This is a genomic window from Lyngbya sp. CCAP 1446/10 (genome assembly GCF_026130175.1).
GTDB lineage: Bacteria > Cyanobacteriota > Cyanobacteriia > Cyanobacteriales > Microcoleaceae > Microcoleus.
In genome coordinates this window covers 1-57,671 of record NZ_JAIGNI010000022.1, presented here as the reverse complement: position 1 = coordinate 57,671, position 57,671 = coordinate 1, and the positions used below count along the sequence as shown (strand labels likewise).

45 protein-coding genes (1 of these 45 running past the window's edge) are annotated in these 57,671 nt (G+C 46.3%); 18 read left to right on the top strand and 27 right to left on the bottom strand.

From position 1 onward, the window contains the following. The 6 genes from K4039_RS11740 to K4039_RS11715 all read right to left on the bottom strand — a co-directional run. A protein-coding gene (locus K4039_RS11740; RefSeq protein WP_265235367.1) for a non-ribosomal peptide synthetase crosses the window boundary here: on the bottom strand, window positions 1–2,150 show its 5' portion. It extends 1,879 nt beyond the left edge of the window; the window shows 2,150 of its 4,029 coding nt (coding positions 1–2,150); the start codon lies at window positions 2,148–2,150; the stop codon falls past the left edge of the window. Between the two features lie 245 nt (window positions 2,151–2,395). After that, the gene (locus K4039_RS11735) at window positions 2,396–3,271 is read right to left on the bottom strand and encodes a cupin-like domain-containing protein (protein WP_265235366.1); all 876 of its coding nucleotides are present in this window, start codon (window positions 3,269–3,271) and stop codon (window positions 2,396–2,398) included. Window positions 3,272–3,439: 168 nt separating this feature from the next. Then, the gene (locus K4039_RS11730; RefSeq protein WP_265235365.1) at window positions 3,440–8,506 is read right to left on the bottom strand and encodes a type I polyketide synthase; all 5,067 of its coding nucleotides are present in this window, start codon (window positions 8,504–8,506) and stop codon (window positions 3,440–3,442) included. Window positions 8,507–8,530: 24 nt separating this feature from the next. Then, window positions 8,531–8,689, bottom strand: a complete 159-nt coding sequence (locus K4039_RS11725; protein WP_265235364.1) for a hypothetical protein — start codon at window positions 8,687–8,689, stop codon at window positions 8,531–8,533. Continuing rightward, complete coding sequence (locus tag K4039_RS11720; protein ID WP_265235363.1) at window positions 8,655–12,035, bottom strand: amino acid adenylation domain-containing protein; 3,381 nt, start codon at window positions 12,033–12,035, stop codon at window positions 8,655–8,657. The genes K4039_RS11725 and K4039_RS11720 overlap by 35 nt, the downstream gene beginning before the upstream one ends. Before the next feature lie 671 nt (window positions 12,036–12,706). Beyond that, window positions 12,707–14,455 (bottom strand): hypothetical protein, encoded by a 1,749-nt coding sequence (locus K4039_RS11715; protein WP_265235362.1) that lies wholly within the window; start codon window positions 14,453–14,455, stop codon window positions 12,707–12,709. A 347-nt stretch (window positions 14,456–14,802) separates the two neighbouring features. Between K4039_RS11715 and K4039_RS11710 the strand changes: the two genes are divergently transcribed. Then, window positions 14,803–15,033: a hypothetical protein gene (locus K4039_RS11710; RefSeq protein WP_265235383.1), complete on the top strand. Its 231-nt coding sequence runs from the start codon at window positions 14,803–14,805 to the stop codon at window positions 15,031–15,033. A gap of 50 nt (window positions 15,034–15,083) precedes the next feature. Then, window positions 15,084–15,296, top strand: coding sequence for a hypothetical protein (locus K4039_RS11705; RefSeq protein WP_375339799.1), 213 nt, complete (start codon window positions 15,084–15,086; stop codon window positions 15,294–15,296). Window positions 15,297–15,581: 285 nt separating this feature from the next. Here K4039_RS11705 and K4039_RS11700 read toward each other — a convergent pair whose 3' ends face one another. The 3 genes from K4039_RS11700 to K4039_RS11690 form a co-directional block, all read right to left on the bottom strand. Beyond that, window positions 15,582–16,049 carry an MgtC/SapB family protein gene (locus K4039_RS11700; protein WP_265235361.1) on the bottom strand — a complete coding sequence of 156 codons (468 nt, stop codon included), beginning with the start codon at window positions 16,047–16,049 and terminating at the stop codon, window positions 15,582–15,584. Between the two features lie 37 nt (window positions 16,050–16,086). Further along, window positions 16,087–16,743 (bottom strand): hypothetical protein, encoded by a 657-nt coding sequence (locus tag K4039_RS11695; RefSeq protein WP_265235360.1) that lies wholly within the window; start codon window positions 16,741–16,743, stop codon window positions 16,087–16,089. Between the two features lie 308 nt (window positions 16,744–17,051). After that, a complete protein-coding gene (locus K4039_RS11690; protein ID WP_265235359.1) occupies window positions 17,052–18,017 on the bottom strand; it encodes an N-acetylglucosamine kinase in 966 nt (321 codons plus the stop codon). Between the two features lie 210 nt (window positions 18,018–18,227). Between K4039_RS11690 and K4039_RS11685 the strand changes: the two genes are divergently transcribed. Continuing rightward, window positions 18,228–18,590, top strand: coding sequence for a hypothetical protein (locus K4039_RS11685; protein ID WP_265235358.1), 363 nt, complete (start codon window positions 18,228–18,230; stop codon window positions 18,588–18,590). A gap of 170 nt (window positions 18,591–18,760) precedes the next feature. Here K4039_RS11685 and K4039_RS11680 read toward each other — a convergent pair whose 3' ends face one another. Then, window positions 18,761–19,594 carry a Uma2 family endonuclease gene (locus K4039_RS11680; RefSeq protein ID WP_265235357.1) on the bottom strand — a complete coding sequence of 278 codons (834 nt, stop codon included), beginning with the start codon at window positions 19,592–19,594 and terminating at the stop codon, window positions 18,761–18,763. 175 nt (window positions 19,595–19,769) lie between these two features. Beyond that, window positions 19,770–20,126 (bottom strand): zinc ribbon domain-containing protein, encoded by a 357-nt coding sequence (locus tag K4039_RS11675; protein ID WP_265235381.1) that lies wholly within the window; start codon window positions 20,124–20,126, stop codon window positions 19,770–19,772. Window positions 20,127–20,342: 216 nt separating this feature from the next. Between K4039_RS11675 and K4039_RS11670 the strand changes: the two genes are divergently transcribed. Together K4039_RS11670 and K4039_RS11665 are read left to right on the top strand one after the other, a co-directional pair. After that, the gene (locus tag K4039_RS11670) at window positions 20,343–20,669 is read left to right on the top strand and encodes a phasin family protein (protein WP_265235356.1); all 327 of its coding nucleotides are present in this window, start codon (window positions 20,343–20,345) and stop codon (window positions 20,667–20,669) included. A gap of 281 nt (window positions 20,670–20,950) precedes the next feature. Continuing rightward, window positions 20,951–21,538, top strand: coding sequence for an FKBP-type peptidyl-prolyl cis-trans isomerase (locus tag K4039_RS11665; protein ID WP_265235355.1), 588 nt, complete (start codon window positions 20,951–20,953; stop codon window positions 21,536–21,538). Between the two features lie 94 nt (window positions 21,539–21,632). Here K4039_RS11665 and K4039_RS11660 read toward each other — a convergent pair whose 3' ends face one another. From K4039_RS11660 to gloB, 4 genes are all read right to left on the bottom strand, one after another. Further along, on the bottom strand, window positions 21,633–24,218 hold the full coding sequence (locus tag K4039_RS11660) for a replicative DNA helicase (RefSeq protein WP_265235354.1): 2,586 nt from the start codon (window positions 24,216–24,218) through the stop codon (window positions 21,633–21,635). A gap of 200 nt (window positions 24,219–24,418) precedes the next feature. After that, the gene (rplI, locus tag K4039_RS11655; RefSeq protein WP_265235353.1) at window positions 24,419–24,877 is read right to left on the bottom strand and encodes a 50S ribosomal protein L9; all 459 of its coding nucleotides are present in this window, start codon (window positions 24,875–24,877) and stop codon (window positions 24,419–24,421) included. A 216-nt stretch (window positions 24,878–25,093) separates the two neighbouring features. Beyond that, on the bottom strand, window positions 25,094–30,193 hold the full coding sequence (locus tag K4039_RS11650; protein ID WP_265235352.1) for a PAS domain-containing protein: 5,100 nt from the start codon (window positions 30,191–30,193) through the stop codon (window positions 25,094–25,096). Between the two features lie 158 nt (window positions 30,194–30,351). Next, the gene (gloB, locus tag K4039_RS11645; RefSeq protein ID WP_265235351.1) at window positions 30,352–31,125 is read right to left on the bottom strand and encodes a hydroxyacylglutathione hydrolase; all 774 of its coding nucleotides are present in this window, start codon (window positions 31,123–31,125) and stop codon (window positions 30,352–30,354) included. Window positions 31,126–31,349: 224 nt separating this feature from the next. On the opposite strand from gloB, the gene K4039_RS11640 reads away from it, so the two are divergent. The 9 genes from K4039_RS11640 (at window position 31,350) to dnaG (ending at window position 42,843) form a co-directional block, all read left to right on the top strand. Beyond that, window positions 31,350–31,553 (top strand): hypothetical protein, encoded by a 204-nt coding sequence (locus K4039_RS11640; RefSeq protein ID WP_265235350.1) that lies wholly within the window; start codon window positions 31,350–31,352, stop codon window positions 31,551–31,553. Between the two features lie 309 nt (window positions 31,554–31,862). Further along, window positions 31,863–32,864: a UDP-glucose 4-epimerase GalE gene (galE, locus tag K4039_RS11635; protein ID WP_265235349.1), complete on the top strand. Its 1,002-nt coding sequence runs from the start codon at window positions 31,863–31,865 to the stop codon at window positions 32,862–32,864. A gap of 186 nt (window positions 32,865–33,050) precedes the next feature. Further along, entirely contained in the window at window positions 33,051–33,887 is an 837-nt protein-coding gene (locus K4039_RS11630; RefSeq protein WP_265235348.1) for an alpha-1,2-fucosyltransferase, read from the top strand. Window positions 33,888–33,904: 17 nt separating this feature from the next. Further along, window positions 33,905–34,741, top strand: coding sequence for a hypothetical protein (locus K4039_RS11625; protein ID WP_265235347.1), 837 nt, complete (start codon window positions 33,905–33,907; stop codon window positions 34,739–34,741). Window positions 34,742–35,030: 289 nt separating this feature from the next. Further along, a complete protein-coding gene (locus K4039_RS11620) occupies window positions 35,031–36,182 on the top strand; it encodes a glycosyltransferase family 4 protein (RefSeq protein ID WP_265235346.1) in 1,152 nt (383 codons plus the stop codon). Window positions 36,183–36,274: 92 nt separating this feature from the next. Then, the gene (locus K4039_RS11615; RefSeq protein ID WP_265235345.1) at window positions 36,275–38,278 is read left to right on the top strand and encodes an ABC transporter ATP-binding protein; all 2,004 of its coding nucleotides are present in this window, start codon (window positions 36,275–36,277) and stop codon (window positions 38,276–38,278) included. Between the two features lie 18 nt (window positions 38,279–38,296). Then, window positions 38,297–39,496, top strand: a complete 1,200-nt coding sequence (locus K4039_RS11610) for a glycosyltransferase family 4 protein (protein ID WP_265235344.1) — start codon at window positions 38,297–38,299, stop codon at window positions 39,494–39,496. 85 nt (window positions 39,497–39,581) lie between these two features. Beyond that, the gene (locus K4039_RS11605) at window positions 39,582–40,532 is read left to right on the top strand and encodes a glycosyltransferase family 10 domain-containing protein (protein ID WP_265235343.1); all 951 of its coding nucleotides are present in this window, start codon (window positions 39,582–39,584) and stop codon (window positions 40,530–40,532) included. A gap of 313 nt (window positions 40,533–40,845) precedes the next feature. Continuing rightward, a complete protein-coding gene (dnaG, locus tag K4039_RS11600; RefSeq protein ID WP_265235342.1) occupies window positions 40,846–42,843 on the top strand; it encodes a DNA primase in 1,998 nt (665 codons plus the stop codon). Between the two features lie 45 nt (window positions 42,844–42,888). Here the strand turns inward: dnaG and K4039_RS11595 are convergent, their stop codons facing one another. After that, window positions 42,889–43,401, bottom strand: a complete 513-nt coding sequence (locus K4039_RS11595) for a pentapeptide repeat-containing protein (protein WP_265235341.1) — start codon at window positions 43,399–43,401, stop codon at window positions 42,889–42,891. 14 nt (window positions 43,402–43,415) lie between these two features. Between K4039_RS11595 and K4039_RS11590 the strand changes: the two genes are divergently transcribed. After that, window positions 43,416–43,985, top strand: a complete 570-nt coding sequence (locus K4039_RS11590) for a YraN family protein (protein WP_265235340.1) — start codon at window positions 43,416–43,418, stop codon at window positions 43,983–43,985. Window positions 43,986–44,032: 47 nt separating this feature from the next. On the opposite strand, the gene K4039_RS11585 is transcribed toward K4039_RS11590, so the two are convergent. Further along, window positions 44,033–44,155 carry a hypothetical protein gene (locus K4039_RS11585; protein WP_265235339.1) on the bottom strand — a complete coding sequence of 41 codons (123 nt, stop codon included), beginning with the start codon at window positions 44,153–44,155 and terminating at the stop codon, window positions 44,033–44,035. 26 nt (window positions 44,156–44,181) lie between these two features. Next, window positions 44,182–44,571 carry a hypothetical protein gene (locus K4039_RS11580; protein ID WP_265235338.1) on the bottom strand — a complete coding sequence of 130 codons (390 nt, stop codon included), beginning with the start codon at window positions 44,569–44,571 and terminating at the stop codon, window positions 44,182–44,184. A gap of 155 nt (window positions 44,572–44,726) precedes the next feature. On the opposite strand from K4039_RS11580, the gene queA reads away from it, so the two are divergent. Next, window positions 44,727–45,851: a tRNA preQ1(34) S-adenosylmethionine ribosyltransferase-isomerase QueA gene (queA, locus tag K4039_RS11575; protein ID WP_265235337.1), complete on the top strand. Its 1,125-nt coding sequence runs from the start codon at window positions 44,727–44,729 to the stop codon at window positions 45,849–45,851. 152 nt (window positions 45,852–46,003) lie between these two features. Here the strand turns inward: queA and rpmF are convergent, their stop codons facing one another. The 5 genes from rpmF to K4039_RS11550 all read right to left on the bottom strand — a co-directional run bounded on the left by rpmF (window position 46,004) and on the right by K4039_RS11550 (window position 53,049). Next, a complete protein-coding gene (rpmF, locus tag K4039_RS11570; protein WP_006632406.1) occupies window positions 46,004–46,177 on the bottom strand; it encodes a 50S ribosomal protein L32 in 174 nt (57 codons plus the stop codon). Between the two features lie 367 nt (window positions 46,178–46,544). Continuing rightward, a complete protein-coding gene (locus K4039_RS11565; protein ID WP_265235333.1) occupies window positions 46,545–48,434 on the bottom strand; it encodes a hypothetical protein in 1,890 nt (629 codons plus the stop codon). A 153-nt stretch (window positions 48,435–48,587) separates the two neighbouring features. Beyond that, a complete protein-coding gene (locus K4039_RS11560) occupies window positions 48,588–49,571 on the bottom strand; it encodes a GntR family transcriptional regulator (protein ID WP_265235331.1) in 984 nt (327 codons plus the stop codon). 341 nt (window positions 49,572–49,912) lie between these two features. Continuing rightward, the gene (locus tag K4039_RS11555) at window positions 49,913–51,601 is read right to left on the bottom strand and encodes an adenylate/guanylate cyclase domain-containing protein (RefSeq protein ID WP_265235330.1); all 1,689 of its coding nucleotides are present in this window, start codon (window positions 51,599–51,601) and stop codon (window positions 49,913–49,915) included. Between the two features lie 62 nt (window positions 51,602–51,663). After that, window positions 51,664–53,049, bottom strand: coding sequence for an aminopeptidase P family protein (locus K4039_RS11550; RefSeq protein ID WP_265235328.1), 1,386 nt, complete (start codon window positions 53,047–53,049; stop codon window positions 51,664–51,666). A 392-nt stretch (window positions 53,050–53,441) separates the two neighbouring features. Here K4039_RS11550 and K4039_RS11545 point away from each other — a divergent pair, with 392 nt between their 5' ends. Then, entirely contained in the window at window positions 53,442–53,885 is a 444-nt protein-coding gene (locus K4039_RS11545) for a DUF4332 domain-containing protein (RefSeq protein WP_265235327.1), read from the top strand. A 181-nt stretch (window positions 53,886–54,066) separates the two neighbouring features. Continuing rightward, a complete protein-coding gene (locus K4039_RS11540) occupies window positions 54,067–54,417 on the top strand; it encodes a Spx/MgsR family RNA polymerase-binding regulatory protein (RefSeq protein WP_265235326.1) in 351 nt (116 codons plus the stop codon). Window positions 54,418–54,428: 11 nt separating this feature from the next. On the opposite strand, the gene K4039_RS11535 is transcribed toward K4039_RS11540, so the two are convergent. The 4 genes from K4039_RS11535 to K4039_RS11520 form a co-directional block, all read right to left on the bottom strand. Continuing rightward, a complete protein-coding gene (locus K4039_RS11535; protein WP_265235325.1) occupies window positions 54,429–54,845 on the bottom strand; it encodes a GNAT family N-acetyltransferase in 417 nt (138 codons plus the stop codon). A gap of 105 nt (window positions 54,846–54,950) precedes the next feature. Then, window positions 54,951–55,568 carry a Uma2 family endonuclease gene (locus K4039_RS11530; protein WP_265235323.1) on the bottom strand — a complete coding sequence of 206 codons (618 nt, stop codon included), beginning with the start codon at window positions 55,566–55,568 and terminating at the stop codon, window positions 54,951–54,953. Window positions 55,569–55,807: 239 nt separating this feature from the next. After that, the gene (locus tag K4039_RS11525) at window positions 55,808–57,379 is read right to left on the bottom strand and encodes an NAD(P)H-quinone oxidoreductase subunit N (protein ID WP_265235322.1); all 1,572 of its coding nucleotides are present in this window, start codon (window positions 57,377–57,379) and stop codon (window positions 55,808–55,810) included. A 90-nt stretch (window positions 57,380–57,469) separates the two neighbouring features. After that, window positions 57,470–57,671, bottom strand: a 202-nt coding sequence (locus tag K4039_RS11520) for a hypothetical protein (protein ID WP_265235321.1), incomplete at its 5' end; no start/stop codon positions are given.

The window sequence follows — 57,671 nt, the reverse complement described above, 5'->3', positions numbered from 1 at the left end:
CGAGCGAGAATAGCACTAAGCTGTCTACCATCTGAAGCCACTTCTCGACTGACTAGAACACTGCTAGCCCCTAACGTCAGCGGCAGAAAGATTTCTAAAGCCGCAATGTCAAAAGATACAGTGGTGACGGCTAGAAGAATATCTGACGCTTCTAAACCCGGAGTGCCCGACATGGAGGTGAGAAAATTTCCGACAGCGCTGTGAGGAATTTGCACGCCTTTCGGCTTGCCAGTGGAGCCGGAAGTGTAAATTACATAGGCGAGATTATCCGGTTTTACTAAACTGTTAGGGTTGTCTTGACTCTGTTGGGCAATTTCATTCCAATTTGCATCCACGCACACTAGACGCGCCCCGCTTTCGGGCCAATTTTCAAGTAAAGATTTTTGAGTCAGCAAGACGAGTGCGCCAGCATCTTGCAGCACGTAGGTAATACGTTCTCTAGGATAAGCAGGGTCTATTGGAACATAAGCACCACCGGCTTTGAGGACACCCAACAGACCGATCGCCATTAAGAGCGATCGCTCGACGCAAATCCCCACAAGCACTTCTGGCCCCACTCCCAACGATCGCAGATAGTGCGCCAACTGGTTGGCTCTTGCATTTAATTCTCGATAGGTGAGTTTTTCCTCTTCAAAAACTACCGCAATAGCATCAGGCGATCGCTCAACTTGCGCCTCAAACAACTGATGAATGCACTTATCCTGGGGATACTCAGCCCAAGTGTTATTCCACTCGACGTGGAGCTGGTGTCGCTCTATTTCTGTCAGCAGGGGCAATTCTGAAATCTTCTGCTTTGGATTGGCTGCGATCGCTTCTAACAGCACCTCAAATTCAGCCATGCGGCGGCAGATTGTCGCAGCATCAAATATGTTTGTATTGTACTGGCACTCCAGCACGAGTTTGCTTTTTGTTTCGCTGGCATTCACCGCCCATTCAAAGTTTTCATAAGTTCTGGGATTCGAGAAAGCTTCAGCTTTAAAACCTGGAAAATTAAGCTGTTCTTCCGTAAGCTGTACGTCCAGATTAAAAGTTACAGGCACTAGCGGAATGCGGCTGAAATCCCGCGGCAATGCTAGTTTTTTCATCAGAGTACCGAATGTAATCTGCTGGCGATCGAGTGCATCTAAAACTCCCGTGCGGCGCGATCGCAAATAATCGATAAAAGACTGTTCCCCGTCAATGCGGGTGCGCAGCGGCAACAAGCTCACGCAGTGTCCGGCAAGCTTGTCTTTTCCTCCAACAAGCTGTCCCGCCGCCAGCATTCCCACAACCAAATCCTCTTGCCCGCACAAGCGGTACATAAATGCTTCAAATCCAGCAAAGAGAGTTGTAAAAAAACTGCAACCTGCTTTTTTTCCCAGGCGTTTGAGGTTAGCAACTAGATCGGGATTTAGTTCCCAATCTTCCCGCGAACCATTGTAAGTTCTCAAAGCAGGCCGCGGTCTGTCTGTCGGCAAATCCACCACCGGAGTTGTGTCGGAAAAAAGCTTTAACCAATAGTCTTCTGCGTCAATAACTTCGGTGCTTGTTGACTGTGCTTCTTGTAAAATTGCGTATTCTGTAAAACTTTCTGGTTGGGGAAGATTGGCGGCTAATCCTTGCTTTTTGGCAGAGTAAATTGCTCCCAAATCGGGAAATAAGATGCCCCAAGACCAGCCATCGCAAATAATGTGGTGACCGGTGATAATAACGATGTGTTCCTGTTCTTGCAGCTTAATAATTTGACTGCGAAACAGCGGCCCGCTGACTAGGTTGAATGGGCGATCGACTTCTTGGCGGCGCAAATAAGCTAATTTCGATTCGCGATCGCGATCGTCCAAAATTGACAAGTCAATCGTTGGAATATCGAGGGCGATCGACGCAGCAACGCAAAGAGTCGATCCGTCGGGGCTAAATGTTGCCCGCAGCGCATCGTGTCGCTGCACTAATTCCTGAATGGAAAATCGCAGAGATTCAAGATCGAGATTTCCTTGCAATCGCAAACACATCGATTCGTTGTAAGCACAATTTGCCTCATTTCCCATTTGCACGGCAATCCAGATTTCTTTCTGCGCTTCCGTGGGGGGTACGCAAGCAAAAAGTTCTCCCCCTGCGAAGGGATCGAAGTCTACAGCAGTTAGTTTTGATGGTATATCTGCGGTTGTTTTCATGGGATATTAATTAACAGTAGAATAACTGATCTAGATAATGTTTTTTAACCGCAGAGGGCGCAGAGGGCGCAGAGAGAGGAGGTAAGCAGAGAGAGAGAATCATAGGGGTATCAAATCCGATAAGCATTGGAACGATGAATTTCTCTCCTTTTTCTCTGCTTGCTCTGCGCCCTCTGTGGTTCAATCAGAAGTTATGTTGGGTTCGCTTTGTACTGCTACGCAGAAGCAAGCTACAATCGAATTTATTAATCTGTCCCCATCAATTTTTCGCGAGCACTAAGCACGGCACCTGCACTTTTTAGATAGGCTTTAATCATTTTGGCTTTGAAGGAATTTTGACCTCTAGGAATGCAGCATTCGTTCGTAAAAAAATCCCAATTTGATTCGCAAAGCTGGTCAAATGCTACGGAAATTGTTAAAGTCAGCGACCTTGCCGTGTGATACCAGCCACAGGGAATAAACAGCGTTTCACCGGCTGAGATGGTAATTTTTGTGGGCGTAGCTTCAGCAAAAAGCGGATATTTTTTTAAGTCAGGATTGTGATGGTTTTCAATCTCAGACACCCAAGGAGAATTCTGGCGCGGATAGAGATACTTTTGCTGTTCCGGCGTAAAAATGGTAAATTCTTTTTCTCCGTAAATCTGATTGATATAGGCGTAAAGCCCTAGAAAATCGTAATGCAAATAAGGAAATTCTCCTCCTGGGCCGCCAAAGAAGATTTCTAAGTCGTACAAATTATCGAGCAGCTTTTTCGGGATTAAGCTGCTGTGGGTGCGATCGGGTTTGGCAATGCTCGGTCGGGGAGAGACATCAGGCTCTAAATCGGCAAAATCTTTGCGGACATTGAGTTTAAAAGGATAGGGAGCCGGATTTTCTTTGGTGGAATTTTTCAGCAAGTCGAACAATTTTGTGAGGGTGTAAATCTTGCCACCTATTTCTATTTCGCGATCGCCAAAATTGTCTTCAAAATACTCTGGGGTAAATTTCGCTGCTGCGGGCCAATTTTTTGATAAATCGGTGAAAATAACTGGTTTGCCGGGATTGCGGTACTCGCTGACAAATTCCTGGTGAGTCAGGCCTGTGCGGCGGTCTATTTGAAGAGTTTTTGCTGTTTGGAGCATTTGGGTTTTTCCTGTGTTGTTTAGTTGAAATTCATTGCCGATGTGAAAATTATTTACAGGTAGATTGAGATTTATCGTTTGGTGGGGGCGGGTTTTTTAGACGATCGATTTCAGGCAATTATTGTTGGTGAACCCGCCCCTGCCGGATTTAATTGCCAACTTTAACAATCAATTGGATAAATTATCTCCTACTTGTAAATGTTTGCCTGGGCGCTCTGGATCGGCTACGTACCAAGCGGGATTACCGTTAGGATCTCGCCCTAATTTTGCACCGGGTACGGGAGCATTTTGGGCGAAAGCAGTTGAGGACTTTCCTCCATTAATATTACTGTGATTGTGGAATTCGATCGCCCTCACAGCTTCCTCAGATCCACCGGCTAAAAATCCGGCTGACTGCAATTCGGCAATACTGTTTTTAAATGCTTCCTTGATAAAAGCAATATCTGCGTCGGAATGGGCTAGCGTCAGGAAACACGGGCGGTGATCCCAAATGTGAATGCCTTTTTCCCGCAGCGAGTAGAAGAGCAATTCTCCATGAGAAAAATCTTGCGGGTAGGAGATTTTGAACAGGGAACCAAAGTTTTTAACCGTGAAAGGTGTTTGCTCGCGATCGAACATGGCGCTCAATTCTGCAACTAATTGGTCAGTTTTGGCATTGAGATCGCGCTGCAATGAAGGCCCGCCCCGTTTCAAATATTCGAGGGATGCTTTGGCGGCTGCTAAAGTCAGCGGATGGCGGACAAAAGTTCCTGCAAAATAGGTAACGCCAACTTCGGGGAACGAGTCATCTCCGAATTGCCAAAATCCGCCGTCAAAAGCGTCCATCCAGGCAGACTTGCCCGCAATTACCCCGATCGACATTCCGCCGCCGACAACTTTGCCATAGGTACCGATATCGGCTTGTACGCCGAAATATTCTTGAGCGCCGCCCGGTGCTACTCGGAATCCGGTAATCACTTCGTCCATGATGAAGGCGCAACCGGCTCGATCGCAAATCCGGCGCACTTCGTGGAGGAATTCTCGCGGTTGCCAGTCGGGGCGGCGGCTTTGTACCGGTTCTACCATGATGGCTGCCAAATCGCCCGCCCGCGCTCTGAGAAGTTCTAGGGATTCGGGTTCGCCATAGTCGAGGATCAGGGTATTGTCAACGGCGGATTGGGGAATTCCCGGTGCTGCTGGGAGCGATCGCAATTTCTTAGTTCCGCGCACGATTACTTCGTCGAAAATCCCGTGATAGTCGCCAGTAAACATGGCGATTGTACTGTTGCCGGTGACGGTGCGGGCGAGTCGCATTGCACCCAAAACTGCCTCAGAACCGGTATTGCAGAATGCCACGCGATCGTGCTTGGTCATTTCGCACACGAGTTCGGCGACTTCCCCCGCTAGCGGTGTTTGCGGCCCGATTTCAAATCCGCGCTGCATTTGGGCGGCGATCGCTTCTGTAACAAATGGCGCTGAATATCCGAAAAAGTTCGACCCGAAACCGTTGGTTAAATCGACATACTCGTTACCGTCTTCATCCCAAAGTTTGGAACCGGACGATCGTCCCACCACGATCGGATAAACCAACTCTTTCATCGTCCGGTTAAAGCCGGAAACTACGCGCGGATCTGCGAGGTGGTGGCGGTGAGTCTGAGTGTACTGTTTCGATTTTTGGGTTCGCGCCGTATACCGCTTGACAAATGTTTCTAAATATGCAGTTTGCGAGGGAGTTAGGGCACCGCGATCGGATGTATCGATGCGGGCGGCTGCGCCGAATACTTTTTTGGGCTCGGCGGTGGGCTCGGCGGATGGTGCGGGTTGGGCGGTTGGGGCGATCGTGCTGCTGTTATTGCTCGATTGCGGGATATGTTGCACCGGTGCGGGGGGCTGCACCATTTGAGTTGGGGCTGTCGGTGCAGGCTGTGCGGGAACACCGCCACCTAACAATTCTAGGTGTCGCGACATAATCTGCAACTGCTGGCCGATCAAGTATTCGAGGTTGCTAGATGGTACGGGTTGCAAGATTTGAGGTTGCGGGGCTGGCAGATTTACCGGGGCGCTGGCTGCAATTGGTGTGGCAATTGGTGCGGGAATTGCTGCGGGAATTGGTACGGCAATTGCTGCGGGAATTGCTGCGGGAATTGCTGCGGGAATTGCTGCGGGCAAAACTTCCGGCGGCAAAGATCCGTCGATAAATTCAGATAAAGTTTCGAGACTGGGGAAAGTTTCTAGTAGCTGGCGGAAGGTAATTTTAACCTTAAATTCTTTTTGCAGGTTCAGCGCTACTTGAGTCAAAGATAGAGAATCTAAACCCATTTCTAAAAAGGTCATATCGTCGCTGACGCTGCCTAAATCTTCACCAGAAGTTTCTTCTAAGATATTTTTGATTTGGGGAATGAGTCTTTCTTTGCGAGCTAGTTGTTGGGTTGCGACTTGTAAATTTGACATTGGTAATGAGTTGATAGTTGTTAGTTGGGCATCGGGCATTGGGGATTGGGCATCGGGCATTGGGGATTGGGCATCGGGCATTGGGCGTTGGGAATTCTCCCCATCTCCCACTCTCCCCATCTCCCCCTCTCTCCGCATGGGTTCGATCCAGAAGCGTTTGCTTTCAAACGGGTAAGTTGGTAAGGGAATGCGATCGCGCGTTTCCTCCTGATAAAAACTCTGCCAGTCGATCGACACTCCGCAAAGCCAAAGCTGTCCGGCGGCACTCAACAAAGCAGTCCATTCAGCGTTGTTATCTGGATTATCGGTTAAAGAAGAAATAGCGACTTGTTTTTTCAAATCTTTGGATTGTTTGCGAGCCAAAGTAGCAGCCGTTGTTCTCGGCCCGACTTCCAAAAGCACGCGATTCGGATCTTGCCACAGCTCTTTAATGCCATCAGCAAAACGCACTGTCGCCCGCAAATGCCGCGCCCAATACATCGGATCTGTTGCTTGTTCTGCGGTGATCCAACTAGCAGTTACAGTCGAAACAAAGGGGATAGTTGGCGCTGACAATTGCACTTTTTTGACATATTCAGCGAAAGGTTCGACGATCGAATCTACCATCGGCGAATGGAAAGCGTGGGAAGTGTGCAAGTGTTTGCAGACAATCTTTTCGCTGGTTAATTGCTGTTCAAAAAGTGCGATCGCATCTGTGGGCCCAGAAACCACGCACAAATCCGGCGCATTCACCGCCGCCACAGCCAAATCCCCACTCAAGCGCCCTTCGACTTGCGCCGCCGGCAACCGTACCGACAGCATTGATCCCCCCGGTAAATCTTGCATCAAGCGCCCTCTAGCAGCCACCAGCATCAGCGCATCTTCCAGGGAAAACACGCCGGCGATAGTTGCCGCGACAAATTCGCCAATGCTGTGCCCGATCGCACCTTGGGGAATTACGCCCCAACTCTGCCACAGTTGGGCCAGCGCGTACTCTACGGTAAATATTGCAGGCTGAGTCAAAAAGGTTTGGCGGAGAGACTCGGCGGCTGCGGTTTCATCGCTACCGGGATATAGCACTTGGCGCAAATCTAGGCCTAGGTGCGGCTGCAAAATTTCGGCGCAGCGATCGACCGTGGAGCGGAATAAAGGCTCAGATTCGTACAAATTCAAGCCCATATTGACGTATTGCGCCCCTTGTCCCGGAAACATGAAGATTACCGCCGGATTTCTCGATTCGGTGCAGCGGGTGGCAGTGCGTAGCGGTGGCAGGGATGCGAGTAACTCTAGGGCATCGGAGCGATCGCTGCAAACGGCGAAACGGCGGTAATTAAAGGCTTGCCGCCCGGTTTGCAAGGTGTAAGCAGCATCGGCGAGATCGATTTCTGGGTTTTCGGCGAAGTGCGATCGCAAGTTTGCAGTAGCCGCGTCCAAAGCAGATGCTGTTTTTGCCGATAGCAGCAGCAACTGTCTGGGGCGAGAAGGGCTTGACGGTGTGAGTGCCGGCGCTTCTTCGAGCACAACGTGAGCGTTGGTACCGCCGACTCCAAAGGAACTTACTCCCGCTCTTCTGGGCGTTTTCCCGGCTTTCCATTCCGCAAGTTCGGCGTTGACGTAGAAGGGGCTGTTGGCAAAGTCGATCGCCGGATTCGGTGTTTCGTAGTGGAGAGTGGCGGGTATTTGTTGGTGTTTGAGGGCTAAAGCTGTTTTAATTAGCCCCGTGACTCCGGCGGCGGCGATCGTGTGTCCGAAGTTGCTTTTGATGGAGCCGATCGCGCAAAATTGTTTAGCTGTGGTTTTGAGAGCAAAGGCTTGTGTCAAGGCTGCAATTTCGATCGGATCGCCGAGGGGAGTTGCGGTGCCGTGGGTTTCGACGTAGGATATGGTTTCTGGATCTACACCTGCCATCGCCTGCGCCATCGCGATCGCCTCTGCTTGTCCATCCACGCTGGGCGCTGCAAAACTGACTTTTGCCGCCCCGTCGTTATTTAAACCGACGCCACGAATTACCGCATAAATTGTATCTCTGTCGGCGATCGCCTCTTCCAAACGCTTGAGTACCACAGCCCCAGCAGCGTTGCCGAACACAGTGCCTTCAGCTTGGGCATCAAAAGGTTTGCAATGTCCGTCGCTAGAAAACATCCCCCCTTCTTGATACAAATAACCGCTATTTTGGGGAGCCGTAATCGAAATCCCGCCGGCGAGAGCTAAATCGCATTGATAGCTCATCAAAGCATAAAAAGCTTGACAAATTGCAACTAATGATGTAGAGCAAGCGGTATGAACGCTGACGCTCGGCCCCTTGAGATTCAGTTTGTAAGAAGTGCGGGTAGCGATGTAGTCTTTTTCGTTCCCTACCATCACCTGAAACTCGCCGGCGCGGGAAATTATGTCCGATCGCCCGGCGATGTTGTTGGGAAAATAAGTATTGTTGCCAGTGCCGGCATAAACTCCGATCGAACCGTTAAAAGTATTGGGATCGCAGCCTGCATTTTCGAGGGCGGCCCAAGCTATTTCTAAAAAAACCCGTTGCTGCGGGTCGGTAATTTCGGCTTCGCGGGGACTGACACCGAAAAATGCAGCATCAAAGCGATCGGCCCCGTCAATAATTCCTCTAGCTTTGACGTAATTTGGAGCTTGTTGGAGGGCCGGATCAACACTGGGGTCTAGTTCCGCATCGCTGAAAAACGTTGTAGACTCGACTCCCCCGCACAAATTCTGCCACAGTTCAGTGACACTTGCAGCACCGGGAAAGCGGCCGGCCATGCCGATAATGGCAATGCCGTCAAGTTCTTGATTTTCTTCGGAATCGATTGAATCATTCATAAATTTAAGTTAAGTAAAATCAATTTAATCGAACGTCAAACAAAAATAAATCAACAACTTACTGTATAAATTTTCCTTCTTCCTCCTTCTTCCTTCTTCCTTCTTCCTTCTTCCTTCTTCCTTCTTCCTTATTCCTTCTTCCTTCGATTTAGCCTCTTTTAGTAGATTGCTTCGAGCGACCAAAAGCAGCTTTTTGTCGATCGGCCCTATCTTGAAATTTGTTACTAGACTGCTTCGTACTTTCTCCTTGGTTTAAATAATTGGCCAATTGGGCGATCGTCGGATGCTGGAACAATTTCACAACTGGCAAGTCTTTTTGTAGTAGATCCCGCACTTGCACCGCAATTTGCAGAGTCATCAGAGAATTGCCTCCAATCTCGAAGAAATTGTCATGAATCCCCACGCGATCGAGCTTCAGCAACTTAGACCAAATGCCCGCTAGCACTTTCTCCAACTCGCTCTGCGGTGCCGCGTAACCCTGCGACAGTTCTTGTCGCTGCGAGTCAGGTGCTGGTAGGGCGCGGCGGTCAATTTTGCCGCTGGGAGTCTTCGGCATCGCCTCCACAGTCACAAACAGCGCAGGCACCATGTAATCGGGGAGTTGCGATTGCAATTGGACGCGGAGGTCGGCAATTGTTAGTTGCTCTTCTGGATTGACTGCTAAATAAGCAACCAATCGTTTGTCTCCCGGTGTATCTTCCCGCGCTAGCACTACAGCTTGTTTGACGGCCCGATGTTTTGCTAGTGCAGTTTCGATTTCTCCCAACTCTATGCGGAAGCCGCGAATTTTGACTTGACCGTCAATACGTCCGATGTACTCGATATTACCGTCGGGCTGGTAGCGAGCTAAATCTCCTGTTTTATAAAGGAGATGCGATCGGGCAGAATTAGATACTTCTTGGCTTTCAGCAATCTCTGGTTTCTGTGCATCTTCCTCCAATCTAAAATCTAAAATTGGCAATCTAAAATCGTTTAAGGGATTGGGAATAAATCTTTCAGCAGTCAAGTCCGGGCGGTTGAGGTAGCCGCGCGCCAAACAGATACCTCCAATGTGCAATTCTCCAGGAACGCCGATCGGCACAGGCTCACCATTCATGTGTAACAAATATATTTCCGTATTGGCAACAGGGCGGCCGATCGGAGGCAGTGCGGGCCAATTTTCCGGCGGGCCGCTGAGGGTATAAGCTGTGACAACGTGGCTCTCCGAGGGGCCGTATTGATTGTGCAGGGTGCAATTTTCTAGCTGCTGAAAGAAACTGACTATGTAACGGTTGACTTGCAACTGTTCGCCGGCGGTGACTACTTCGCGCAGCGATTTGGGTACTAGCTGATAGCTATCGGCGGCTTCGGCTAAGTGTTGCAGGGCGATGAAAGGGAGAAATAGTCTTTGAATCTTTTCTGTGTCGATTAGCTGCAACAAACTCCGTGGATCTCGCCGCATTTCTTCGGTGATGAAAACGAGGGTGCCGCCCGCACACCAAGTACAAAACATTTCTTGAAATGAGACATCGAAGCTGAGGGAGGCAAATTGCAGGGTTTTGGCTGCGTCTTCCAAGGTGGAGTTTTGCAGTTGCCACGCAATTAGGTTGACTAGGGCGCGGTGCGGGAGGAGAACTCCTTTGGGTTTGCCTGTGGAACCTGATGTATATATTGTATAAGTTAGGTTTTCAGGAGATACGGTGCTGGCGGGGTTTTCGGTGCTATAATTGGCGATTTCTTGCCAGTTTGCGTCCAAACAAACGGTTCGCGCTTGATGTTCCGGCAAGCCCGAAACTAAGTGAGATTGTGTGAGTATAACGGGAGTTTTGGTGTCGGCTAACATGAAAGTCAGCCTTTCTTTGGGATAGGCTGGATCGATCGGCACGTAAGCTGCGCCTGTTTTGAGAATGCCTAAAACGGCGATCGCAATTTCTAAGGAACGTTCCATGCAAATCGCGACTAAAACATCGGGCCCGACTCCTAATTCCTGCAAGTAATGGGCTAGTTGATTCGATCGCGAATTGAGTTCGCGATAGGTAAGCTGCTGTTGGGAATTGTGGGGAAAAACGGCGGCAATGGCATCGGGCGATCGCTCAACTTGCGCTTCAAATAATTGGTGAACGCATTTGTCGTCGGGATAATTTGCCTCAGTTTGATTCCAGGCCTGCAATTGAGCAATTTCGGCTGCTGTCAGCATTGACAATTTGCTGATTTTCTGCTGGGGATTCGCTGCTATACTTTCGAGCAAAGTTTGCAGGTGTCCCAACATTCGAGTCAGGGCGATCGGATCGAACCGCTGGCGATCGCCCGCAATTTTCAGCAGCAATTCATCTCCCCCGTAGCCATAAACTGTTAGGGGAAAACTCGTCTGTTCTAAAACCTGAAATTCTCGGTTGTTCCAGTTACCGCCTAGAGATTGCAAGGCAGAATTGAACTGGCATTTTTCAACTACTAGCAAGCTTTCAAATAAAGCGCTGCTGCGGGAGATTTCGCTCCATTCTTGAGTTTTTGCCAGCGGTACGTTACTGTATTCTTGCACCGCATTCCATTGATTTTGCAGTTGTTTCAGCCAATCGATCGCTGGCATTTCTGGAGTGACAATTACTCTCAGCGGCAAAGTATTGATGAACAACCCTACTGCTGGTTCTATTTTTTCTATATTTGGCGATCGACTGTTGCAAATAGATCCAAATACTACATCTTCCGAACCGGAACAGCGGCTCAAGAGTAAAGCCCAGACTCCTTGCAGCAGGGTATTCAGGGTTAATTGTTGTTTTTGAATTAGAGAGTTTAAAGCTGCGGTAACACTGCTAGAAAGCCTGATTTCTGGTGAGGGTAAATTTTCTTGCGGGTTTGCTATCTTCCCTACCGGGGAAACACCGCCAACCAAAGGGGTACGATCGCAAAAACCGCTTAAGTATTGCCTCCAAAATTCTTCTGTTTTCGAGATATCTGGCTGCATCCGATCGCTGCGAGCTCGATCGCCATTTGGCGCTGTTAATTCTAATTGTCGATCACCAGTCAGGGCTTCGTACAAGGTAAAAACTGCTTGCAAAACAGTTATTGCCGAGGTATTGTCAAGCAAAATATGGTGATAAGTCCAGATGAGTTTGTATTGAGTTTCCGCAACTCGGAACAAAGCCAAACGCATCAGCGGCGGTTGAGTTAGGTCAAATCCTTGCAGGCGATCGGCTTGCAAAAAGGTTGCGAGTTGGCGGGCGCGATCGTCCTCCGACAAACTGCGCCAGTCTTCGTCAACAATTGGCACTTCGACTTGTTGGTGTACAGTTTGCACCGGCACCTCTCGATCCAACCAACTAAAACTCGTTCTCAAAACTGGATATCGATCGACACTTTGGCGCCAAGCATCGACAAAAGCTGAAACATTCAATTCTTCGCCCAGGCTGCACAGTACCTGTTCGATATCTACCCCTGACTGTTGACCCGAAAGGCCCTCGAACAACATCCCCTGCTGGATCGGTGAAAGTTGATAGGAACATTCGCTATCAGTTGCTACAGATTGGGGACGGTCGGCTGCTGGCAAAGACATACTTACCTGCGAGTATTGAACTAAAAACTTAGGAACAAGTGTAACGGAATTTTTAAGACTTCTTTTAATTAACCATTCAGGCAAAAGCGCGATCGCCAGCATCTGAATGTTGTGTTTTTTACTGTAAATAAATTTTTATTCTACCAACCGAGGCTAACTCAAATTTTACCCTCCTGTCAACTCACACATATTCAACCTACAAATACATTCTATGCCTAGCGTCTACCGTTTCGCAACCGTATAATTACATAGGATGCAGCCACAGTAAAAATATCGATTTCACAAGTCGAGTCCTATTATTTGCGATTTATTGTCGATCGATTCGATGTCGGTGTTTTCCGCAGCCGAGGGTAAATTTTGCGACGTTATTAACTGCCTGCTAAACCAGGCTTCTGAAATTCGTTGGGTGCCCAGAAACCGGGTTTCTACGACAAATTTGGTGGAGTAACAACAATATAGGAAGAAACCCGGTTTCTCAGAGTCGTGGGTGCCCAGAAACCGGGTTTCTCCAACAAATTCGGTGGAGTACCAACAATATAGGAAGAAACCCGGTTTCTCAGAGTCGTTGGGTGGCCAAAAACCGGGTTTCTGCGACAAAGTTCGGTTAGTACCAAAAATTCAGGAATAAACCTGGTTTCTCAAATTTCTTGGATAACAATAAACCTAAGTTTTTACGCTTTCGGCTCAACCCAAACCGTCATCCCTTCAACCCTCAAACCTTTGCCGCGAGTGCCGCAATATTGACCGTTAGAAGTAACAGGAGTATCGCCCACATTTTGAATATGAGCGGTGTAAGATACATCGTACTTATCAGCTTGTGGGCCAGTCAGCCGCGCAGCAAATCCTTCAATTCGCTTAGCTTTACCCCGGAAACCGGCGATATCCCCTTCCGAGATCCAAGGAGTATCGCCAACTCCTTCAACGTGAGCCATGTACTGCAAATTTAAACCGGCAGTCGGAGGATCTATTTTAATTTGAAATCCTTCGACGCGGCGGCCTTGAGCTTTTGTACCGGCGTATTCTTTATCGCTAAAAGTGCGATCGCCAATTCCTTGAATATGCGCCAACACTTTTAAACCCACAGGCGCCGCAACTTGAGAACTCGCAGACGGCGCGATCCAAACTTTGATGCCCTCAATTCTCAAACCTTTGCCGCGAGTGCCGCAATAATCGCCGTTGGAGGACACATCGGTGTCGCCGATATTCTGAATGTGAGCGCTATAAAATACGTCATACTTATCAGCTTGCGGCCCGCTCAACCGCACGGCAAATCCTTCAATTCGTTTCGCTTGACCCCGAAAACCCGCTAATTCCCCTTCGCTAATCCAAGGAGTATCGCCAACACCTTCGACGTGAGCCATGTACTCGACTGTTAAGCCGGCAATTGGTGGCTCGATATTAATCAGAAATCCTTCGACGCGCCGCCCTTGAGCTTTAGTGCCGGCGTATTCTTGAGCACCGAAAGTTCGATCGCCAATTCCTTGAATATGCGCCAACACTTTCAATCCCAAACCGCCCTCTACAGGCGCTTGTTGAATGTCGCGAGGTGCCCCAAAGACAATGTTGCCGGAGCCGGTTGTTTGCAGGGATTTAGGTACTTCCACGCTAGGAACAATAATCACCTCGTGCATGGGGGCCGTCGCGGCGGGGGATTCCAAAATTTGGATTTGTGGTGCAACTGTAACTTGTTTCGGCGCGACATTTCCCGACGGGATGATAATCACTTCAGGCAAGGGTTCGGCGCTGATTTTGGGTTCGGGCGCTGTTTTAAATGCGGGTTCGACTTTAGCCGGTGCTGCTTTTACCATCTCAGTAATGGTTAATTTGCCTCTGGAAATGGCGACGGCTATTTGTTTGCCAAAAGCGGCGCTGACTGTTTCTTCGAGGATAACCCATTGTTCATCATCTAGTTTGTCTTGCTGTTCCACCAGTGCGAGCACTGCTGCAACTGGGTGTTTGCCGCTGATTAAGGATTCTGCGTCGGAATGCAGTTGAGTTGGGGCTGATTCCGAGATGGCGCGGTGCAGTTCGCGGGCTTTGCCATGAACTGATTGTAAGGGCGCGAAGTCGTTTTGTTCACGGTGGGCGATCGCCAATACTCGATCGAGCACTTTCAAAGCCGCGTCGCGAATTTCTGCTTTACCTACGGAAGCTGCGGCACTCTCGACTAAGTTTTGAATGTCTTTGAGGGAAGTAATTTCCCCTGGGGTGAGGGCAGATTTATTGAGTTGGAGAGCTTGTTTTTGGACTTCTGCAAAGTTTCGGCTGTAGGTGGCGACTTCTTGCAGTAAGCTGTCGGAGAGAGGAAGGCCGGAGTCTTGCAGTTGTTTGGCTGCTTGGGATAGTCGATCGGCTAAATTACCATAAGTTTCCGATAATCTGGCTATTTGTTGTAACAAATCTTTATGTGCTGCTTCCATAGGTCTTGCCGTAAATATTTAACTTGATGATTATAGACGGTGAGCGTCTTCTGAAGGTAGAAGGCTTCTGAAGGTAGAAGGAAGAAGGAAGAGGGAAGACGGAAGAGGGAATATTTTTCCATCTCCCGCACTCCCCATTTCCCCCTCTTCCACTCCCCATTTCCCCCTCTTCCACTCCCCCGCGTGATCTCCGTCACACCCGTACAAACACTTAGTCACAGTTTGGGAGTCCGGCTGTCACGGCCGGCCATTAAAAATGTCACACAAATTGAGCAATAGCCGTCACTGCGGAGTCAGTGAAAACCGTTGATACTGAGGCTATTCAACAAATAAAACTGGGAAGTGTTATGGTACTGATTCGCGATCTCGCTCAACAAGCTCTGAGCCTAGGTTATTTAACTCTTGAAGCCGAAAATCAACTGCGGCGGATGTTAACTACCACCAAGTATGACTTGGAAGACTTAAATGCTTTTATGAATTTGCAACTAGCAGCCATGTCGGGCTTGGTAAAACAAGAGTCTCGCGAGCTCAAACAATTTGAAATGTTTGGCGAGACAGCCTCGGAAACTTCCTGTTAGTAATTATTTAGCTTTTGACACCTGGAATTTTAGTAAGGAACATTTTGATCATGCTGATTCGTGAAGTTGTACAACAAGCTATTGCCGCTGGATATCTGAGTTTGGAAGCAGAAAATGAAATGCAGCAGAGTTTTTCCTCAGCCAAATGTGATTTGGAAGATTTGAATGCTTTTATGAGTTTGCAGCTAGCTGCGATGGCGGGTCGCGTGCGGCAAGAGTCTTTGGAATCGATAAAATTGTCCAACATTTATGATAAAAACTAATCCTGTTTATTCAGTTTTTGGGCTGGATAGACATTGATTCTGCCCAAAAACCAAATAATATTATAAATTAGGTTTCTGCTAATTCTTATAGCGGTTCTCAAGCGTTGTGAGGTATGCTCTATGCCTTATGCCCTATGCCCTATGCCCTATGCCCTATGCCCTATGCCCTATGCCCTATGCCCTATGCCCTATGCCGTTCGCGTACCTGATCTTTCTGAGAAAGGCTATATCTGTCAGTTTCAACTGCTGCCAAAGAGTCCGATTGCCACGCGATTTTAACTGAAACTATTTCCGACGACTCCGACGCTCCAACTCTTTAATTACTCTCAAAACAAACAGCGACATGAAAGCGCCAATTAATGAAAGTTGCCACAACCCGCATCCTGCCGCCGTTCCTAAGGCTGCTGATACCCAAATAGCGGCGGCAGAGGTAAGCCCGTGAACTTCTGGTTTGCCTACTTCCTGCTGACATTCCCGCAGGATTTCTCCACCTCCCAAAAATCCAACTCCGGCAGCAATGCCTTGAATTACGCGCTCTATAGCATCTCGTTCGTTTTCATTTTTACCTATTGCCAACGGTATTAAAACAAACAGTGCCGAGCCCATACTTACGAGCATATGAGTTCTCAAACCCGCTGGTTTGTGTCTGAGTTGGCGCTCCCATCCAATCATTCCGCCAACAAACATGGCCAGACACAACCTTAATAGTATGCCTAGCCAATTATCGGGAGACCACAAGTTAGCGATCGACAATGTTTTACTGCAAATAATTAATCGGAAGATTCCAATATTACCGCAGCACGATGTCCGATCGCAATCTCACTGCCAAATCTTGTTCCGGGCGAATCACGATCACGTCAACGCTGCGCCGCCCCAACAATACTCCGGCTAATGCGCCGATTCCAGCGCCGCCCAATACTTCTTCAGTGGCGATTGCTTTGTCGCCGGTAATGCCTGCTAGCGCTGCTGCTGCTGCCGCGCCCAATGCTGCACCTTGCGCAACCGAACCTGTTCCAGCACCTTTTTGCACTCTTTCGGTTCTGGTAATAATTCCCGAATAGCCATCAATCCGATAGCGTTGGCGGCGGCTGACAATTAACTCGCTGGCAACAAATTGAGTACCCCTTTGATTGCCCCTTCTAACAGGTCGCAATTCCCCGACAATCTGGCTACCCGCGGGGATTAATACTCTTCCTTGATCTGTGCGGATATCTCGCGCTACTGTTAATGTTAAAGGTGAAGTTTCATCGGGGGTGACAACAATTTTCTTTTTTTCGTAGCTCACTTGAATTACAGTACCCGATGGAATTCGGATGCTATCAAATTGTGAAATTCGTTGTTGAGCTTCGGCCGGAGTAGCTACCACCAGCGGCGCGCTGGTTGCAACTGTAATGCCCGCTGCGAGGATTGCTGCTGTTGCTGAACGCCATGTTTGAGAAGTAATCATATAATTTGTCTCCTTGCTTTGGTTTTGTTTTACTTAGGAATGTACTACTGCTAAATCTGTTTGTGGTTTCGGATTCATGTGATGTTTTAATGATGGCAGGTGGGAATTCTGCAAGTTGGGAAGATAAGGTAGATAATCAAGAATTTTAAATTTTGGCAAAATCTCGAAAATCGACCGGATTGGGGCGATCGGGAAGATAAGGTAGATAAACAATCAAGACGGTGGTTGAAACCGCGTCTACACAAACAATGTCCGCCTCCGCGGACTCAAGATAAGATGGGACGTACGGTTGAAACCGCCCGGTCTTCTTAATTTTTGAGAGCGTTTAAGGCTAACAATCCAGCACCGAAAGCTGGTTCGGATCGGGGCAAAATTACCTTAGCATTCGGGGCGATCGCACTTATGGCACTTTCAAACCTACCCCGAAAATTAGCCTCGCCACCCCACACACCTCCGATCATAACAATTTCAAATTCTTCTGTTGGTCTAAATAGCGCTGAAATGGCTGTTTTTGTGGAAAATGTCAATTCTGCCACAGCACGATTAATAATGCCGTCAGCGACACGATCGCCCAATGCTGCGGCTCGATCGACAATCGGCGCTAAAGCTGCAATCTCTTTGACTCCCCAACCGCGCCTGTAAACGACATCTACCAATTCTTCTAGGTGATTTAAGCCTAAATGCGTTTGAAATTTTTCCGCCAGCGCGGTAAACTCTCCGCGTCCATCGTAGAACTTCAAAGCAGCTTGCAAACCACCAACGGCGATGTCATATCCGCTACCTTCATCGCCTAAAATATATCCCCAACCGCCGACTCGTTTAGTTTTGCCTTGACGGTTTTGCCCGAAAATAATCGAACCAGTTCCAGCAATAACCGCGATACCTACTGAATGGCCTGTGCCGCCAACAAGTGCGATCGCGCAATCGCTGCAAATTACGATATTTCTCGGTAAGAGCGATCGGGTTATTGGCAAAGTATTCGTCAACTGCAAATTCTGCACTATCAACTGCACTATTTCAAGATCTTTGGGACGCGCCACGCCTGCTAGTCCCAGACAAATTGCTTCTATGTTGAGATTGACATTTGGCTCTATTTTAGCAGATATAACTGCTCGTTCGATCGCCAATTGAATTGATTCTTTGGCTTTCTCAATTCCCAGCGTTTGATAATTTGACGGCCCTGCTTCGCCACGTCCCAAAACAACGCTATTTTCGTCCATTAAGATGCAGATAGTTTTAGTCCCGCCGCCGTCGATGCCAAATACGTAATTCATGCCAAAATTCTTAATTTATCTTTTTCAAGTAACATCTTGACGGCAGGGACACAATGTGGATATGCTCTGTGGTATGGGTTGCTTTGCTTAAAGGAAGCACCCGGCGGCCCGAAAATCTAGTTGCACTCCCTCCGCTTCGCTCCGCCCGAAGCTGCTACAACAGCAACGGACAGCTAACCGCCAAACTGATACGAGCAGTCTGGAGGCCTAATGGAGAATCTTAGCATTCGCTGTGGCCGCCCTGCTTTTCGTTACTGCGCGGGGCGGCTGGGTTTTTGGGTTTTCCTAGCCCAAAAACAAAGAGAGAATATCATGGCACAAGAATTTTTACCTAATTCTGAGGACTCCGATCGTCCGAATGACGGCTCAGCAGTGGCAGAACAAGAGATATTGCGGGTAGCGGTGACAGGTTCCCGCGATGGGGTTTTGCAAACTATCAGTACCTTGCACCAATTGGGATTTGCTAAAGCCGGTGATTGGAGTCGCTTGCAGCGAGGAGCAAAGTCTGGTGAGGTGGTGAGCGTTCTGATCGTCCGCCGATCGCGAAAAGTTATTGATATTCCGGGCGAATAGGCATTAATCCGCTGTGAGATCGGACGTACGGTTGAAACCGCGCCTACACAAACACTCACGCGCCGACGCGGGTTGAAGAATGGTCGCTTAAAATTACGCGATCTTCTTCAGTCCCTCGCTCGGACGAGAGTTTGTCTAGAAACAGTTTCAACCGCCTAGTCTTCTAATTTTTATACATTGTCAGGGTCGATTCCTGCTGCTCGGAGTCGATCGAGCAATCGCTGTTTTTCCAGCCGCTCCTGTTCTAACTGAGTCTCAACTTGCTCTAACTGAGTCTCAACTTGCTCTAACTGAGTCTCAGCTTGCTCTGCCCGGTGTTTTTCAACTTCAGCTCGCTCCGAACCAATCAGCAGTAAATTACCATCCAAATCCCACCACCGCAACCAGATTTGTGTTTGATTCTGATAGCTGCCTTCCCACAATCCCAACTCCACTCCTAAAGGCCCAATCGGATAATGCCCGCGCTCGTTGGGAGCTATTTCTTGATAGCAGCCATCTGCCAAGTGATAAACTTCTAACTTGTTAGTTTTTATCTCGAAAATGCCGTAGAAAAGTATGTGGATGATGCGCTCATAAACCCAGAACTTGCCAGGGTTTTGTACTTCTCCAGCTTCATTGTACAAAGGAGTTTTGTCTCTTTCCTCAGAGCCGTTGCCGGAGGCAAATTCGATCGCAATTAACGGAGCTAAATGCTCTTTCCATAGGACGTAGGAGCGGCGAGTTTGACCGTTTACTTTCGCTGGTACGCCGGGAACATAGAACCAGTCCGGGGCTTCTGCACCCTTTTCTGCGGGTTCGGTTTCTCGCCAGTAGATGCCGCAGTCTTGACCGATCGCATATCGTCCGTCAGGATGTCTCTGCTCCAAAATTGGCCCGATCGAATCTGTGAGAATTATGCTCTGGGGGTGTTCTTGAAAGTTCTTCACAAATGTTCCGTCTGACTCTGGTAATTGGGTGTGATCGGGAAGAGGTTTTTGTAAATCTGGGATGATTGTAGAAGTCATGGGATTTCCGATTTCCGATTTTAGATTTCCGATTTTAGATTGTTAACCGCAGATACAATCTATCGATTTTAGATTGTCATCCGCAGGTATAATCTATTTTGGGGACAAGCAATACAGGCTTTCAATCCTGTTACTAAATTTTGTGTGTATCTATTCTAGACTTGGTACAATTATATCAAATGGATAGGGCAATGCTAATAATAATTAAACCAAATAAAGCCAACCAAACGAGATTTCGCTGACACCAATTTTTGATTGATTGTGGCAGGCCGCCACTGATGTAATTGGTAGTCTGTGGCACAAGTGGCTCGGCTTTGTCGTGATAAAGCGTACATTCTTTGGCGAGGGGACGCTGCGGGTAGTTGCAGGTGTCGTCTTCGTGGTAAATACAGGTATTGCACAAAAATTCTGCGGATGCCGATCGATAAAGCGGGATACCCGGATGACCGAAAGCTTTGAGAGGGGTTTTGCAGTGCCCACAGGCGATCGATCGGGAGTCTACAGGTTGGTGACAGCGGGGACACTCAGGCATTAGACAGCACGGTGATTGGGTAATTTTGTCGGCAGGCTTCTTAGCGGGTTTTCCGAACGCCCATTGGCGAGTTAGACTCGCCAGCAGGCCGCTGGATGCTCCAAAATAGAAAGGTAGGTCAGCGCTGATGTAACTTAAATTGTACAAAGGGTTTCGCAGCGACCGCAGGCGACCTGAGCCGATCGGGTATTTTGGGGCAAACAGTAGGAAAAATCTATGGATAACAATAGCAACTTACTCAAACAACTGGTAATGCTGGGCATTGGTACTACCTCCCTGGTGGCGGAGAAATTGCAGGAAGCCAGCGAGCAATGGGTCAAAGATGGCAAAATCAATCCCGAACAAGCCAAAACCTTTGTCGATGACGTGACTGAACATCTCAAGTCCGAGCAGGGCAATTGGGATACGCAGTTGCAGCGCCAACTCCGAAATATGCTGCAAGATATGGGCGTTCCCCGACAGTCCGAAATGGATGAGTTGCGCGGAAGGCTCGATCGTCTCGAACGTCAGATGCGGGATTTGGAAAACCGTAACTGGCGCTGAGTGCGATCCTCTTTGATGGCTTCGCTCCGCCCGATCGCACGCTTGCTGCTATCGTGTGATAAAATTGTCACCCGAACGCAGAAGGCTCAATCAGGCACTTATGTAGAAAGCAAAAGGTAGAATTACAAACATTCTGACTTCATACTTTCTTTTGCCTTTAAAATTAACTGGCAGCCGCCATCTTTTGGCGGAAAAGTTCAGATAAAATTTTGTAGTTCTGGTTGTACAAGATGTCTTAGATATCTGAGAGATCGCCGTTAAAAGTATCAGGAGGATTAATTTTGCGAGGAATTCTGGTCAGCTTGGGGGTAGTGGTGGTTTGCTTTGTGTTTTTGATAGTCGCTCAAATGAGCGGTTATGTATCCACAGCAGTGGCTTCCGAATTGAATAATCCTGTAACCGATGCTGCGCTTGAGATCCTCTCAGCGAAGTCTTTCACTGAAGATAGCTTGCTAGTAGCTGATGCTAATTTACCAAAGGAACCAGCTACTATCGCTGGCAATAACATGACTGATAATACTGAGAAAACTGTCACCACAGATTCGGGTCTGAAATATGTTGAATTGAAAGAGGGTGATGGGGCGACTCCAAAAACCGGTCAGACGGTTGTGGTGCACTACACTGGCACTTTGGAGGATGGCACGAAATTTGATAGTTCGCGCGATCGCAATTCTCCTTTTCAGTTCAAAATTGGTGTCGGCCAAGTAATTAAGGGCTGGGATGAAGGTGTCGGTACAATGAAAGTTGGAGAACGCCGCAAGTTGATTATTCCCCCTGAACTCGGTTATGGTGCTCGCGGTGCGGGCGGGGTGATTCCTCCTAATGCTACGCTGATTTTTGATGTGGAATTATTGAAAATCGCTGGCTAGGTAGCTCAGCCTAACTAAGTGTAAAACTTTGACGGTGTTCAGAAACCCGGTTTTTTTATTAAGAAACCGGGTTTCTGTGTAAGTTATGGTTGATTTAAGAGCGCTTCGGAGATGCTAGATTGCGGAATGAGGTATATTGGGCATCGAATAATAGTTTGATGATTCCTGTGGGGCCGTTTCGGTGTTTGGTGATGATGACTTCGGCAATTCCGCGATCGGGCGAATCAGGATTGTAATATTCATCTCGGTAGAGCATAATTACTAAATCGGCGTCTTGCTCGATCGATCCAGAGTTATGACTGACAATGCCATCAGCTAACCAAGATTCGACACCAGGAACAGTCAAGTCAAAGACTTCTTCTTCTCCTGCTGCTGAGATATTAATCACTTCATCCCAGAACAAGTCAGAAGATGCTTTTTGAACCAAGGCATCACTACCCAGAAGTTTGCCATAGTCTAAAACCGTTTCTCGTGAAGGAGCAAAACTGAAGTGGGCAGAACCACCGTAGGCTGTTTCTCTCAATATAGACATCTGGCGTGTCGTAACATTACATTCCCGCATACGCTCACGAATAGTCTGAAATACTTCTTTAGGCAAAGTATCTCGGTTAGGATTAGCAACCTTTCCAGCAATTCTCATCTTCAATCGCCCAGCATCTGCTACTTTGCAGCCTACGGAACCAATTTGTTCCAGGAAATTGTCCTGCATGGCTTTGCCAGAAATATCTACGTGGTAAACACAACGATGACTTTTTTGTTGAACAGTCCTAATTCTGGCTACTATGTTGAACCTGAATAACAGCGCAGCCACTCCTTGCGCCAGATAACTGCTGCAAGTCGCAAGGCTAATTTTCGTGGCGCTTTTCTCAGATTTAGGGACGTGGTAAGTGCCATCAGTAGCCCACAGATGGGCCAGAAAACTCGCAACTTGCTGATTATCAAGTTGAAATACTTCTGGGGGAATATGTTTCTCATGGGATCGTTGGTCAAAAATACCCAGATTTCGCAGCCATAGATTGATTCCCCTGGGTTCCCAACGGTTTCCATTACCACTGAAAACTAATTGATGCCAGTTACCTTTACTTTCGTGTCGATTGACTTGGACACCAAAATACTCAGCAGCGGTCTTTACGATTTCACTATTTTCCTCGGATGCAGTGGTATACCTGAGCGGCTGACCCTTAAGATAGCTACCATCTCCCATCAAGTGAGCTAGCAAAGAAATTTCATGTTCCTTCCAGTTAATTGGTTTCTGAGGCTCAGGAATAAATCTGGCAATTGCCACCCGACTTCCCACCTGAACCGAATTTAACTCTTGCCAACCTTGCTCTGTGTAGATTCGATGTTGAGCCGTAGCCTTGAGGCTTCTACCACTGGCTAACTTAAGGACAAAAACAGGCTTGACTCCTACTCGCCAAACCTTGTCACTTTTCGCCACCGCAATCTTTTCTAAATGATTCATCGCCAATACCATTGGCTTTTGTCCCACTAAGTCGCGAATTGGAACTCGGCGACCATTCGCTAACAGTACGGGCGTATCACCAGTAACACATTCCCGTAAATCCGACATCATCGGCCGCTTATTTGTCCTTGCTTCCACACTTCGACTCAACTGAGATAAGGCAATAATCGGCACGTTGAGCTCGCGGGCTAAACCTTTAAGACCTCTAGTAATTCGAGATAATTCTTGCACGCGGTTGTCGCTGCTACCTTCCATTAATTGCAGGTAATCTAGCAAAATCAATCCTAGAGTTCCGCCTTGTTCGGCTTGGAGGCGGCGGGCTTTGGATCGAATCTCCATCACGGTAATATTGGGAGTATCATCAATAAACAGCGGCAATTCTGATAAGTTGCCAATGGCTGTACTGATTGGTTCCCATTCGTTTTGACTGATTCTACCCGATCGCAACCTATTACTTTCTATTTTCGCTTCACTGGAAAGAATACGCTGCACTAGCTGTTCTTTGGACATTTCTAAGCTGAAAACGGCAACCGGAAATTTTTGCTGTCCAGCGGCGATGTGGTGGGCGATGTTGGTACAAAAGGCCGTCTTGCCCATTGCCGGCCTGGCTGCAACGATGATTAAATCCGATCGCTGAAAGCCTCCTGTCATAGCATCTAAATCATAAAAACCGCACGGAATACCGGGAAGCGTCAGGCCTTCATTGCGATTTTCTAAATCTTGAAATGTTTGGTTTAGGGTTTCGCCGATCGATACTAAATCTTGTTGCGGGCGGTCTTGAGTGATGCCGAAAACTTCTTGTTCGGCGCGGTCTAAGACTGTTTCTAGCGGTGCTGCTGTCTCGTAACCTAATTGTACTATGTTGTTGCCAGCTTCGATCAATCGGCGGCGCTGATATTTGTCTTCAACTAGAGCTGCATATTGGTCGATGTTGACTGCTGAAACTGTACGATCGACTAATTGTGCTAATTTAGTTAGTCCTCCGACTTGTTCTAACTGGTTGCGATCGGTCAACCAAGTCGTTACCGTCATTAAATCTGTCGGTTGACCTTGCAAAAATAGCCCTAATGCCGATCGATAAATGACTTGATGAGCGGTGATGGCAAAAAACTCCGGCCGCAGAATTTCAGCAATTCGGGAAATCGCTTCGGGGTCAATTAAAATCCCGCCCAAAATTGCTTCCTCTGCCTCTATGTTTGTCGGCATCAAATCGCTCATTAGTCAATAGTCCTCAATCATTAGTCATTAGTCATTGGTCATTGGTCATTGGTTGCGATTTATTAGTCTTCAGTTTTCAACCTGCAAGTTAGCAGTCCTCAGTCTTTCGTTAGCTGTACTCAGTTCTTAGCTAATGACTAATGACTGATGACTGATGACTAACAACTAATGACTGATGACTGATGACTGATGACTCTTAATTACATGGGGACAACTTGAATGTCAACTTCGGCGGTAACATCTGCGTGAAGTTTGATTTCAGCTTTGTATGTACCAGTGCCGCGAATTTCGGGCAGGGTGATGCCGCGCCGATCGACTTCTTGACTGGTAGAGTTGAAAATCAGCTCTGCTACTTCTTGGTTGGTGACAGTACCAAAAATCGCGTCTCCTTCGCCAACTTGCTTGGAGATGATGAAAGGCCCGGCTGCTTCCAGGGCGGTTTTGCGGACTTCAGCTTGCTGTTTGAGCTCTAACTGGCGCAGTCTTTCTTCTTCGCGGCGGCGCGCTGCTTGCTTCAGAATGCCGGGGGTGGCTCTATAGCCCAATGCTTGGGGTACTAGGTAGTTGCGGGCGTAGCCTGGGGCTACTTCTACTACGTCGCCAGCTTTGCCGAGTTTGCTGACATCTTTGTTTAAAACTAATTGGACGCGCTTGGCCATGATCGTTGCTTGTGGGGTTTTGACTGCAACTTTTTATAATAGCGAAGTTTGAGGGGCGATCGCAAGGGAGAAGGAAGAAGGAAGAAGGAAGAAGGAAGAAGGAAGAAGGATGAGGGATGAAGGAAGAGGGATGAGATATCATTTTTGGTTGGTTCACCCGTCCTCCGCTAAGGTCGTGAAGCAATTGCGGAGGACTCTGTGTCCGCTCGATCGAACCTATGATCGCTCTTTTGCCCGATCGCCCATCAATCGCACTACAGTAGCAACTAACTCATTTGGATCGATCGGCTTAGATAGGTGTTTGTCAAATCCGGCTTGCAAAACTTGGCGCTCGTTCGCTTCTCCAGCATAGGCCGTTAGGGCGATCGCCACCAAATCTCCATACTCTGGCGCAAGCTGAGTGCGGATGTGGCGTATCAGCATATATCCGTCCATTTCGGGCATTCCGATGTCGCTGACGAGTAAATCCGGTGCAGTTTGGGCGATCGACAGCAGCGCCTCAGCAGCAGAAGACACCGCCATCACCTGTGCACCCGCTTGGCCGAGCGCGAAGGCGACAAAATCGCGCGAGTCCGCCTCATCATCTACCACCAAAATTCTGAATCCAGCCAGCGGCAAAGAGGACATATCGGGACTCAGAGACGAATTGACGGCTGCCTCCTCCTGCTTGCTAGAATCATCATTTAATAGCGGCAACCTCACCGTAAACGTCGCTCCTTGACCTTCTCCAGCGCTTTCTACAAATACCGTGCCGCCGTGAAGTTCGATCAGTTGGCGGACGATCGCCAATCCCAATCCCAAACCGCCAAATTTGCGAGTAGTCGCGCCGTCTTCTTGTCGGAAATGCTCGAAAACATAAGGCAAGAAATCGGCAAGAATGCCTTTACCCGTGTCTGCGACTTGAATTTCAATTTCTTGGCGATCGACTTGCGTTAATCTAACTTCAACTCTACCGCCTTCTGGCGTGAATTTTACCGCATTCGATAACAAATTCCACACAACTTGCTGCAAGCGACTTGTATCGCCGAGCACGAGTCCGACATCGGGATTTAAGATTGTTTCGATTTGAATCTTTTTAGCTTCGGCTGCTAATTGCACCGTTTCCAAAGCAGACAAGATAATGGTTGCGACATTCACCGGATCCACAGTCAATCTGAGTTTTCCTTGCAGAATTCTAGACACATCTAGCAAGTCTTCGATTAATTGAGATTGCAGTCTGGCGTTGCGCTCGATTGTCTCCAACGCTTTGGCTGCTTGAGTCTCGCTCAGCTTGCCTGTTAGCAGCAGTTGCGACCAGCCTAAAATCGGACTCAGGGGCGATCGCAACTCATGAGAAAGCACCGCTAGAAACTCGTCTTTAATCCGGTTAGCTCGCTCCGCTTCCGCGCGGGCATTTTGTTCCAATTGCAGAACCATATCGCGCTCGATTTCTACTTGTTTTCGCTCTGTAATATCGATAATAGAGCCAATATAACCCTCAAATTGTCCGCTTTCGGACAATCTGGGAGCCGCCGCATCTATCGCCCAAGAATATCCGCCATCCGGGCGTCGGACACGATATTCCATCCGGAAAGATTCCTGGCCTTGGTTCGTCATCAAAAATGCGTTTTTGGCGTGTTCTCGGTCTTCTGGATGCAGCGCATTTATCCAACCAAATCCCAAACCTGTTTCCTCAGTTTGACCGGTGAATTCATACCAGCTTTCGCTCCAGAAAGTGCAGTAGCCTGTGGAGTCTGTTACCCAGACCATAAATGGAGCGTTGTTCGCCATATTTCGAAATCGTATTTCACTCTCAAGCAGCGCTGCTTCTGATTGTTTGCGTTCTGTAATATCGCGACAGACAATCACTCCGCCTTGGATTTCGTTGCTAGTATCAATTACCGGATAACCGCTGATACTGATCCAGCGATCTTCGCAATTTTCGCGGCGGACAAATACCCCTACATCATTGACATATTCACCTTTGATTGCTCTGGTTAGAGGTAGTTCATTTTCGGGGAAAAGACTTTTTTTGTCTGCTAAAAATAGTCCGTAGGCGCTCGACCATTCCTGAGGGGATTTTTCATTTGTTAGCTGACCGAACATCCCCACGGCGGCTCGGTTAAACAGCACAAATTCCCCTTGTTGGTTGGCAAGAATTAAACCATCACCCATGCTGTCAATAATTACTTGCAGTAACTTTGTTTGTTCTTGCCGCTCGACTTCTGCTCGTTTGCGATTTGTGATGTCGTTGGAGATGCCAATCAAGCCGATTACTTCTCCCGCCTCGTTGCGGTAGGGAGCTTTCATTGCCAGAAATGTCCGAATGCCATCGGGAGATTCTTCGACGCTTTCTGTTTTGCCGGATTCCATAATCCGCAGATCGTTTTCGCTGACTTCGGCTCCTAGTTCTGCTATTGGGTATAAATCGCGATCGCGCCGGCTAATTACTTCAGCAGCAGGTTTGCCCAGTACGTCCAGCGTGGCTGGATTTGCATAAATAATCCGTCCTTCTCGATCTTTGACAAAAATTGGGGTGGGTACTGACTCGTTAATTAGATTCAAAATCGCATTCTTTTGTCGCAGTTCTTCTTCTGTGCGGCGGCGATCGCTAATATCGCTCCAATAAGCCGTAAGTCCTTCGGCTGCTGGATATGCGCTGACTTCTACATACATTTGAAGCGAGGGCGAAAATTCTTCAAACTTGACAGAAACTTGCTCGGAAACGACTCGATGAAATTCTTGATATAGCGTCGAATTCGATGCTGATTCAGCGGGAAATAACTCCCAGATCGATCGACCTAGCAAGTCATTTCTCGATCGAGCCATCAGTTTTTCAGCAGTGGCATTAACGTAGGTATAGCGCCATTGTGCATCGAACGCGATAAAGGCATCGGCAATACTTTCTAGAATATTGGTGACTTGATGATTGGCTTTGGCGAGCGCGAGTTCAGCGTTTTTGCGCTCGGTGATTACTTCCGAAAAAATCATGATCCCGCCAATCTCACCGCTGTTGGTTCGCCAAGGGTGAATTTCCCAGCGCACCCAGTCCATCGAGCCATCAGCCCGGGGAAACGGTTCTTCTGGGCAGATTTCGACTGCTCCCGCCAGACAGCGCTGGTGGATTTGTTTCCAATGATCGGGCAAATCTGGGAAGATATCGTAATGCGATCGGCCCACAATATTTTGAGTGCCGAGCCCGTAACTGGCCAGCCAGTGATCGCTCACCAGCATATACCACATCTGGCAGTCAAACATCGCCACTCCCACAGGCGAATGTTTGACAAACATCCGCAACTTGCTGTAGTGTTCGCGCAGAAGATTTTCCGCCTGTTTGCGATCGGTGATTTCTTGGAAAAGTACGGCGACTTTGCGGCTGTGCGGCTCAGGAGTGCGGAACGCCGAAACCTCAAACCAGCGGTTCATGACTTCCGAGCTCTGTTCAAAGCGCACTGGTTCCCCTGTCAGCGCTACTTTGTCGTAAATCTCAAACCAATAATCTTCGACTTCTGGAATGAGCTCTCGCACCGTTTTCCCTGCCGCTTCTACGATTCCGGTTTGTCTCTCGAAGGCCGGATTGACTTCCAAAAAGCGGTAATCGATCGGCTTTTCGTTGTCGTCAAACAGCATTTCGATGACGCAAAAACCTTCGTCTAGGGACTCAAACAAAGTGCGATAGCGTTCCTCGGAGCGGCGCAAAGCTGCTTCTGCTTGTTTGCGATCGCTAATATCCACAAAAGCCGCCACACAGCCGCGAACTGCGCCCTGTGCGTCAAATAACGGAACTGCATTCACCAACCAATCTAATACCATCCCGTCCGATCGCACAATTTGAATTTCCAGATCCCGCACTTCGGTGCCCGAAGCCGCAGCCCGCTGCATTGGGAGTTCTTGTAGGGGGATTTCCTGTCCGTCGATCAGTTGTCTGAATGGCAGAAGTTCGGCTTGCTCTCCGGTTGCAGAAATATTGGCATCCGGTGCCACTGCGAGCATTGACTGAGCAAACAGGTTAGCGCGAATTACTTTACAATGCGGGTCGTCTGCGATCGCCATCCCGACAGGTAAAGCATTAAATATTGATTGCAGTTCGTTAACTCGGCGCTCTAGTTCCTGATTAAGCCGTTGAATTTCTGTTTTGGTAGCTTTGCGATGGGTAATTTCGTACACCGTCACATTCACGCCCTGTACGCGATCGTCCTGGGCTTTCAGCGGATAGAGACTCAACAGCCAATCGCGTTCTACACCAGGCTGTGCTGAGTTTTTTTCGGTAACTTCGAGCTGTGCGATGGGAATTTTAGTTTCAATAACTTGTCTGTAAAGCGGCTCTAAATCATCTGCCATTTCTGGCAAGATTTCGCGCAATGTTTTACCGATGTGGGCGGCGGCTGGAATTCCGTTAATTTCTGCTAGGCGATCGTTAATGCGGACAAATCGGAATTGGGTATCGATAAAGCAAAGTCCGATCGGAGCGCTAGCATAAATCGCCTCGATTTCTGCAAGTTGTTGCCGCGCCGTTTGGGCTTGTTTAATAAAAGCAGCCTGAGCCGCTTTTTGCTCGGTGATATCTTGAAAATAAACGGCAATTCCCGATGCGATCGGATAAGCTCGTACTGCATACCAAGCATTGAGCGGCCCATAAAAAGATTCAAAACTAACCGTAATTCGATCGGCAGCGCAGCGCCGGTATTCCTGCTCGAACAAACTGCCCACAGATTCGGGAAACTCTTCCCAAACGCTGTTACCAATCACCTCTTGTGGGAGTCGATTCAGCCACCGCGCCGCTTGAGAATTGAGGTAAGTAAATCGCCAGTCTCGATCCAAAGCAAAAAAACCGTCGGAAATACTTTCGAGGGTGTCTGAAAGTTGCGTAACGGGCGGCTGAGTCACTTCTTGTAGCTGAGGTTGAGCGATTTCGGTGAAGGTGGTAATTACTGCATAGGGAGTCGATCGATCTCCTTGAAATAAAGGTTGAGAATTGAGATTCAACCAAATCAATTCTCCCTGCGGTTGATAAAAGCCCATAATAAAATTTGAGCTTGGCTGCCCGGTTGAGAGCGCCACCATCGCCGGGTGCGTCTCGCCGGCAAAATCCGAGCCATCTTGACGCACAGTCTGCCACGGACAGTTTATTGAAGAGGAATCCTGCATCTGTTCTGCTGTGAGCCCCAACAGTTCCTGGGCACGAGCATTGCACCCCTGAATGCTGCCGTCTGCCAATTGCAAAACCATCCCTATATCTGTTGGCAAAGGCGCGCCCGGGTAAAGCGCGTTGTTAGAATGCGTTGAAACACAGGGGTCGATTTGCCGTTGGGGTTCAGTATTGCCTAGATTTTTCATCGATTTCTAACAACGGTTTGAGTTTTGGCTAAGCCAATCGCGCTGATTAATTATACGGACATAATTCAGAAGAAATTTTAATTAAAACAGGGTAACAATTCAATCTCAGAGAGATGTCAAAGCCTGTACAATTATTCTATCGTCGCCCTTGGTATTCGTCAAAACCTGTCTTTCATGCCGCGCAATCGAGCGAAGGTTTGGACAGGATCGCGGGTGTTTGCCGCTGATTGGAGGTTGGGAAAATCCCAGCGCAAAAATGGGTTTGTGCTTTTTTCGATGCCGATCGATGATGGTATGGTAGGTTGCGATCGACTGCGCGCTTCTTTAACTTCGGCTAAGCGCTGCTGCAAATCGGGATTGTCACCATCTACGCCGATCGCAAATTGCAAGTTTGTCAGCGTGTATTCGTGGGCACACCAAACTCTCGTATTGTCGGGCAGGTTTCGCAATTGTTCCAGGGAGGCTAGCATTTGAGCCGGAGTGCCTTCTTTCAGTCTGCCGCAGCCTCCAGCAAATAAGGTGTCCCCACAGAACAATTCGCCGGTTTCCCCTTGGTTGCGGGCGGGGAAGTAGTAGGCTATGTGAGCTTTTGTGTGGCCTGGTACAAAGAAGACTTCGGCGGTTCTGCCGGCAAACTCAACGCGATCGCCCCCATGCAAAAATACTTGTTGTCCGGGAATTCTGCCTCGGTCTTGTGCGCCGCCGTAAACTTTAATTTGGGGAAAGCGATCGATCAGTTGCTGGTTGCCGCCTATGTGGTCGTTGTGGTGGTGCGTGTTGAAAATTGCTGTTAATTCGGCTCCGAGCGATCGCACGTGCTGCAATACCGGTTCTGCTCTGGCTGGATCGACGACGGCTGCTATGTTGCGATCGGGGTCGTGCAGCAAGAAAATGTAATTGTCGGACAGTACCGGGATTCGATAAACCTGCATATAAAACTGCCTCTATCGGAAAATTATTATAGAATTTGATTAGTGTGAGAGCTATACAAAGGCAAAATGCTGAATGTTCAACTCCGCGCATCTATCTTTGGAAGTACAACTATGATACATTATTTATGCTGTTCCACAAATAAACTTGTGGTCTGGTATGCACGATTTTTGGATCAAGAACTGCCACCAGCTTTAATTATTCTGACATAAATGCGATCGAATAAATGCGAACATCTCCAAACAAATCCAATTTAACAATTTCTCAAATGGTCGATCGAATTGTCGCGTCTGGCAAGATTGCTCGCCGAGAACATTTAGTTTTAACATCTACTATCCTATCTGATGATAGAATTTCCGAGGAGGATCGATATCAAATCAATCGGATATTTGATTATATCCAAATTGGTCGCCTCAAGTTTATCGATTGAATTTTTCAGTTGACAGTTGACAGTTGCAGTAGTTAAATCAGATCCCCCCTAGCCCCCCTTAAAAAGGGGGGAACAAGAGAATTCTCAAAGCCCCCCTTAAAAATGGGGAACAAGAGAATTCTCAAATCCCCCTTAAAAATGGGGAACAAGAGAATTCTCAAATCCCCCTTAGAAATGGGGAACAAGAGAATTCTCAAAGTCCCCCTTCTTAAGGGGGATTTAGGGGTATCTCCGGGGAATAAACAGGCTTAACTAAACCCTGTTCACAATACAATCTACCGTTGCAGTTACCAAACAACCCAAAATAAAATGAGTACAGAAAAACCAACAATTTTGGTGACAGGCGGAGCAGGATATATTGGCTCTCACGCAGTATTAGCACTGAAAAACGCAGGTTACGGTGTGATAATTTTGGATAATTTAGTCTACGGACACCAAGACTTAGTAGAGCAGGTTTTGCAAGTGGGATTAGTAGTTGGCGATACCAACGATCGCGCCCTACTCGATAACCTATTCGCCAGCCACGATATTGCTGCGGTGATGCACTTTTCAGCTTACGCTTACGTCGGCGAATCTGTTACCGATCCAGCTAAATATTACCGCAACAATGTCATCGGCACGATTACACTTTTGGAAGCAATGATCGCTGCTGGTATCAAGAAATTTGTGTTTTCTTCTACTTGCGCGACTTACGGCGTACCTGAGCAAATCCCGCTCACCGAAGACCATCCACAAAATCCGATCAATCCTTACGGTGCTACTAAGTTAATGGTAGAACGGATTTTATTGGACTTTGACCCTGCGTACAATTTCAAGTCTGTTTGTTTCCGCTATTTTAACGCGGCTGGGGCAGATCCGAACGGGTTGTTAGGAGAGGATCACAATCCAGAAACTCACCTAATCCCGCTGGTGTTATTCGCTGCTTTGGGGAAACGAGATTCAATCTCGATTTTCGGCACCGATTACGATACTCCTGACGGTACTTGCATTCGGGATTACATTCATGTAAACGATTTGGCGTCTGCTCACATTTTGGGATTGGAATATTTGTTAAATGGTGGCAAATCTGATTTCTTTAATTTGGGCAACGGCGGCGGATTTTCGGTAAAAGAGGTGATAGAAACGGCTCACCAAGTGACGGGAAAAGAGATTAAGGTTGTTGAGTGCGATCGGCGTCCGGGAGACCCGCCTGCTTTAGTTGGCAGCAGCGAGAAAGCCATCAAAACCTTGGGTTGGTCTCCAGAATATCCCGACATTAAGGATATTATATCCCATGCTTGGCAGTGGCATCAAAAACGCCACTCTCCTTAATATGTAGGGTGCTTATGGCGCACTTTACCATTACAGCAAAGTTTGATTTAATTGTTGTGGGGTGGGCGGGACGCCCGCCCCAAAAATACAATATGCTAAATGCTAATAATATCTGCTAAATCGGGACAACTCGGAAACCGACTGCTACTTTTTGCTAATTTCATTGCTTGGGCGATCGAGCATAATTTGATTGTTCTCAATCCTGCTTTTGACGAATATGCAGAATTCTTTGTGGGAACCGCTGGTGATTTTTTGTGTTGTTATCCTCCTCCATATTTTACCGCAGCAGGTAACAAGCTTGTTAGAAGCAAATATTACAAATTAGTTAAGTATTTAAGCAACAAAAAAACATTAAATACGCAAAAAATAACCCGACAACAACCTTTTAGTTGGCTCAAATATCAGGAAATTGAACAAATCAAGCACGGTTCAATTATTTTTTTTCAAGGCTGGCTATTTCGAGATGGCTGGTTTGTAGAAGATCTCCCCAAGTTACACAAGTACGCCGACCCGATTAGAGCATACTTTGCACCATTAGAGCGATATAGAATCAATGTAGATCGTTTGATATTAAATTTAAAAAATAATTCTGATATGCTCGTGGGAATTCACATCCGCCAAGGGGATTATGCTCAGCATCAAAAGGGGAGATACTTTTACACAACTGAGCAATATTTAAAATTCATGAATTCTGTGGTAAGGCTATTTGAAGGAAAAAAAATCAAGTTTTTGATTTGTTCTAATATTCCACAAAATCTGAGTTTATTTGATAATTTTAACTGTGGATTTGGCAGTGGTCATTTAATTGAAGATATGTATGCTTTGGCTGAGTGCGACTATGTTGTCGGGCCACCTAGCAGTTATACTATGTGGGCTTCTTTTTATGGAGATAAACCTCTTTACATGATCCGCAATGTCAATAAAACAATTAACCTGAAAGATTTTGTACATTTTTATGAATGGCAAGGAATTTTTCACGATCGAGATGACTGGAGTGAGAGCTTTTGGGAGTGGACACACTGAGGTAAATAAGTAAATCAATGAATTCAAATAAATTAGCAGTCAAGGGATTTATCACTATATTAACTGGTCTTTACTCTTTCCAGGATTGCGTTCATTTTTTGGCGTCTGTCAGGAAGTTTCACCGCGAACCCATTATTATTTTAATAGATAGAGTCCCTCAATTTTTATATCCTTTACTTCTGCTGTTTGGAAATGTCATATTGAAACCTGCACCGTCTCACGAAAATCCGGTTTTAGCGTCGCGGCAAGCTAAGCTGGCTTTGTACGGGGAATCTTTATTTGAGAAAACTATTTATATGGATTGTGATATTTGTTTGCTGTCGCCAATTGATGAGGTGTTTGATCTTCTTGATGGGGTGGATTTGTTGGTGACTGAAGATGTGCAGCCGGCGATTGCTAAAGCTGCAAATTTATTAAGAGTCAAGCAGGATATTCTGTCAACTTTGCAGTCTGTCGGGTTGCCGCTAAATGAAAATAGCATTCAATACAATGGCGGATTTATCGCTTTTACGAAAAGCAGTAAAACTCAGGAATTGTTTATAAACTTTAAGAAATATTTCGACATGGTAGTGGCGCATCAAAATGTGCTACTATTGAAAGACCAGGGAGCTTTTGCGGCGGCTGTTGAATCGGTGAAACCGAAAATGACAACTTTGTCCCCGGTTTACAATTACTTGGATAAGTGGAAAGATGTTTATGCGATCGACAAACCGATTAAAGTAATGCACTGCACTTATCCTTACCGCCCTCAGTACGCGAAGAACGTGACGCGATCGTTCTTGACTCAAATAGTCGATCGCACTGCTAAAATATTTTTACCAAATCAACTTAACAATCCCTGGCGTTTTAAATAATTAAAGTTTGTTGGTAAACTGCATCAAAAACAACAAAAATTAGCCCAAAATAAAAAAAATTAGCCTCAACATATCAGAAAATATATCTAAAAATTCACCTAGGAGAATTATTGATCGAGTGAATAACAGTTCTGGATTAATCACTTTTTTTTGCCAAAATACTTCCTTTCTGCCCTTTGTCCTAGTTAAAAACCCGGTTTCTTTGGTCGGGAGTGCGTGACTACCCATCGCCTTGACAAAAGCTCGGTTAAGTAGGAAAATCAAACAAATGTTATAAACAAAATACTCAGTGAAAGTTTCATTAGTAGTGAGCGATTTGTCAGGAGCAGGTGCAATTCGTGCTTTTTTATTAGCTCAAGTCCTGATAGAGCTTCAATGTGATGTAGAAGTTGTTGGATTTCAGTTTGGCAAGGAATTGTATGCTATTCCTCCCCGAAATATCCGGGTATGTGCGATACCTGGTAACAATTATCCGGGGTTTTTGAGGGATGCTCAAAAACTTTGGAAAAAAATAGATGGGGATATTATTTATGCAGTCAAACCTAAACCTACAAGTTTTGGGTTATCACTGCTAAAAAAACTGACGACTCGCCACTTTCTAATTTTAGATATAGATGACTGGGAACTGAGCTGGTACGGCGGAGATGAATGGAAATACCGTCCTTCTTTCAAACAACTTTATCGAGATATTTTTAAACACAACGGTCAATTGAGAGAACCAGATAATCCGCTCTATCTCAAGTGGATGGAAAGTCTCATCCACCGTGCTAATGCAGTCACCGTTCATACTGAGTTTTTAAAACAGCGTTTTGGTGGTGTATATTTGCCGAATGGTAAGGATACTGTAATGTTCGACCCTGCTAAATACAATCCTGAATTGAGCAGACAGCGTTACGGCTTGTCCGGGTATAGAGTTCTGATGTTTCCGGGGGCACCGCGACCTCATAAAGGCGTGGAGGATGTTTTGATGGCGCTTGAACAGTTAAATGAGCCCGATTTAAAATTAGCGATCGTCGGCGGGAGTCCTTATGATGATTATGATGATAAACTTGTGAAACAATGGGGGCGTTGGATTATTAAACTGCCAAGGTTTCCAGTGGAGACGATGCCGTCGGTTGTAGCGGCGGCTCATGTTGTCGTTGTTCCTCAGCGAGAAACTCTCACAGCCGTGGCTCAGTTTCCGCTCAAGTTGACAGATGGCATGGCAATGGCTAAGCCTGTTTTGTCTACGCGAGTGGGGGATATTCCAACAATTTTAGGGGGAACGGGTTATTTAGTCGATCCGAGTTCTCCCGCTCAAATTTCACAAAAAATTCAATGGATATTTCAAAATTTGACAGCGGCTAATTTACAAGGAATGAAAGCTCGGGAAAGATGTATGAAAAAATATAGTATTCAAGCAATGAAACCGATTCTTTCAGATATAATCGCAGGTCTGTAAATGTTATTTTAAAACCACTCACGGGAGGAAGAAAAACTGTCTGTTATTAAAGAATATTTTGAGATGCCGTACTGTTTAGCTGGGAATGCTTCATGTCTGCAAATAAGCTACTCCTAAAATTTGCCAGACGATATCCCGGCAGGATTCTCTTAACTGTGATGCTGGGCTTTTCTGGCGCTTTATTTAACGGTATCAGCACTACTCTGATTGTACCAGTGCTTTTAAGTTTTTTAGAGGAAGCTATCGAGCTGCGTGGTGCTCCACCTCTAATTAAAACTTTGATGTATCCCTTTGAGGGAATGCCCGGAAATCAGCGTTTAATGCTGATGACCGGGGCGGTTGTGCTGGCAATTTTTTTAAAAAATGTTGCGAGTTATATCAATACTTTAGTAGCTACTTCTCTGACCCGCTCTCTGACTTTTGATTTGCGAGACGCAGGTTTGCGGTTGTTGTTAGAAGTAGATTTAGATTTTTACTCTAAAACTAAAGTCGGGGATTTAATTAATAGATTAGGCGGAGAGATTGGTCGGACTGCTAGTGCAGTTGGTACGGCCATCGGAATGTTTACTACCTCAATCACGGTTTTGGTTTTTGTGGGTCTGCTACTTTCTATCTCGTGGAAACTGACGGTGACAGCTACAGTTTTGCTGGCGTTAGTTGCTTGGACAAATCAATATATTATTAACCGTTCCAAGCATTTTGGCCACCTTCTTTCTGAAATGTCGAAAGATTATTCGGTTAGGGTGTTGGAAACGATTACAGGGATTCGGCTGGTTAAGTCAACGGGGAACGAGGAAAGGGAGTATCAGCGGATCAAGCATTTAATTCAAAGGCGAGAACAAGCGGATTTTCAGGCTCAGGTAAATTATGCGGCGATCGCCCCAATTAACGAAGTTGTTAATTTGATAGTTATAATTTTGATTGTATTTATAGGTCGCACAATATTTGCGAATGAGATAGAGTCTATTGCTACAATTTTATTAACCTATTTATTGGTACTGTTTCGATTAATCCCTTTAATTTCACAGTTGAATAGCGGGCGCAGTCAATTTGCTAATACGTCGGCTAGTGTAGAGGTGGTTAATGATTTTTTGAGCTGCGATGACAAGCCGTTTATGCTGAACGGTTCTGTGCCTTACACTCATTTGCGATCGGGAATCAGTTTTAATAAAATATCTTTTAGTTATCCGAATCACAAAAGTTTAGTCCTTCAAGGAATTGATTTATTTCTACCTTGCGGCACTACTTTGGCTTTGGTAGGAACTTCGGGTTCTGGGAAGTCAACTTTGGCAGATTTATTGCCGAGATTTTACGATCCTACAGAAGGTAATATCTCGATAGATGGCACGGATTTGCGCGAATTCGATCTAAAAAGTCTCAGAAAAGCGATGGGTATTGTTAGCCAAGATACGTTTTTATTTAATGCTTCTGTGCGCGAAAATATTGCTTACGCTAAGCCCCAAGCGACTGAGGCAGAAATTGTGCAAGCGGCACAGGGGGCGAATGCTTATGAGTTTATCGAACTGTTGCCGGAGGGGTTGGATACTCAAATTGGCGATCGCGGTGTGATATTATCGGGAGGGCAGCGTCAGAGAATTTCTATTGCTAGAGCTTTGCTGCAAAACCCGGAAATTTTGATTTTAGATGAGGCTACGAGTTCGTTGGATACGGTTTCGGAAAGGTATGTGCAATCGGCGATCGAGAAACTGAGTTGCGATCGCACAACCTTAGTGATCGCCCACCGCCTCTCCACAGTCCAAAAAGCCGACAAAATCGCCGTAATCGATCGCGGGCAAGTAGTAGAAATTGGCTCCCACGAAGAATTGCTCGCCAAGGGAGGTTACTACACTCGCTTGTATTCAATGCAATTTGCCGAAGAAACCGCTCGTGATGAAGCTTTAATTAGAGGTTCTTACGAAATTCGCACTCGCCTGACTCCGATGATAGCTTACCTGAAATTGCTAGTAGATGAAATGGTTGATTCTCCCGAAGAAAGAGATGAGTTAATCAGAGAATCATATCATTCGGCTGCTAATATTTTCACGACTTTAGAATTTATAGAAAGTACGATTAAGCGTCAGACAGTTAACAAGTAGAAAATCAGTTAAAAATCCATGTCTAAATATTATGTATTTTTTACCAGAAATACTTTACCGCAACCCAATGTAGCCAGCTTAGTTCAAGTTACCAACTCTGCCAATGCCGCCGCAAATCTCGGTTATCCAGCAGTTTTGGTATACCTCCGCAAAGGCTGGAGTGCTTTGAATCCGGTTGATTTGCTTTTTCCTTTTAGACCGAGAAAACCGGACGATCAACTTGCCAAAATTTACAATCTTCAGGAACAGCTAAAAGTAGCAGATTTGCCCGTACCGTGGCCGATCGACTTTTGGGACAGCAAGTGGACGAGTGCGAGTACAATAGTTTCAAAATACTATTTACCGATTCACCTGCTTAAATCGACAAAAATTGTCCACAGCCGCGACTGGAACTTTGTCAAAGCTGCCATCAAAAATGGAATTCCCGCTATCTACGAACAACATCACCATGAAAATAAGAAGTTTGAGCCGGAAATTGTTTGCAATCCTTTATTTCAAATTGCTGTAACTGTTGCTGATACTGTGCGACATACCATGATTGAGAATGGGATGCCAGCGGAAAAAGTCATTATGCTGCACAATGGTTTTAACCAGTTGTTTTTGGTGAGACAAACAGTCGCAGCGGAGAATTGGCGACAGCAATTATTAGCCGATGATAGGCAGTATTTAGCAGTTTACGCGGGCGGACTTTACCCATTTAAAGGTGTGGATATGTTGGTGGATGTGGCGCGGGAGTTGCCGGAAGTTCAATTTGCGATCGCCGGTGGTGACTCATCCCAAGTAACAGCATACCAGCAGCTAGCCACAGACAAGCAGGTCAAGAACATCAATTTTCTCGGCTACCTGCCTCAAAATCAACTAGCCAGCTTGCTGCAAGCGGCGGATGTTTTGACTCACCCTCACTGTCAGACAGAGGCTGCAACATTCACATCTCCTTTAAAATTCTTTGATTATATGGCATCGGGAACTCCAATTATAGCCACAGAAATTGCATCTTTAATGGAATTCAAATCTGGAAAAATAGCTGCAATTTGGTGCGAACCGGATAACCCATATAGGTTTGCGCAAAGCATTCGAGATAGTTTAGCCAAATATCCGAGGAGGAGCGAAGGTTATGCAGAAACATTAGATTTTGTCAAGCAGTTTTCTTGGGAAAATAGAATAGAGAAAATTTTGAGTTATGTGGATGCGGATGTGCGATCGCAAATTATTTGTTAGATAAGAGTCGGCGGTTTAAACCGCGACTACACAAACAAAGTCTGCCTACCCAGACTCAAGAATAGAACCCGCAAAACATCAATTTATGACCCCAAAAATTATCGGCACAATTACCACATACCCAGGCATGAACCAAAGCGATTGGTTGTGGCAACAAACACCGGAAAATTTCGGAAAATGGGGCAACATTCAAATGCTCGCCAACCATCCAGAACCAGATTTTTTACTCATGTATCAATTCGACTTTCCCCGACAGCCCAAACAGCAGTCATGGCTCGACAAAATACGCCAATACAAGCATCAAAATCCAGATAATGACATTCGAGATAAATTCCGCAACGTTCCCAAAGAACGCATTATCTACCTAATTAGAGAGCCACCTTTAGCAGAAGTAATTGAGATCACCAAAGCCAACTACGAACAAGCAAAACTTGATTGCGGTTACGTTTCCGGGCCCGACGACTTCGCACCCAAACCCGATTATATGCCCGCGATTTGGTATCACTCTAACTCATTTCGAGAATTGAACGAAATGCCACTACCAAATAAAACTAAATCCTGTTCTTGGATAACTTCGGGCGTTAGTCGCACCGCCAACCATCGGCGCAGATTAGATTTTATAAAATTGCTGCAAGAAGCAGAATTAGATTTTGACCTTTACGGGCGAAATTTGCCAACTTGGGCGTGGGGAAATGGCACGGTTAACAATAAATGGCACGCCGTCGCACCTTATTATTACAATTTGGCTATTGAAAATTATGCAGAAAATGATTGGTATGTCAGCGAGAAACTTTGGGATGCTTTGTTAGCTTGGAATTTGCCGATTTATTACGGCGGTGCGGCGGCGGATAAGTTGTTGCCTGCGGGAAGTTTTTTGCGCTTGCCTAGTTTGGATCAAAAGGGAGTAGAATTTATTAAAGAAGTGATTGCTACTGCGGATTATTGGCAAGAAGCGAGGGAGAAGATTGCTGAAGCTAGGCAAATTATTCTTCATGAATTGAACTTGCTTAATTGGCTATCCAATTTTGTATCTTAGGAAATAGTCGCTTGGTGGGGCGGGTTTATGTGAATTGTTTGTGGGAATTATAGATGGTTGGTCAACCCGCCCCTGGTAGGAGCGGGTTCAGCTAAGAGCACTCGTATACAAGCGAGAAGATGAGTACAAAACCCGCCCTCTCCTCATCTAATGTTTATTTGTAACCACCTACTTAAGACCAAATAAACCGAGTTTTTAAGCCGAAGATACGGGCTGTAACGAAATATTTTCATAAAAAACCCGGTTTCTACGAAAACTCAAATTGTGCGATCGTTCAAAATAAACATACTTTTAATTGTCATAAAATAGCCCTATGCAAGTTCCCAGGCTGCACCCAGAAACAATCGAAGAAGTCAAACAAAGAGCCGACATAGTAGACGTTATTTCCGGTCGAGTCATCTTAAAAAAACGCGGCAAAGAATTCGTCGGATTATGCCCATTCCACGACGAAAAATCTCCTAGTTTCACTGTCAATCAAGCCAAACAAATGTACTATTGCTTCGGCTGCGGTGCAGGCGGGAATGCCTTTAAATTCCTCATGGAATTAGACAAACGCTCTTTCAGCGAAGTCGTATTAGAACTAGCTAAAAATTATCAAGTCCCCATCAAAACAGTCGAACCAGAACACCGACAAGAATTACAGCGCCAAATTTCTCTGCGGGAACAACTTTATGAAATCTCAGCACTAACAGCCAAGTTTTACGAACACGCATTGCGGCAAACCCAAGGACAAGAACCCTTAGCATATCTCAAATCCGATCGCCAACTCAGCGAAGAAACTATCCAACAATTTCAAATAGGTTATGCACCCCAAGGTTGGGAAGCACTGTATAGTTATTTAGTAGAACAAAAAAACTATCCCGCGCAATTAGTAGAACAAGCAGGACTAATTGTACCACGCAAATCAGGCGGCAGTGGCTATTACGATCGCTTCCGCAACCGCATCATGATTCCCATTCGCGATACCCAAGGCAGAGTCATCGGTTTCGGCGGCAGAGCTCTCGGCGACGAACAACCGAAATACCTCAATTCTCCTGAAACAGAACTGTTCGATAAAGGTAAGACTTTATATGGCTTAGATACAGCCAAAACAGCCATTAGCAAAGCCGATCGCGCGATCGTCGTAGAGGGGTACTTTGATGCGATCGCACTTCAGGCAGCGGGCATCTCCAACGCCGTCGCCTCCCTCGGCACAGCCCTGAGTTTAAACCAAGTGCGGCAGTTATTGCGGTACACTGATTCTAAACAAATTATCCTCAACTTCGACGCCGACAAAGCAGGCACTAAAGCAGCAGAGCGCGCCATTGGAGAAATAGAACAACTCGCCTATCAAGGAGAAGTACAACTGCGAGTGCTCAACATTCCCGACGGCAAAGATGCCGACGAATATCTCAAAACATACTCCCCAGAACAGTATCGAGAATTGCTCGAAAACGCTCCATTGTGGATCGACTGGCAACTGCAACAAATGCTCGTCAATCAAGATTTGAAACAAGCAGATACTTCCCAGCAAATTACCAAAAAAATTATTAAATTATTAACCAATATTACTGATGACAATCAGCTATCACATTATCTACAAAAATGCGCCGAAATCCTCAGCAAAGGAGATTTTCGACTCACAAAAATGCTCGCCGAAAACTTATTAAATCAAGTAGTCAGCGATTGGGGACAGCGGCTGAGTCAAGACGAAGCTTTGACAATGCCTCTGTTAATTAGAAACAAGCTAAAGCCGAACAAACAATATAAAAAACAACGTACCAGCGAAAGCAAAAGCTCAAAAACAGGCTTTTCAGTAGCAGCCCGAAGTCTGTTAGAAGAAGCAGAAGCGCAATTATTGCAGATTTACTTACACTGTCCCGAATACCGCCAAGAAGTCAGAGAAGCCATAGAAGCTAGAGATGTGCAGTTTAGCCTTTCTCACCACAGATTTTTGTGGCACTTAATTTTGAATGCAGAAATATTGCACAACATCTATTTACAAGCAGCGCCTACTGAGTTAATATTGAAATTGCAAGATAGCTTCATTGAATATCCTACTCAACTCAATCAAATCTCCCATTTATTTCATTTAAACGAGTTTTCCGAAAGAAACGTTTATCGCGCGCCTTTAGTCATTCGATCTGCGATCGCCTGTATCGAGCAAATCATCAGCATCAAGCGGCGGAGAATTGCACTCGATATGTGGCAGAAAACCGATGCTGCCATAGAATATTACCAGCAACTCTGCGCCGAACAAGAATGGATAGAGGAATTAGAGCGGCTGCGTCAAGTTAATTTTTACGATTTAACCTCCGTACCTTGGGGCTAATAAGATTTTAAAAGACACGGCGGTTGAAACCGTACGTCCTATCTTTTAATAATCACAAAACAGAGTTTCGCGAGTCTCTCTCCCAGTCACCGGATTAGTACCTTTTGCGACTTTACAAAGTTTTTCGATCATATCGTCTCGCAGCAGTGTCTCAGTAAAATCAGCACCGTCAATCACAGCTCCTTCCAGTCTGGTATTGTAAGCAAAAGCACCCTCAAGGATAGCATTTGTTAAATTTGCGTTCATCATGCGAGCCAAATCCAAAGTCGCACCCCTTAAATTAGCGCCTTCTAAATTTGCCTCTTCCATATTGGCACCAAACAAGCTTACGCCTCGTAAATCTGCATTAGTAAAATTGCTGTTGCGAAGATTAGCTTTATTAAAACTGTCGTTAGTCAGAACTTGTCCACTAAAATCAGCGCCAACTAGAATTTCTTTGTCACGATCCAAGGCGAAAGCAGGTGCGGGATTGATGGCGATCGCCCCAGCGGCAATTACTGCTAAAATAATAAAACTCAGCAAGAAAGTATAAATATGTTGGCGAATTCCAGAAGTCATACAATTTAAAGCTAATGGGCAGCGATGAAAGTTCAGAATTGAATTTTACCAGAAAGCGATCCTCTTCCCTAGCTCCCGCCGACTCCAACTCTCCTCAATCCCCAAAATCTAGGGTTTTGGGCACATTGGGAGAAAACTTAGTCGCCGAGTGGTTACAGCAGCAAGGTTGGGAAATTCTGCATCGACAGTACCACTGTCGCTGGGGAGAGATTGACATCATTGCTCTCGGAAAAGATGAAGACAGCGCCAAAAAACCAGGCATTCCCAATCACCAATTCCCGACATTAGCCTTTGTAGAGGTCAAAACTCGCCGCCGCAGAAATTGGGATGCTGGCGGAATGCTGGCTGTTAGTGCCACAAAACAAGCCAAACTTTGGCAAACCGCCGAAATATTTTTAAGCACTCGTCCAGATTTAGCAAATAATTCTTGTCGCTTTGATGTCGCCCTAGTCAGGTGCGAACCCTCACGGCAAAACACGAAGCACATAGTACCACCCTTAACGGTGCCTAACTCTCAATCCGTCCTTGCCGGAAATTACCTGCTCACCCTGCAAGAATACATTCGATCGGCTTTTAGTAATTAGAAATGTCAAATTAAAAATTACACGGTAAAATCAAAAAGCAATGCCACTTAGTAATTTTTAATTGTTAACTTGCCCTTACTGCCGCCCATATCTCTCTTCAACTTTAACGGACGTGGAAACAGCGTTAAATCCTCTCCCCCGATCGCCTTCTCCCCCTCTCTCTCTGCCATCACAGTTAATTTATATGCGTAGCAGTCTAGGCCAAAGTTTCCGGGCAATATCCCAGACCCTTGACAAACTGTTGGCGAAACGCTTCAATTTCCTTACGGTCAGGACTGCCGTGACAAACCACTGCCACCTGGTAGCGACGCATCACGCTCAGCGGCGATTGTCCGGTTTCCAAACTCCAAAGTGCCATCTGCAAGCGAATTTCAGGATCGTAAGGAATCCCCAGTTCGTTCATAAAAGCCCGAAAATCTCCGTGCATTCCTGGAGTTAAATATTGGCTCATTTTCACCTTCACCACCCAGCCGTCTATTTGGTGAATAACAGTGATAAATTGCAAGGGAAGATGATGAGCTGTGCGTAGGTAATCCACGACTCTCAGAGTAAGGCTAGTATTGGCGATGTAGTAGAGGTATTCCATAACGATCCTTATGAGCCTTATGAGCAAAGCTGATGCTATACCTCTATACTCGCGGACTCTACCCGCCACCACAAGGGGAAAACCACCCGACTTGAGATGGGGGTTTTTACCCAATTTGTTACCCAGTTGACAGATTTTTGACAGGAATTCACCAGATGACAGAGATTGACTGGTCTTTGGACGGTTATGACTACGAACTTCCGCCCTCGCGCATTGCCCAAAATCCCGTAGTGCCGAGGGACAGTTCTCGGTTGCTGGTGGTAGACTCTCCCAGCAGTCACCAACACCGGATTTTCCGGGATTTACCCGATTTGCTAGAACCCGGAGACTTGCTGGTACTGAACAACACCCGCGTGTTGCCAGCGAGGCTCTACGGGCACAAACCCAACGGCCCGGCTGTGGAGATATTGTTGATGGAAGAACGGCAGCACAACTGCTGGCTCGCTTTGGTTAAACCAGGGAAACGCTTAAAATTAGGAGCAAAAATTGAGTTTGATCCACACTGTGAAGAATCCACAGGCCCTTGCTGTTGCCTTCCCGACGCTGTGGCAGTCGATCGTCGATTGACTGCTACAGTAATTGCCAGGGATGAGTCAACAGGAGGACGGCTGTTAGAGTTTGACATCCCCACAGATGCGACTCTGGCGAAGTTTTTGGACGAATACGGCCATGTACCCCTGCCGCCATACATTGACAAGTCCCAAGCTTCGCCGGAACAGTACCAGACTGTTTATGCCGAAAAACCTGGGGCGGTGGCGGCCCCCACAGCAGGTCTGCACTTCACCGAAGAATTGTTTAGCCGCTTGGAGCAGCGGGGAATTGACAAAACTTTTGTCACCCTCCACGTCGGAGTAGGGACGTTTCGCCCCGTGGAGGTGGCAGACGTGACGACTCACCAAATGCACAATGAATGGGTGGAAGTATCGGCCGCCACCGTAGAGAAAATCCGCGAAACTCAAGCTAGAGGCGGGCGGATCTTTGCGGTGGGTACTACAGCAGTGCGAGCTTTAGAGGGATCTGCCGCGGCGAGTGGCGATTTTTCCTTGCAACCTTTTTGCGGCCAGACAAATTTGTTTATTTATCCCGGTTACAAGTGGCGGGTTGTGGACGGGATGATTACCAATTTTCACTTGCCGCGCTCTACTTTGATGATGATGTTAAGTGCGATGGTGGGAAGGCCTCGGCTGTTGGATTTATACCGAGAGGCGATCGATCACCAGTACAGATTTTATTCTTTTGGCGATGCCATGCTGATTTTACCGGATGTAAGGAAGGATTAACTCATATTTAGCACCATTCTCAAGCTTTCCTTTAGGGCGGCCCGAAGTGGCCACCCACAAGAAAATATATGTGTTGCTCAACAGCCAGGAAAGCCTGTCAACCGAGAATGGTGCAAAATATCAGAAATGCCAATGGTTAATTTTTAATCTATTTATTCTTCCTCCTCTTCTTCATTGCCGGGATACACAAAGCTGTTGGAACGCCCAGTCAGAACCGATTTGCCCAGGGACAGAGCTTTCTGAGCTGCCACTACAGCTTTGCGCTTCCATGTGGCCTTACGCATATTCTTCTTGGATTTGGAGGTTTTCTTCTTAGGGACTGCCATGACGCTAAATACTTTCGGATTGTATAGACAAACAAATATTCTAGCCGATTTTGCCTCACAGGCTCGATCGACTCTCCGACAACAATTGTTTGGGAAGTAGTATCAAGTAGTACGGTACATCAGCAGTTAGCTGCTCAAACAACACCTACAATCGCCAGACTAACGCACCCTACATTTAAATCCCTCAAGGGTGCACAGCGCGATCGGCTTCTCAAAAAACACCTAAAATCCCCGGCTGACGCACCCTACATTTAAATCTCCTACACCTAGTTTAGCCAGACAAGCTCAACCTAGCATCCCCACAAACAAGACGCGGCCGATATTAAGCTGAGCCAGGACGATCGCACTTCAACACACTTCAACGCACTTACTTCGGTTCGTGACTAGCAATCCGCTTACCATCGCCATCGTAAACCTGCATCGGAATTTTCGCGTTTTCGGCGATCGCCTCCAAGGCCTTTTGCAAAGTTTCAACGTGCTTTTCCACAGCTTGGCGAGTCTTAACAGAATTATTGTTATTTGCCTGAATGAAAGTTTGTTGCAACTTCTCCACATAACCGGGAGTCATCTGCACCGCAATCAAACCACTACTAACAGTATAATCGCAAATCTTCGGCTTGCCTTTGCAAGTTCTATCCAAATCCGTGCGCGCTTTTTGCAGATTCCTTTCTTCCCGCAACTTAACTTCAGCTTGCTGCAATGAAATTTTGTAGGATTCGATCAGCGGTTTAGCTTTTTGGGAATAAGAAGTAGCCACCGGAACTTGCTCGGCATAACTCAAAGCTCTCCGCCAGTTTTCTGATGCTTTAAACCAGCCGTTTTTGCCCTCAAAAATTCTAGCTTCTGCTGCTAAAGTCACAGCTTGAGTGTAGGCATTTTCCGAAATTCCTTCAACATTTTTGCGTTCGCGAGCTTGTGAAAGCTTGGTTTCGTATTTCGGAGCTAGCAGTTTACCTTGTTGATAGGATTGCGTATTGCCGGGAATTTCTGCTAGGGTGTCCAGAGCTTTTTCCCAACCTGCTTGCACTTGTCCCCATGTCTCGGCTGTCTGAGCTACTGCTTCGCGAGCTTCTGCTATTTGAGCTGTACTTTTGGCTGCAAGCAACGTTTTTTCGGCTTTTGTTTCTGCGCCCAGGAGCCGATTTCCACTTGCTAAATTCTTCCGGTATTCCTTCGTCTTTCTTTGAGCATACGGATAAACTGGGCTGTCTTTGGGGATTTCTCCGAGTTGAGCGATCGCACTTTGCCACAGAGCCTGCGCTTCCTTCGCACTCTCGGCAGAATAAGACGGATTTTCGGTTTTCCGGGCTGCCGACTGTGCCAGACGCGCTGCATCGATCGCAGATTGGATATTTTGATTTTGCTCGCGATAGCTTTCCAGGGCGGTTTGAGCCTCACTGCGATGAATTGACCAAGCGGGAATTGGTTCCAAAAGTGCGATCGCCCCTTTTAACTGTTCCTGCGCTTCTTCCGGGCTGTTAGCAACCTTGGAAGTTTTCAGCGTCCTTACCGAATTGTCGCTCAACTGTTTAGCATTAGCTAGTGCAGGGCATTCTCCGATCACACAGGGGCGGCTCAACAGGTAATAACCCCCTGCCAAAATTATCGCCGCCAAGCTGACGATTCCTGTCGCCGCCAGCACCGCCCACGGTGAATACTTTGGTGTTTGAGAAACTGTTACCGCTTCCATGTCTAGCGGATTGAAGGGATTTTCTGCAAAATCTCCAGGAATTGCAGCTACTCTAAAGGCGATCGGATCGGAATTGTTGGAACTCTCAGACAAATCAGGAAAATATTCATGATCTCCCTGCTCTTTAATATCTGTTTCTAACGGCATTTCCTCCGCTGCATCCGCCGTATCTGCCGCATTTGTTGCTAGCACAATCCCCGTTTCTGCTGCGGGTATTTCCTTGGTTTTCTTTCGCACTTCCACTGTTTTGGGTCTTGACAAAACAGGGTTGTGCATTGTAAAAGAATGGAAAGCATAGGGCTGTTTTTGCCCAGTCATTTTTAAGCAAAGTCCAATCTGTTGAATAGTTTCCGGTTCTATTTCGAGAATTGCTGCTTCTAGTACCGCAAAAGTCGGTTTAGCTTTGAGAACTAAACTGCGTGGGTGTTCTCCCACAACGGTTAAAGAATCATCTCGAAAATCGCAACTGATATAAAGCGGTAAATTTTTAAATCCGGCTGTTTGCAAGTGCTTTTGCAACTCTACTTCTAGAATTTGTGCCTTGCTTTGTCGCGCTGCTACTGTCATATTTTTCCTCTTTCTGATATCACCACATTTAGATTTGGTAATTGGTAATTGGTAATTGGTAATTAGACAATTATCTCCCAATCTCCCAATCTCCCAATCTCCCCCTCTTCCTTCTGTCAACTGTCAACTGTCAACTGTCCACTGTCAACTGACTTACCCCAAGCCCAACTCGCGCTTGAGCAAATTAATCGACTTAGAGCCGATATAATTTTCGGAGCATACCAGTTGCGGGGGACGAATAATATCCTCTCTGGCGGCGTTAATGGCAGCTTTTACTGTAGCAAAGCTCGGTTGGTCGCAGAAAATTGTTCTCGCCGATCGCACGATCGAGTTAATCTTGTACGCATCCGACAGCAAAGCCGTCATCACCAGCAAATCCTCGCCCCGGAGACTGTGGATAATCACTTCAGTCGATCGCAACATTCCCGAACTCAAACTGACGATACCCAAATAACTATCCTTAGGCAAATTCCCCACTAACTGAATTTCCTCAACATAATCATAGATGTCTACGGGAATCACTCGCACCGAACGCGGCGCCGAAATTAACTCCGCTTGTCCGATAAAATAACGACTGGTGATTACAGTTCCCGCAGAGATGTTATCCAGAAAAGTACCTAAATCTTCCATCGCTACTAACTGGATGGGAATCCGCAAAGCTTGTTCCAGTTCTTTCGCCATCAGCTCGCCCACGCCGATGTCTTCTGTGGGGGCTGTGACGACCACCCGCGCACTACACCTGAGTCGCCAGTCAATTTCTGCCAAAAATAATTCCCTTGCTTGGTTGAGCGTACAGCCCTGTCCCAGCAGTTGATCCATACTTTCTTGAATTATTTTGTTAGCCAGGGGATATTCATCAAGGATCGGGGATTTGAGTTTGCTGCCACCTTCGTGGCCTTGAGCGCGGACGTAAATGCCCGATCCGGCTTGGGCTTCTACAAGTCCGGTATTTTCGAGTTGTCGATATACTTTGCTGATGGTGTTGCGGTGCAAACCCGTCTGCATTGCTAGTTGCCTGGTACTGGGCAAGCGGTGTCCGGGTGGAAACTGGCGCGAGGCGATCGCAAACCTGATTTGATTGAATAGTTGCGTGGACGCTGGAATATCACTATCTGTTTGAATATGAAACTGAACCATATTAAAGGCTCCGACGACTTCAACTTAGTATTTTTATAACGTCGAGTACCGCGCCTGGGATTGCTTGGATATCTCTGCGTGTGTATAGCATAATCTGATTTGGTTCATCTGTGACGGCGGTTTTGCTTAGTTTGCGATCGGGGCTGATTGGCGATCGATCGCAGCCTCCCGAATTCCCCTGATTGTTCAGGTACTTTCAAGTCTTAACTTTATAGCAACCGCCATCATCGTCAGGACATTCTTAATTGCTGAAATCCATGCGGTAAATCCGCTATTCCCTCTATCCGTGACCTCCGTTAAATCCCTTAAAAAATCCGTTGCCGAACTTCCCTATGCTATATTTACTCTCCGACTATTTCCATCTCGCTTGCTATCTTTCTACCAGTCATAAAATAAGTCCGCATTTCCCCTTTACCCTTAATCTCAATCAAGCCACGCTCTTCAAATTCATATTTATCTGACAGCAAATCGTAAGTATAAAAACTAACTTGAATGCGGCCGGGGATGCCGTGAGATTCCATACGGCTGGCTGTATTCACCGCATTTCCCCACAAATCATAAATAAATTTTTTAGTACCGATTACCCCCGCCACCACCGGGCCGCTATTAATCCCGATGCGGATATCAAAATTCGCCTCTAGCTTCACATTTAATTCCTGAATTGCTACTAGCATATCCAGCGCCATTTCGGCGATCGCCTCTGCGTGATCTGGGCGTTCAATCGGAATACCGCCCGCTACCATGTAAGCGTCCCCGATCGTCTTAATTTTTTCCAACCCGTGCTTGTCAGTAAGTTGGTCAAAAGTTGAGAAAATTTCATTTAGCAAATGTACCAATTTAGTCGCGGACATAGTGGTAGAAATTTGGGTAAAATTCACCAAATCAGCAAAAAGAATTGTGGCTTTTTCAAACTTGTCTGCAATTACCCCCGGTTCACGCCTCAACCTGTTGGCGATGGGTTCTGGCAGAATATTTAGCAGTAAATTCTCAGTTTTTTTCTGTTGTTTCCTGAGTGCAGATTCCATCTGTTTGCGCTTGGTGATGTCGTGAAAAAATACAGAAATGCCATCGTGACTGGGAAAAGCCCGGACTTCCAACCACACTTTTAAGGGACGATAATATTCATCAAAAGTCACTCCCACTTGTTTGGCTACAGCTTCATGACACTCTTCATAAAATACCGAACTTATTAAATCTGGAAACTGTTCCCAAAAAATTTCCCCAAAAAGTTCTTCCGGCGCACGCTGCAAAAATTGCGATGCTTTGTAATTGATGTAAGTAAACCGCCACTGGAGGTCTAGAGCAAAAAAAGCATCGCTCATTCCTTCTAAAAAATTGACAATTTGCTCATCAGTAGAACGGAGTTTTGCTTCAACTTGTTGTTGTTGGATCTGGGCGCGCTTTAATTTAGCATAATTAATTCGCAACTCCATTTGGCTAATAACTTGCCTTCCTAAAGTCCGCAGCGCTTCTAATTGTTCTGGCGTGAGATGGCGCGGAACTGTATCTATCGCGCACAAAGTGCCTATTGGAAAACCGTCAGAAGTTACGAGCGGCGCTCCAGCATAAAACCGAATATTGGGATTGGCAGTTACTAGCGGATTCCCCGCAAAGCGATCATCTTCGAGAGCATTGGGTATAACTAACAATTCGTTAGGATTTAAAATAGCGTGAGCGCAAAATGCTAACTCTCTAGGAGTTTCTACCGCGTCCAAACCGACTTTTGATTTAAACCACTGTCGGTTAGCATCTATTAAGCTGACTAAAGCAATAGGAGTGCCGCAAATGTGGGATGCTAAAGCTGTTAGATCATCAAAAGCTTCGTCGGCATCTGTATCGAGAATCTGGTAGCTGTGAAGTGCTTTTAGTCTCTCTTCTTCGTTGCTGGGCAAAGGTGCAGCTTGCATCGGCGGCGGCGAGGATATACGGTTGCGAAAAAATCGCGCAAGTCTCCGCGCTGCAAATTTTTGGACTTGCGCTGCTAGTTTTTCAACTAGCATCAAAATACCTGTTTGCCAAGCTTTGTTCATCTTTTTTTATCTTTTGTCTCGCCTGTTGGAACTGCGGACGATCGCCCTAATGCGATCTATCCCTATATACTTACCGCAACTAACTCCTCAATTTCCTGAGCTTTCGCTGGCAATTTCCCTGTTAATACTTCTCTACCCTCTTCGGTAACAAGTATATCATCTTCAATGCGTATGCCCCGCACGTCCGCGAATTTTTCCAACTCGTCCCACTTTACAAATTCTTTATATTTGGCGCGATTTTCAGAGTTATTCAAAATTGCCGGAACTTGATAAAAACCCGGTTCGATCGATACCAGCATTCCCGGACGCAAAACACGATTCAGCCGCAAAAATCCCAACCCAAACCGACTGCTTCTCGTTCTTCCTGCTGCATAGCCAGCCAAATCGCCCAAATCTTCCATATCGTGAACATCCAAACCGATTAAATGCCCGATTCCGTGCACAAAAAACAGCGCGTGAGCATCCATTGCTACCAAATCTTCAACATTCCCCCGCAAAATACCCAAATCAACCAATCCTTCTGCCATAATCCGAGCAGCTAACAGGTGAATATCTTGATATTCTACCCCAGGACTAATTTTCTCAATACAAGCATCGTGCGCTGCCAAAACTACATCATAAATCGCTCTTTGAGTCGGCGAAAACTTGCCGGAAACAGGCCAAGTGCGAGTCACATCAGCCGCCCATCCCATTGATGTTTCTGCACCGACATCTGCTAACAGCAAATCTCCTATTTGTAGCGGATTGTGATAATGTTCGCTGTGCAGAACTTCGCCCTGTACCGTGACAATACTCGGATAGGCACAGGTCATATTTTCCGAGATGATCACACTTTCCATTGCAGCGCGAATCCCCGCTTCGATTCGAGCATTTCGAGTTGCCGCCATACCCGCTTTGTGTGCTGCTACGGTGACAGCCGCAGCTTGACGCAATTCGACCAAACTGGCTGCATCGTGGCTCAGGCGCAGCGATACGACTGCCTGAGTCAATTCTAGATCGATGCCGGTTGGCGCTTTGGACGGTGCAAGAGCGCGATTTAGAATATCCGACTGTTGCAACCGAATCAAGCTATCCTGAAGGGCGATCGTTGCGCTATTTGTGGAGCGCGCTTTTAATTCAGTCATGGGGAAAGCAGCATCAGCCCCAATTAGTTCAGCAATTTCCGCGCGTTTCGGCATTTCCCCGTGCCAAAGTGTGCTACTAGGATCTGCATCATCTAAGAACAGTTCTAATTTGCCAGATTCTAAGCGAATCGCAGCATTTTCTAACGGCAAACCTGCAAAATATAGGAAGTGACTGCTGGCGCGAAAAGGGTAAACAAGTGCCGGATAATTCCGAGGAATGCTGCGCCCAGACCAGAGAATTACCGGAAAATTCACTAAATTGGCAAGTTTTTGCCGCCGTTGGTGTAAAGTAGTTCTTAACAAATCGTAGTTTTTAGTTTTCATCGGTAACAAGTGAAAATTTGAATTGGTTTGAAGTCAGGACTTCATTCCTTAGATTCTCAGCGTTAAAGCATTAAAGTCCTGACTTCAAATTTAGCAGCCATTTTCAGTAAAAGTCTAATCTTTATTTGATTTTTGGCTGCGATCTTTGGTACTATCTTGGCGATCGTCTTTGTCGTCATCGCCGACATGATTGTGTTCACCAGGAACACTGCCAGACTGCGAACACAAAAACGCTATAAGCATTACAGTGCAAGCAATATAGCAAAAATTGAACACCCGCAATCAGCCAAATTCGTTGGTTTGATTGTTGTTGATTTTGCGCGCTAGGCGATCGTTTCTATTGACTCTTTATATTTTAGACTTTAAAGTATAAGTAAATTCACGTAAAAAACATGAAAACTTCTCACACAGCCTCTAAAACTTCCGTGCAAGTACGCGACTGGCCAATCGAACACTTGCCAGGATTGACCAATGAAAACCAGTCTCAACTAGAAGAATGTGGCATCACCACAATCGGACAACTAATTCGGATGACGAAAACACAAGCAGCAAAAGTGTTGCTAGCACATCAATTACAGATTAACGTTAAACATATTAATAAATGGGTAGCAATGGCAGAGTTGGCTCGAATTCCGAGCGTAGGCTGTCAATATTGTGGGCTGTTGCTGCACGCGGGCGTTGCTTCTGCGGCTCAACTGGCTCAAATGCCCGTGGAGAGGTTGCACCAACAAATCCTCAGACTCCATGTAGCCACAATGCAGCGCAATGATTTGACTCCTTCAGTCGATCGCGTGCAACAATGGATTCAACAAGCTAGATTAGTCAAGAGTCATTAGTCATTAGTCATTAGTCAAGAGTCATTAGTCAAGAGTCATTAGTCAACAGTATATGAGTTCTTAAGACGTTTAGGAAGTTCTTAATTACTGAAGCTCGTACAGTCGATTCCTTCTTCCTTCTTCCTTCTTCCTTCTTCCTTCTTCCTTCTTCCTTCTTCCTTCTTCCTTCTTCCTTCTTTATATGTCAATTCAAGTTTACGGAATCCCGAACTGCGGCACCTGCAAAAAAGCTATGCAGTGGCTCAAAGATTACAGCATTACTTACGAGTTTATCAACACAAAAGAACAGCCACCCAATCGCGAAACAATTCAAAACTGGGTCAAAGCTTTAGGTTTTCAACCAATGCGAAATACTTCTGGTCAATCTTACCGCGCGTTGGGCGACGAGAAGCAAGACTGGACGAGTGAAGAGTGGGTGGAGGCTTTTGCTAAGGATGCGATGCTGCTGAAACGTCCTCTTTTTGTTAAAGATGGAACTGCTGTTTTAGTAGGTTTCAAAGCAGATGCGATTAGAGAAAAACTTGGGCTTTAAATTAGCTGAGTTTAGCGGTTTTTGCGCCGCATAACCTTAATTTCTCCCAGGTCGTCCGTGAAATCCCAGCGCTCGTAAAATGGTATCATTTTCGGCAAACAATTAAGCGAAAAACTCTCCACGGCTTGCAATTCGGGATGATTGAAAACTGCATCCATCAATACCGCACCCAGTCCCATTTTTCTGTGTGTCGGCTTGACAATCACATCAAAAATCATCGCCCTGTAGACAAAATCGGTGATGACGCGGGTAATGCCAATTAGCCTATCGCCCTCATCGACCAAACCAATGGTAACATCAGTAGCAGCGAGCATTTTAACCACATCCTCCCGCCTCCGCTTGTCGCACCAAAACTCGTTTTTGTACAAATCCATCAAGTCAGAAACCTGATTTTCCGTCAAAGTCTCGACTATGCGGTAGTTATCCATTTTTTACCTCAGAAAAATCAGAGGACTAAATTCCTCACCACCAACCAAATTATTATTGTTTTAGTGTTACCAAGCTGGATATTGCATCACCCAATAGTCTGAATTTCATTCCTGTACTTCTGTTTCCTCCGTTTCCTCCGTTTCCTCCGTTTCAAATACTACTTTGTTGTAAATCTCGCTCATCGACATTTGTACTCCCAGCGTAGCGAAAGCAACTATTGCCGATTCTCCCTCATATTCCTGAAACAACCATTGATTCGATTCATTTTTAATATACTGTGCGACTAAAAAATCGGATTGATTGACTAATATATACTCGCGGAATTCAGGAATCGAGCGATAAAACCGAAATTTATCCTCTCTATCGAAATCCTTGGTAGACTTAGAAAGGACTTCCACAATCATGATTGGATTGAGTATCTCGTCGGTATGTCCTTCCGTAAAAACTGGTTCTCCTTCAATCACCATAATATCCGGGTAAGTTCCCCGCCGGTATCGAGGAATCCACAGCCGCAAATCGTTGTGAAAAAGCTCAAAAGGTTGCCCCTCAAGCAAGTTTCCCAAAACTCTACTCAAATTTCGGATAATCCGGCTGTGATTAATTGTGCCGCCTGCCATCTCTACAATTTCTCCATCGCGGTATTCATTTCTAAACTCGGTAGTTTCTTCTAACTGTCGGTACTCATCTGGAGTATAAAACTTTGACTTGGTTTTTACTAACATTTTTACACCTCCACTATATTTTATCTGCGTTAATCCGTATTAATCTGCTTAAATCTGCGGTTAAAAATCATGACTAATAGTATATCACAATCATCGGCGATTTGAATTTGATTACAGAAGACCGGGCGGTTGAAACCGCGTCTATACAAACTCTCACCTGCCTCCGCAGGTTGAAGATATAAAAAAGCGCCTAATCTTTGACAATTAGGCGCTTTCCAATCTTTCAAATCCCACTAAAATTAATCGTTGCGAGACAAAAGATTCGATTCAACTTTCACAGCATAAGTCGGTACAACCTGACTAATTGCCGATTGCAACATGGGGGTTTTGGTGACTGAATCGTTTGCTAAGTTAAACAAAGGATTAGACAAAATTCCAGCCAATGTTGTCGCGACTAAAGTTAGTACGACGCTGACTTGCAAAGGTCGCATTCCCTGAAGGTTCCAGCGAACTTCGGGATAGTTCTTCACCGCATCCGACATCTCTTGAGGTTCTTTTACTACCATCATCTTGACGACGCGGATGTAGTAGTAAATCGAAACTACGCTGGTAATTAATGCCAGGATAACTAAGCCGTAAAGTCCAGCTTGCCAGCCGGCCCAAAACAGATAGATTTTGCCGAAAAATCCAGCCAGGGGGGGAATTCCGCCGAGAGAAAGCAGGCAAATACTTAAGGCTAAAGTTAGCAGAGGATCTTTTTGATACAAGCCCGAGTATTCGCTGATTTGGTCGGTTCCAGTCCGCAGGGAGAACAGGATGATGCAGGCGAATGCGCCTAGGTTCATAAACAGGTAAATCAACAGATAAAATATCATGCTGGAGTAACCGGCTTCGGTTCCTGCAACCAAACCAATCATTACAAAACCGGCTTGGGCGATCGACGAATAAGCCAAAAGCCGCTTCATGCTAGTCTGGGCGAGGGCAACTACATTACCCAACACCATGCTGAGTATGGCTAAGGCTGTGAATACGAAGTGCCACTGTTCGATAAGTGCGGGGAATGCACTTGTTAACAACCGGATTGCTAGGGCAAAACCGGCGGCTTTGGAACCGACGGAAAGGAAGGCGACAACGGGTGTTGGTGAACCTTCATAAACGTCTGGAGTCCACTGGTGGAAGGGAACTGCGGAGATTTTGAAGGCGATTCCGGCGATCGCAAAAACCAAAGCAATCACCAAACCGAGAGATTGACCTTCATTCACAGTAGACAGATTAGCTGCGATCGCACTTAGCGTAGTTTGGCCACCAGACAACCCGTACAGCAGCGACAAACCGTAGAGAAACACCGCCGAAGAAGACGCACCAATTAACAAATATTTCAAAGCAGCTTCATTGGAACGCGGATCGCGTTTTGTGTAACCCGTCAGCAAATAAGACGAGATACTCAGAGTTTCCAACGAAATAAAAATCATCACCAATTCATTAGCGCCGGAAAGGAACATTGCTCCCAAAGTAGCGCTGAGCAAAATGCAGATAAATTCCGCTAAAGCAGTACCCGTTTGCAGTACATAACGGACGGATATCAAAATAGTGACAGCCGTAGTCAAAGCGATAATTCCGCGAAACACCAAACTCAAGGCATCGCTGTTAAAACCGCCTAGAAACGAGATGGTATTAACGTTATCCCACTGCAAACACAAAGCACCAACGGCGGCTAGCAAACCCGCAACGGCAACGTAGGGAGTCCAATTAGAGGAACTGCGGCCTACGATTAAATCGCCGACGAGAACCACCAAGAGGGTGACAATGATGATTCCCTCGGGCAAGATAGTTCCAGCATTTAGCTGGGCGGCAAGAGTAGCAAAATCCATATTTTCACGCAGGTTGGGTAGTACAGGCCCAAAAGGCTGTAATGGGCAGTGAGTTCGTAAAAATTCTTTACTAAGGTGGATTGTAACTGATTACAGCTTCGCGATCCCACTTGGGCCGGTGTTTGTTGCCGGGGAGTTGGCGGGAGTCGGCGGTTGAAACCGCTTCACTACAAACAATGTCTGGGTGCATCTCACTTTGGCAAATACATCAAATTGAAAGTTGACCGTTGAGATAAGCACAGCGAAGAGAAAGGATAGAGGGAACGCTCTCAATATTCCATTGCGCTCCTGA

Coding starts and splice junctions, on each gene's coding strand:
- rpmF (WP_006632406.1), bottom strand. CDS start 46,177: ATGGCAGTCCCTAAGAAGAAAACCTCCAAATCCAAGAAGAATATGCGT.
- K4039_RS11695 (WP_265235360.1), bottom strand. CDS start 16,743: ATGATTACTTCTCAAACATGGCGTTCAGCAACAGCAGCAATCCTCGCA.
- K4039_RS11580 (WP_265235338.1), bottom strand. CDS start 44,571: ATGGAATACCTCTACTACATCGCCAATACTAGCCTTACTCTGAGAGTC.
- K4039_RS11540 (WP_265235326.1), top strand. CDS start 54,067: ATGTCAATTCAAGTTTACGGAATCCCGAACTGCGGCACCTGCAAAAAA.
- K4039_RS11720 (WP_265235363.1), bottom strand. CDS start 12,035: ATGTCTTTGCCAGCAGCCGACCGTCCCCAATCTGTAGCAACTGATAGC.
- dnaG (WP_265235342.1), top strand. CDS start 40,846: ATGCAAGTTCCCAGGCTGCACCCAGAAACAATCGAAGAAGTCAAACAA.
- gloB (WP_265235351.1), bottom strand. CDS start 31,125: ATGCAGGTTTATCGAATCCCGGTACTGTCCGACAATTACATTTTCTTG.
- K4039_RS11605 (WP_265235343.1), top strand. CDS start 39,582: ATGACCCCAAAAATTATCGGCACAATTACCACATACCCAGGCATGAAC.
- rplI (WP_265235353.1), bottom strand. CDS start 24,877: ATGGCCAAGCGCGTCCAATTAGTTTTAAACAAAGATGTCAGCAAACTC.
- K4039_RS11525 (WP_265235322.1), bottom strand. CDS start 57,379: ATGGATTTTGCTACTCTTGCCGCCCAGCTAAATGCTGGAACTATCTTG.
- K4039_RS11560 (WP_265235331.1), bottom strand. CDS start 49,571: ATGGTTCAGTTTCATATTCAAACAGATAGTGATATTCCAGCGTCCACG.
- K4039_RS11685 (WP_265235358.1), top strand. CDS start 18,228: ATGGAGAATCTTAGCATTCGCTGTGGCCGCCCTGCTTTTCGTTACTGC.
- K4039_RS11530 (WP_265235323.1), bottom strand. CDS start 55,568: ATGTTAGTAAAAACCAAGTCAAAGTTTTATACTCCAGATGAGTACCGA.
- K4039_RS11625 (WP_265235347.1), top strand. CDS start 33,905: ATGAATTCAAATAAATTAGCAGTCAAGGGATTTATCACTATATTAACT.
- K4039_RS11710 (WP_265235383.1), top strand. CDS start 14,803: ATGGTACTGATTCGCGATCTCGCTCAACAAGCTCTGAGCCTAGGTTAT.
- K4039_RS11680 (WP_265235357.1), bottom strand. CDS start 19,594: ATGACTTCTACAATCATCCCAGATTTACAAAAACCTCTTCCCGATCAC.
- K4039_RS11565 (WP_265235333.1), bottom strand. CDS start 48,434: ATGACAGTAGCAGCGCGACAAAGCAAGGCACAAATTCTAGAAGTAGAG.
- galE (WP_265235349.1), top strand. CDS start 31,863: ATGAGTACAGAAAAACCAACAATTTTGGTGACAGGCGGAGCAGGATAT.
- K4039_RS11640 (WP_265235350.1), top strand. CDS start 31,350: ATGCGAACATCTCCAAACAAATCCAATTTAACAATTTCTCAAATGGTC.
- K4039_RS11585 (WP_265235339.1), bottom strand. CDS start 44,155: ATGGCAGAGAGAGAGGGGGAGAAGGCGATCGGGGGAGAGGATTTAACG.
- K4039_RS11715 (WP_265235362.1), bottom strand. CDS start 14,455: ATGGAAGCAGCACATAAAGATTTGTTACAACAAATAGCCAGATTATCG.
- K4039_RS11730 (WP_265235365.1), bottom strand. CDS start 8,506: ATGAATGATTCAATCGATTCCGAAGAAAATCAAGAACTTGACGGCATT.
- K4039_RS11690 (WP_265235359.1), bottom strand. CDS start 18,017: ATGAATTACGTATTTGGCATCGACGGCGGCGGGACTAAAACTATCTGC.
- K4039_RS11670 (WP_265235356.1), top strand. CDS start 20,343: ATGGATAACAATAGCAACTTACTCAAACAACTGGTAATGCTGGGCATT.
- K4039_RS11550 (WP_265235328.1), bottom strand. CDS start 53,049: ATGAAAACTAAAAACTACGATTTGTTAAGAACTACTTTACACCAACGG.
- K4039_RS11590 (WP_265235340.1), top strand. CDS start 43,416: ATGGGCAGCGATGAAAGTTCAGAATTGAATTTTACCAGAAAGCGATCC.
- K4039_RS11615 (WP_265235345.1), top strand. CDS start 36,275: ATGTCTGCAAATAAGCTACTCCTAAAATTTGCCAGACGATATCCCGGC.
- K4039_RS11610 (WP_265235344.1), top strand. CDS start 38,297: ATGTCTAAATATTATGTATTTTTTACCAGAAATACTTTACCGCAACCC.
- K4039_RS11650 (WP_265235352.1), bottom strand. CDS start 30,193: ATGAAAAATCTAGGCAATACTGAACCCCAACGGCAAATCGACCCCTGT.
- K4039_RS11555 (WP_265235330.1), bottom strand. CDS start 51,601: ATGAACAAAGCTTGGCAAACAGGTATTTTGATGCTAGTTGAAAAACTA.
- K4039_RS11545 (WP_265235327.1), top strand. CDS start 53,442: ATGAAAACTTCTCACACAGCCTCTAAAACTTCCGTGCAAGTACGCGAC.
- queA (WP_265235337.1), top strand. CDS start 44,727: ATGACAGAGATTGACTGGTCTTTGGACGGTTATGACTACGAACTTCCG.
- K4039_RS11595 (WP_265235341.1), bottom strand. CDS start 43,401: ATGACTTCTGGAATTCGCCAACATATTTATACTTTCTTGCTGAGTTTT.
- K4039_RS11675 (WP_265235381.1), bottom strand. CDS start 20,126: ATGCCTGAGTGTCCCCGCTGTCACCAACCTGTAGACTCCCGATCGATC.
- K4039_RS11660 (WP_265235354.1), bottom strand. CDS start 24,218: ATGAGCGATTTGATGCCGACAAACATAGAGGCAGAGGAAGCAATTTTG.
- K4039_RS11535 (WP_265235325.1), bottom strand. CDS start 54,845: ATGGATAACTACCGCATAGTCGAGACTTTGACGGAAAATCAGGTTTCT.
- K4039_RS11735 (WP_265235366.1), bottom strand. CDS start 3,271: ATGCTCCAAACAGCAAAAACTCTTCAAATAGACCGCCGCACAGGCCTG.
- K4039_RS11705 (WP_375339799.1), top strand. CDS start 15,084: ATGCTGATTCGTGAAGTTGTACAACAAGCTATTGCCGCTGGATATCTG.